Raw genomic sequence first — 52,838 nt, 5'->3', positions numbered from 1 at the left:
TAGCTGTCCTCCCAGGTCTGGATGCCACCCGCCGCCGTCCCCAGGATCACGCCACCGCGCGCCCCGATCCCATCCGGCAGGCCCGCCATCGCCATCGCCTCGGCCCCAGCCATCAGCGCATATTGCGTCACCCGGTCCAGCAGCGGCAGGTCCTTGGCAGCAAAATGCTCCTCTGCCCGCCAGTCACGGACCTCGGCCCCGATGCGGATTGTCAGCCGGTCGGCGTCGCGAAATCCCAGCGGTCCGATCCCGCAGCGTCCTTCGCGAAAAGCGTTGAAAGTCCCGGGCACGTCCAGCGCCAGCGCATTGACCGTCCCGATGCCGGTGACGACGACGCGCCTCATCCCGCCTTCCGGGCGATCAGCTCCTCGACCCCGCGCACGATGCTGTTGACCGAAGTGAAATCGAACTCTGGCTGGTCGGGTTCGTTCGCATTGAACGGCACCGTGATGTCAAAGCGTTCCTCCAGCGCAAAGATCGCCTCGGCCTTGCCCAAGCTATCCAGCCCCAGCGCGTCGATCCCGGCATCCGGCGCGATCTCGGCGGGCGCCAGCAACAGCTGCCGGGCCAGGATCGCGATCACATCCGCCTCGATCTCTCCCCTGGTCATTCGCTGTCAGGTGCCTCCGCTTCGGACCCGCCCTTCTCCAGCGCGGCCACCCGCGCCGCCAGGCGAGGCAACCGGCGCAGAGCTTTCTGCATCTCGACATGGGTTTCCATCTTCACTGCCGGATAGCCCAGCAGCACCCGGCCCGCCGGAGCGTTGGTGAAAATCTTCGTCGCCCCGCCGCAGATCACGTCATTGCCGACAAAGATGTTGTCGTTGACCCCGCACTGCCCGCCCATCACCACCCGGTCGCCGATCCGGGCCGACCCGGCAATCCCGACCTGCCCGCAGAGCAGGCAATCGCGCCCGACCTGCACGTTGTGGCCGATGTGGACAAGATTATCCAGCTTGGTTCCCGACCCGATCTGCGTATCCCGGATCGTGCCCCGGTCGATACAGACGTTCGCGCCGATTTCCACATCATCCCCGATGGTTACGGCGCCAAGCGAATGAATCCGTGTCCAGCTTTGGTCTCGGATCTCGGCCCGGCTGCCCAGCGTCTCGCGGATTTCCTCGACCCCGGATTTCTCGGGCGTGACAAAGGAAAACCCGTCCGCGCCGATGACCGCGCCCGGCTGGCAGATGAAACGGTCGCCGATGGTCACCCGCGCGCCGATCCGGGCGCCTTGCAGGATCAGCGCATCGGCCCCGATCCGCGCCCCTTCCGCAATCGACACATGACTTGCGATCCGCGCGCCCGGCCCGATCACCACACCCGCGCCGATCACCACGAACGGCCCGACCGCCGCGCCCTCGCCCACTGTCGCCGAAGGATCGACCACCGTCAGCGGATGCACGCCCGCAGCAATCGCCGGGCCAGGGTCCATCAGCCGCGTCAGCCCTGCCATCGCCAGCCGCCCGCGCGGCGCGAAGATCGCCGCTTTCAGCCCCATCCCGCGCCAGTCGGCGCCCGGCCAGACCACCGCCGCCAGCGCCTGGCCCTTGGCAATCCCGTCTCCGTAGCGCGGGTCCATCGCGAGGGCCAACTGGTCCGGCCCCGCCGCCGCAGGCTCGGCCGCACCGCGCACGGTCAGGTCAAGCTCACCCTCCGCCTCGGCACCAAGCGCCTTTGCGATGTCGCGGATCGTATGGCCCATGGGTCCCCCGGCTGCGTCAGCCCCGCGGCTGAGTCAGACCAAGGTCTACCCCTGAACGCCAGCCACTTCCACCCCGGCGGCCTGCAAGGCATCCCACAACGCCGCATCCCGCCCATAGATGTCACGGCGATAACCGATGCGGCCCTTGGCGTCAGGATAGGCGGTGAAATAGACCAGATGCACCGGCAGGACCTGCTTCAGCTTGACCGTCGTCTCGTTGCCGGTCTTCAGCGCAGCCTCGAACTCTTCCTCGGCATTGTCGGTCTGCCAGGACAGCAGTTCATGCGCCAGATCGAACGGGTCCGCCACCCGGATACAGCCATGACTGTAGGCGCGCACCTCGTGATCGAACAGCGACTTCGACGGCGTGTCATGCAGGTAGATGTTGTGCGTGTTCGGGAACATGAACTTCACCTTCCCCAGCGCGTTCCCGTCCGACGGCGGCTGGCGCAGGCCATATGGGAAGGTCCGCCCCGAATAGGCGGCAAAGTTCACCGATCCGCGCGACACGACGCGCCCCCGTCCGTCGATCACCTGCAAGTGGCTTACCGCATTCGGGTTGCGCTGCAGCAGCGGCAGGTATTCGTTCACGATGATCGACCGCGGCACCCCCCAGGAGGGGTTGATGACCATATGCTCCATCTGGTCCGAGAATTCGGGGCTGCGCTGGTCGGGCACGTTCTTCCCGATCACCACCCGCGTCTCGAAGATCGTCTTGCCGCCGTCGATGATCCGCGCCTTGAAGTCCGGCAGGTTGACCCAGATGTGCTTGGTCGTCCGGTCGATGAGCATCCAGCGTTCGCGTTCCATCGCCACGATCACCGACCGCAGACGCGTCTCCGGGCCGATGTTGATTTCTTCCAGCGTCGCGGCATTTGCCACGCCATCGGCCGTCAGCCCATGGTTCAACTGGAACCCGGTGACCGCCGCCTGCATCACGCGGTCATAGCTCGCGACCGAGGTCGGGGCGAGATATCCCATCCGCACAAGCCGGTCGCGCAGCGCGACAACGTCGGGCCCGGTGTCCCCCGGCCCCAGCGCCTTGGCCGAAACCGGCTCGCCCCAGCCGCCCGCCGCAATCTGCGCTTCAAGACCGAACTTGGCCTTCATCAGCTGCAGATAGGCCGTAGACTTCGGCTCCAGCCATTTCAGCACCGCGTCGGGGTTGCCGTTGGCAATCCGGGTCAGCAGCGTCTTGGGGTCGATCCGGTCGATCTCGCGCACGATGCCGCGGTCAACGTCCTTCGGCACCAGCGCGCCCGAGGTCAGGTCCCGCGCCCAGGCCAGATAGGCCTGCGTCATCTCCACCTCGACCCGGCCCCGGTCGCCCTCGGTCTCGGCCGCGCGCAGCTTTGCCACCAGCGCCGCCGCATCGTAGCGACCGACCGGCAGGCCGTGATCCTTTGCGGAAGCGATCGCGGTCAGAAACGCCTCCCGCCGCGCGGCATCATCTGCGCCGGTCCACAGCGTGTCGTAGCCGGACTCGCGGTACCAGGCCGCCACAACCTCGTCGGACGAGGCGCTTGCGGCCAGCGATTGGGTGAAGGCAGCCGTCTGGGCAAAGGCCGTGGAAGAAAGGGTCTGGACAATCACCAAGGACATAGGCACCAGCCAGGACTTCACCACCAGCCCGCGCATCGAAACGAACGACATTCTACCCCCGATCTCAACAACTTGAAGCCGCTTTGGCATCTTCTCCCGGAACTGCAATCCTTGTCCATTCACAAAGCTGCCGAGGCGCAAATTGACCGCTGGATTGTGTCGCATCGGGCAACAGACGATGCCTGGAACGATGCATATCGACCACAGTTGGCGGAATTTGCGCCCGTTAAGCAGAAATTTGCCGATTCAGGTTGTGCTTCCCCCCACGCGGACAATCGGCGCTTGGGCTTCGATTCGACTTGTGCAATAAGATCGTTGCACTTGGGGAAGATGGTGCACGAGAGCTGCGTAACGGCAGTCGAAGACAGCACGGGGACAGACGTTAGAATGACGGACAATCGGCTTATGGGCGTTTCGCGCCGCGGTCTTCTTGGTGCGTTTGCCGCAACGGCGGTGATCGCGGCCCCTACCCTCTCGAACGCTTTCGGTGTCCTCAAGGGTGCCGGCGACATCCGCCGCATCCGCATGTACTCGGGCCGCACCGGTGAAAGCATCGACACGATCTACTGGGTCGAAGGCGAGTACATCCCGGAAGTTGCCAAGGAAATCAACCATTTCATGCGCGACTGGCGATCGGATGACTCGATCGGAATCGACCTGCGCACCATTGACATCATGGCCGCCGCGCATCGCCTGATGGATGTCAGCGAACCCTACATGCTTCTGTCGGGCTACCGCTGCCCGAAGACGAACGCCATGTTGCGGTCCAAATCGCGCGGCGTTGCCAAGAACTCGCTCCACATGAAGGGCCAGGCGGCTGACCTCCGTCTCTCGTCGCGCTCGGTCGGGCAGATGGCCAAGGCGGCCGCGGCGTGCTCGGCGGGCGGCGTGGGCAAGTATTCCCGGTCGAACTTCGTGCACATGGATTGCGGCCCGGTCCGCAGCTGGGGCGGCTGATCCCGGCAAGACCCATGAAACAGGGCGCCCTCGGGCGCCTTTTTCATTGGCATTTTAGCGACCCGCTCATCGCTGGTCTTCGACCGCTCTTCGCCCCCCCCCGACGAGAAGCCGAAGGCGCACGAGGAGGCGTCGCTAGGCCTCACCTGCCCCGCCGTCGATCTCGCGCCCACGGAACCCCATAGCCACCACGAATTTCTCGGAGCTGTCCGCCCGACTGGCCGGAGGCTTGACGTTCGCCACCTTGCGGAAGTTCCGCTTGAGCATCGCCTGCATCTCGTTTTCGGCCCCGCCCGCCAATACCTTGGCGACGAAGGTCCCGCCGTCCTCAAGCACGTCGAAGGCAAAGGCCAGCGCCGCCTCGACCAGCGCCACGATGCGCAGATGGTCCGTCGCCTTGTGACCGCTTGCCGCCGCCGCCATGTCCGACATCACCACATCGGCCCGACCGCCCAGCCAGCCCTTGACCTTTTCGTCCGCATCGTCGGCCAGAAAGTCCAGCTGGTGGATCTCGGCACCCGCGATCGGCTCCACCTCCTGCAGGTCGACGCCCAGCACCGTGCCGACCGGCTTCTTCGGGTTCTGCCCCAGCGCGTTGACCCGCACCACCGCCACCTGGCACCAGCCCCCCGGCGCGCAGCCCAGGTCGACAACCCGCGCCCCCGGCTTCAGGAAACCATAGCGGTCATCCAGCTCCAGGATCTTGAACGCCGCCCGCCCGCGATAGCCCTCGCGCTTGGCACGCTGGACGTAAGGGTCGTTCAGCTGGCGCTCCAGCCACAGGGTGGAAGACAGCTTGCGCCCCTTGGCGGTCTTCACCCGCACCCGCAGCTCTCGCTGTCCGCGACCCGAGGTCGGTTTCTCCGTCATGTGTAGGGCCCGTCTTCCAGCACGCCATCCGCGCTCATCTGCGCGTAAAGAAGCCCCTCCCTAAGCCCCCTGTCGGCCACCGACAAGCGGTCTGTCGGCCAGATGCGCATCAGCGCCTGCAGGATCGCCGCTCCCGACATGATCAGCGCATGCCGGTCACGCCCGATCCGGGGATCCGTGCGCCGCCCCTCGGGGCCCAACGACAGGTATTCCCGGATCACCAGGTCGATCTGGTCACTGGTCATCTGCAACCCGTCGACCTTGGTCCGGTCATAGCGTTTCAGGTTCAGGAAGGACGCCGCCACCGTCGTCACCGTGCCCGAGGTCCCGATGATCTGGAACCCCTCGCGCGGGTTGTTGGCATTGTAGGGGCTGAAATTCGACAGGTTCTCCTCGAAGAACCAGCTCATCAGCGCAAAGCGCGCCGCGTCGTCGTCGACATCAATGAACTGATCCTTCAGCGTCGCCACACCCAAGGGCACCGAAATCCAGTCCACCACCCGCGCCACCGCCCCTTCGCCCTGCGCGTTGAACCCCATGTGCAGCCGCATGATCGCGCGCGGCCGGTCCGCCGGGGCCACCGCGCTCAGGTCGATCCACACAAGTTCCGTCGACCCGCCGCCGATATCGACCACCAGAAGCTGCTCGGTCGCCGGATTGACCAGCGGCGCGCAGGAAATCACCGCCAGGCGCGCCTCTTCCTCGGGCGCGATGATTTCCAGCGCCAGCCCCGTCTCGCGGCGCACCTGGCGGATGAAGTCCTTGGCATTGCGTGCCCGGCGGCAGGCTTCCGTCGCCACCAGCCGCATCCGCCGGACGCCATGCTTCTCGATCTTCTTCTCGCAGATCCGCAGCGCCTGGATCGTGCGGCCCATCGAAGACCGCGACAACCGGCCCGAGGCCTCCAGCCCCACGCCCAGCTGCACCGATTTGGAAAAGCTGTCGATGATCGAAAACTGACTGCCCAGCGGCTGGGCAATCAGCATCCGGCAACTGTTCGTTCCCAGGTCCAACGCCGCATAGAGCGGTGCCGGCCCCGGGTCAGGTAGGGCTGACGGCACATCCGCGCGGGAAACAGGCGACCCCGTCTCGACCGGCGCATCAGTCGCGTCCGCCCTACGGGGACGCTCGGGCGTCATGACCGCCCTCCATCTGTGGTTAAGCTAAGGGTAATGGCGTTGCCGCCCCCGCGCAAGCGCACTTCACCACGGGCCTGTTGCAATTCTGCCTGCACCCAACCCAAGCCGCGAATCACCAGGCGAGCGTTGGTTGACCTAAGGCTGTCCCCGGACCTAACCTTCGTCAAAACAATAAAGAATTGAGGCAGTCATGGCTTACCGATCGGGCTCTCTGGCCGCAGGCCTGCTTGCGGTCGTCATTGCGGATCTTGCTCTGGCAGAAGATGCCGCACCTCCAGACGTGTCGCCAACTCCTGTCGCCAACCGTGTGATCCAGGACTGGAGCGGAACCTATTTCGGTTTCGCGCTTGCGACGCCTCGCGGCGACAATACCTGGCGCCAAGCCTCCGATGGACTGGAACTGGTTCCGGGAGACTGGAACGGATCAGCAATGGTCGTCTCGCTTGGCCATAGCTGGCAGTCCGATCGCCTCACCTACGGGGCGCAGATTTCTTTCGGCAGTGGTCAGTACTCTGCCGACCCGACAAGCGCAACTTTCATCAGTTGCGCAGCATGCTCAACCACGGCGTCCGATCTGCTCCGTCTGACCGGTCGTTTCGGTTTTGCGACCGGACAGACGCACTTCTTCGCCAATGGCGGCCTGGCAAAGGCCAACGTGACAGCCACAAATCTGTTCGGTCTCCTCGTCGTCGCCGACCAATCCATGACGGGCTGGACCGCAGGCCTCGGCGTCGAGCAACGTATTGGCGAAAATCTCAGCCTCTCCGTGTCCTACGATCATGCGGACCTCGGAACTCTGGACCTGCCGACTTACCTTCCCACCGGTCAGACCGAGGTAAACATCGACCTGATGCAGGTCGGCATGAACGTGCGCTGGTAGAACGCCATTCCGTTCGGCGGTATTCGGGCCAAGGATGAGCGCCCTTCATCCAAGTGATGAAAACTTCTCAGGCTGGCAGGGCTGGCACGGTCGTTGTGGCCCGGCTACGTTCCCGCCGCAGAGGCGGGGTCGCATCCTGCTTGCGCCATGTCGAAATCCGACATCGATTGTCGGAGAGCGACGACTATCACAGGGTCAACACCGGCAAGGGGAATCATCACGTCATGGCCGAAGTCACCATCGTCTACTGGCGCGACATTCCGGCCCAGGTCATCGTCGGCAAGGGCCGCCGTGGCTCCAAGGTCCAGCTTCCCGAACGGTTTGAGCAGGCCATCGACCGCTGCGCCATGAAGATCGGCGCCAAGGACGCGGACGCCTATCTCGCCGAATGGCGCAAGGTCGTCGTCGCCGATCTGGAGGGCGAGCCCGACACCATCGCCGCCGACTATGCCGCCAAGCTGGAAGCCGAATTCGACACCGCCCGCATCAAGACCCTGATCGACGCCGAAGGCTGGGCCAAGGCCTGACGCCCGCATGACCCCGCCCAAGCCTTCCACCCTCAAGGAGACCGTGATGGCCCTGTTCAATTTCCGCCGCAAGGAAGAAGCCGCCCCCGCGACCGGCGGGCTTGAGGCCTTCCTCAAGGGCTACTCGATCGAGGTCATGCCCCGCACCGCCGAAAAGGTGGAAAGCTTCCGCGACATCCTGCCCACCGGCACCCGGGTCTACATCGCCAACATCGAAAGCCCGATCGAGGAGATGACCGCCACCGCCAAGCGCATCGTCGACGAAGGCTTCGACGTGATGCCGCACTTCCCCGCGCGCATCATCAAGGACAAGGCGACGCTGTTCGACTGGGTCGCCCGCTACAAGGACGTGGGCGTCAAGCAGGGCCTGATCCTGGCAGGCAACCCCGCCGCGCAGATCGGCGACTTCAGCTCCTCGATGGAACTCCTTGAATCCGGGGCCTTCACCGGCTTTGAGCGTCTTCACGTCGCGGGCCACCCCGAAGGCAACAAGGACATCGACCCCGATGGCTCGGACCGCATGGTTATGGAAGCCGCCCGCTGGAAATCCGCCTTCGCTGAACGCACCGACTCGAAGATGGCGATGACCACCCAGTTCTGCTTCGAGGCGCAGCCCGTCATCGACTGGGTCAATCGCCTGCAGGCCGAAGGCATAAAGCTCCCCGTCCACATCGGCATCGCCGGGCCTGCGAAACTGCAGACGCTCATCAAGTTCGCCATCGCCTGCGGTGTGGGGCCCTCGCTCCGCGTCCTGCAAAAGCGCGCGATGGACGTGACCAAGCTCCTCCTGCCCTATGAACCCACCGAAGTCCTGGAAGCCCTCGCCGCCCACAAGGCCGCCAACCCCGGCTTCGGCATCGAACAGGTCCACTTCTTCCCCCTCGGCGGCATCAAGACCAATGCCACCTGGGTCACCGAACACGGCGGCGCCTCGGGCGTCCCTGCCTCCGCCACCGCCTAAGAGAAAGCTTCAAGAATGACCCGTACCGTCGTTGAATCCAAAACGAAAGCCGTCGTCATCGGTTTCGATGAACCCTTCTGCGTGATCGGCGAACGCATCAACCCGACGGGCCGCAAGAAGCTGGCCGCCGAGCTTGAGGCCGGCAATTTCGAGACCGTCATCAAAGACGCCCTCGAACAGGTCGCCTGCGGGGCTACGGTCCTCGACGTGAACTCCGGCGCAGTCTTCACCAACATGATGGCCAAGGACCCGCGCTACGCCGACAACAACTTTGTCGAGCCGCCGCTGATGAAGGCGCTGATCGAGATCATCCAGCAGACCGTCGACGTGCCGCTCTGCATCGACTCGTCCGTCCCCGGCGCGCTTGAGGCGGGCCTGCAGACCTGCGAAGGCCGCCCCCTCCTGAACTCGGTCACCGGGGAAGAAGAACGGCTCGAACTCGTCCTGCCGCTGGTCAAGAAGTACAACGTCCCCGTCGTCGCCATTTCGAACGACGACACCGGCATCTCGCCCGACCCCGACGTCCGCTTTGCAGTCGCCAAGAAAATCGTCGAACGCGCCGCCGACTTCGGCATCCCCGCGCATGACATCGTCGTCGACCCGCTGGTCATGCCGGTGGGCGCAATGGCCAGCGCGGGCCAGCAGGTCTTCACCCTCGTCCGCCGCCTGCGGGAAGAGCTTGGCGTCAACACCACCTGCGGCGCCTCGAACATCTCCTTCGGCCTTCCGCATCGCCACGGCATCAACGGCGCCTTCCTGCCGATGGCCATCGGCGCGGGCATGACCTCGGCGATCATGAACCCGGTCCGCCAGCAGGAGATGGAGGCGATCCGCGCCGCCAACTTCCTGATGAACCACGACGCGAACGGCGGCGAATGGATCCGCTTCGCCAAGGTGCTGGAAGCCGTCGAAGGCGGCCTAAGCTTCGCCGACGCCTCCGCCGCCGCCTCCCAGGCCGCCGGTGGCCGCCGCGGCGGGCGTCGCGGCCGCGCCTAAGTCTGCAGGACTGCCCTTCGTCAGCAGGGGCAGTCCTTCCTCATTCACCTGTTCCCAAATATCCCCGCCGGAGGCACATCCGAGCGGTTTTGCGTCCTTAACGCAAAACCGCGAGACAAGGACTCTTCGCGCGGCACGCGCTCATTCTGAATAGCGCCCGCACCCCGCTCACCTTTCCGACACCGGACCCCCGCGCCGGTTGCACCGGCCCCGGAAGGTTGGCACCTTTCCCTCATGCCGCGCCGCCTCGTCCTCACCCTCCTCCTTGCCGCCCCAGTCGCGGCGCAGGTCCCGGACCTGAGCTTGCCGTTCGACGCGACCGGCCAGGCCGCTCTGGAAACCGCCCTCGACATGGCCGCAGCGGCGCTGGCCAACTCGCTCGTCCTCTCCCGCGACGCTGCCTGGGCCGCCGGAACCCAGCCCATCCCGCCGCACATCCGCGAGGCGCTTCTGACCTGGTATCCGGCGGCCCTCCTCGACAGCATCGAATACCGCACCGGCATCGACGAGGAGTCGACCCTGCAGTCCCTTGCTTTCCGCTACGGCGACGCCAATGCCATCACGCTGATCGACACGATCGTTTTCGCCGACGCCCGGGCCGCCGAAACGGACATCGCCCTCTGGGCACATGAGGTGCGGCACGTCGAGCAGTTCCAGCGTTGGGGGCTGATGGGCTTTGCCCAACGCTATGTCCGGGATCATCAAGCGGTGGAGGACGAGGCCTATGCCATCGGCAACGCCGTCAAGGCGATCTACGGTGGCGGCTGAGAAATCCCTAACGCCAGCTTAACAGCGTCGGCCAAGCCATTGATCTGACTGACTACAGGACCAATGTCCACCGTGGACAGCTACCCCGCGACCGCCCGCAAGGACGCCGCCCGCGCGCGCGGCACCCGGTCTACCTCGACGCAGGTGAAGACGTGGAGCGTATCCAGCTCCCGGTCCACCACCGCATGATCCGAGACCCAGCCCCCCATCCCCAGATAGGTCCGCAGCAAGGGCGGCAGCCCGGCGAGCGAAGCCCTCCGGTCGGCCACTGGCCCGGCCAGCCGTAGATACTCGACGACCTCCGCCGCCTTCCGCCCCGGCAGATGCTCGGCAGGTCCCACGAACTCGGCCGCCAGCAGCGCCAGTCCCGCCCGGTGCGCCTCCCAGCCTGCCCCCCGGAACGACGAACTGCCGACCAGCAACCCCGCCTGCCCCTCATCCACGATTCGCGTCATCGCCCCCCAGGCCAGCCGCAGCACATCGGGATGCACGCCCCCCGGCGCCACGCAGAACCGGCCGATCTCGGCGATGGGCTTTGCATAGCCCGACAGCGGCCCCACGTCGTAGAATCGCGCCGCATAGCCTTGCGCCAGCCCTGCGCCCCAGCCGAACAGCATCACCCGGAAGTAGGCCAGCATCCCGGCCTCGCCCTCGACCACCACATGGGCCGACAGCGCGTCCTGCGCGTCCTCCTCCTGGCCTGCCACCCTAGGAAAGGCCGCACGCCGGAACGCCATGACCCGGCCCATGTCCCCTGGCCCCTGCGCCAACCGCGCGATCAACTTGCCTTTACGGATCGGCTCCACGCTTTTCTCCGCGCCCCCGGCACCCTACATTCGGCTTCCAAAGGAGACCCGCATGGACAAGATCGTCAAGTCAGATGCCGAATGGCAGGCCCAGCTTTCGGACCTCGCCTACAAGGTGACCCGCAAACACGCGACCGAACGCGCCTTTACCCATGACGACTTCCCGAAGGACCCCGGCACCTACCGCTGCATCTGCTGCGACGCACCCCTGTTCGACCAGACGACCAAGTTCGACAGCGGCACCGGTTGGCCCTCGTTCTACGCCCCCCTCGACCCCGAAATGGTGGGAGAGCAATCCGACAACAGCTGGTTCATGCGCCGGACCGAGGTGCACTGCAACCGCTGCGATGCACATCTCGGACATGTCTTCCCGGACGGCCCCAAGCCCACCGGCCTGCGCTACTGCATCAACGGTGTCGCACTGACCTTCGATCCGAAGGACTGACCAAACGGCCTTTGCCTCCTTGGGAATCACTCCCCGAGGAGGTCGCCCGCCTGCAGCCGCCCGAAGCTGCCAAGGATCTGCTGGATGAACGTCAGCCCCTTGACGTTCGTCTCGGTCACCCGACGCGAGATTTCGACCACGCGGCCGTCCTCCAGCCCGTAGCGGGCGATGTTTTCGACCACACCCGACTCGGTGAAAGTCACGGCCAGCACCTGCCGGTCGATCTCCTTCGGCTCGCGCGGGCCGACCAGCTTGTAGCGGCTTTGAACGTAGAACCAGCCGACATCGTTCAGAAGCCCCGAGGTGGAGGGACGGCCGATCTTCTGGCCGACCGTTTCACGGGTGTCCTTGCCGACTTCGACCTGGGCCAACTCGTCCTCGGACGGGACATAGCCGTGGTTGCGGTAGACGGCCGAGCAGGCGGCGACTGCGGCCAAAAGGACCAGCATCAGCCCCTGCCTGCGCGCATTCCGGCAGGCCGCTAGGACCGACCGCGCCAACCGGAAATCTGCCATGCCTGCCCTCACGCCCGCTGAAACGCCGGAAACCGACGCGGGTTCTTCAAAACCCTTGGACTTCGGGATAACAGAACATGAGCCTATAGTTCAAGAATGGAACGCCGCACCCGCTGCCGTCCCACATCCCCGTCGTCTATTTGGCCGCAGTGCGCATGCGCCCGGCCCCAGCCGCAAAGGCCCGTCCGATGACCGATTCCACTGCCGCGCGCCCCTCCCGGTTCCGGACCGGCGCGCTCAGCCCGCGCAAACCGACCCGCTTTGCGTACAGCCCCGATGCTGCCGAACGGGCGAACCTCGCTGCGGATCTTGGCCTTCTGGCGCTCTATGCCCTGGATCTGAAGGGCGAGATCCGCCCCGCAAGCCGCGATGAACTGGTGCTTGAGGCGCAGCTGGTGGCCCGCGCCGATCAGGCCTGCAGCATCACGCTGGTCCCGGTCCCGGCCCGCGTGGACGAGCCGGTGCGCCGTCGCTATGTCGCAGGGCTGACCCTGCCAGACGGGGAAGAGGTCGAGATGCCCGAAGACGACAGCGTCGAGCCGATGCCAGAGGAGATCGACCTGGCCGAGATCGCCGCCGAGGCCCTGGCCCTGGCCTTGCCGCTCTACCCGCGCGCACCGGGGGCCGAGTTCGGTCAGGCGACCCATGCGGGTGACGGCGTGACGCCCCTATCGGACACCGATCTGAAGCCTTTTGCCGGGTTGCAGGGGCTTGCGGCGAAGCTTGCCACGAAGGGCGAACCGGGGTCCGAGGAGGGCTGAGTGAACTCCCGCGCAAGCCACCTTTGCACCTGCGAAAAGGGGCTTGCGCCGCCCCGAAATCCGAGTATGTTCCGCGCCTCATTCAAGCTGTGAAGCAGCATCCGTAAGCTATTGTCCGAAGGGACAGTCACGGGTCTGATTCACAAAGGAAATCCGGGGCATGTCCCCACTGCCCAAAGGTTGAGACATGGCTGTCCCGCAGAACCGCACCACGAAATCCCGCCGCAACATGCGCCGCGCGCATGACGCCCTGGTGGCTGCCAACCCGAACGAATGCTCGAACTGTGGCGAGCTGAAGCGTCCGCACCACGTCTGCAGCGCTTGCGGCCACTACGATTCGCGCGAAGTCGTCTCGATGGCGCGGGAAGTCGACCTGGACGAAGACGCGGCGTAAGCCGCGCTTTTCGCGCCCGCCCGATGGCACTCGGACCCGAGTCTGCATCTGCCCCGGCAAGCGAGCGCGTTGTCATTTCAGTTGACGCCATGGGTGGCGATCGCGGGCCGGCAGCCGTAGTTGCCGGCCTGATCGACTCATTGGCCCGGCGGCCGCGCATGGACGCGATCCTGCACGGCGACGAAGCCCTGCTGCGCCCGCTGTTGGCGCGCCACCCCAATCTCGCCTCACGCATCACTCTCCGCCACGCCGAACGTGTGGTGAAGATGGAGGACAAGCCCGCCCAGGTCATGCGCCACGGACAGGGCACCTCGATGTTCTCGACCATCGACGCGGTGAAGGACGGCGAGGCGGCAGCGGCGGTGTCCTGCGGCAACACCGGCGCGCTGATGGCCGTGTCGATGTTGCGCCTGCGCAAGCTGCCGGGCCTGAACCGCCCCGCCATCGCGAGCCTGTTCCCGACGCCTACTCCCGGCAAGATGAACGTCATGCTGGACATGGGCGCCGACGTGAAGGCCGATCCGGGCGACCTTCTGCAATACGCCTTCATGGGCGCGTCCTACGCCCGCAACGGGTTGTCGATCGCCCGCCCCCGCGTGGGCCTCTTGAACGTGGGCACCGAGGAACACAAGGGCCGCGCCGAACTGCACGAGGCGCACCGGTTGCTGGGTCACAGCGCCGAGGCGGGCAGTTTCGACTATGTGGGATTCGTCGAAGGCACCGACATCCTGTCTGACCGGGTCGACGTGATCGTGACCGACGGCTTTACCGGCAATGTCGCGCTGAAGGCCATCGAGGGCACCGCGCGGCTGGTCGGCGATCTGTTGAAGCAAAGCCTGACCTCGACGCTGATGGCCAAGCTTGGCGCGCTCCTGGGTCGCGGGGCGCTGAAGCGGCTACAGATGCGGATCGACCCGCGCCGGGTGAACGGCGGGGTGTTTCTTGGCCTGAACGGCACCGTGGTCAAATCGCACGGCTCGGCCGATGCCACCGGGGTCGCAGCGGCCATCGGACTGGCCTACCAACTGGCACAGGTGCGTTTCCTGGAACGTCTCGCGGCGCGGGTTGCATCCGCCGAAGCCGCGGGGCAGGATGCCGCCCGTGTGGAGGCTGACCGTCAGCAAGCGGGGCCAGGGACCGGAGGCATTCCGACCGAATGACGATACGCGCCGCAGTCAGGGGCGTCGGGCATTATCTGCCCGAACGTGTCGTCCCCAACGCCGAATTCGAAGCCATTGTCGAAACCTCGGACGAATGGATCAAGTCGCGTTCAGGTATTGAACGCCGCCATTTCGCCGCCGACGGTCAAATGACCAGCGACCTTGCCACCCGCGCCGCGCAGGCCGCGCTGGCCGATGCCGGGATCGCTGCCGACCAGATCGACGCGATCATCGTCGCCACCTCGACCCCGGACCTGACCTTCCCCTCGGTCGCCACCATGGTGCAGGCAGCCCTCGGGATCACCAAGGGCTTTGCCTTCGACGTGCAGGCCGTCTGCGCGGGATTCGTCTATGCGCTCGCCAATGCCAACGCCCTTGTCGTCTCGGGCCAGGCCAACCGCGTGCTGGTCATCGGCGCGGAAACCTTTAGCCGCCTGATGAACTGGAAAGACCGTTCGACCTGCGTCCTCTTTGGCGACGGCGCGGGCGCAGTCGTGCTGGAGGTGGTCGAAGGCACCGGCACCAACACCGACCGCGGTATCTTGTCGACCGACCTGAACTCGGACGGCCGCTACAAGGACATCCTTTATGTCGACGGCGGCACCTCGACCGGGACCACCGGGCATCTGGTGATGGAAGGCAAGGAAGTCTTCCGCCATGCCATTGAAAAGCTTGCCGAAACCGCCCACACCGCGCTGGACAAGGCCGGCCTGACCCCCGAAGACGTCGACTGGATCGTGCCGCATCAGGCGAATATCCGCATCATCGAGGGCACCGCGAAACGCATGCAGGTCCCGATGGACCGTGTCGTCGTCACCGTGCAGGACCACGGCAACACATCGGCCGCCTCGATTCCCCTGGCGCTGTCGGTTGGCAAGGCGCGTGGCCAGATCAAGCCCGGCGACCTGATCGTGATGGAGGCGATCGGCGGCGGCCTCGCCTGGGGCTCGGTCGTCCTGCGCTGGTAAGCGCCTTTAACACCGCTTCCCAAGTGGTTGATATTGACTCGTAAATCCATCCGGCCCATCCTCGCCCGATAAATCTCGTGGGGGGATGCGATGAGCGAGAAGACACTGACCCGGATGGACCTCAGCGAAGCCGTCTTTCGCGAAGTGGGCCTCAGCCGCAACGAATCTGCCAATCTCGTTGAGGCGGTCCTGCAACACATGTCGGACGCGCTCGCATCCGGCGAGACGGTGAAGATCTCGTCCTTCGGCACCTTCTCGGTCCGCTCCAAGACCGCCCGCGTGGGCCGCAATCCGAAAACCGGCGAAGAAGTCCCGATTTCCCCGCGCCGCGTCCTGACCTTCCGCCCGTCGCACCTGATGAAGGACCGCGTGGCCGCAGGCAAGAAGCGGTAGGACTGACCGGTGGACAAGTCGCCCGACGCCTTCCGCACCATCAGCGAGGTGGCCGAGCATCTGGACACACCCGCCCATGTGCTGCGGTTCTGGGAAAGCAGGTTTCCGCAGATCAAGCCAGTCAAGCGGGCGGGAGGGCGGCGCTATTATCGCCCCTCGGACGTGGCGCTCCTGACCGGGATCAAGCGGCTTCTGCATGACGAAGGCCTGACGATTCGCGGCGTGCAGAAGATTCTGCGCGACCATGGCGTGCGTCAGGTCGCAGGTCTGACCGATGACAGCGTCAGCCTCGATGATCTCGCGATCACGGCTTCGCCCGCGCCTGATGTGGCGGACATTGCGACAGATGAAGCCGAAGCAGGGTTCATTGCCGTTGAGGATCCCGAGGAGGAGCTTTCCAGCCCGCCCCCTGTCGCCGCTCCCCCGCCAAAGGCGCCCCCGGCGCAATTCGGCCTTCCGCTGTTCGACGCGCCGCCCGCCTTTGCCGCACCCCCTGCCCCGCGCAAACCGACGCCGCGCGATGACGCGACTTTTGCCAGTCTGATCAGGGCATTGCCGCGCGGATCGTTGCAGGCCCGCCAGCCCGAACTCTCCGGCATCGCTCTGCGCCTGCGTGCCCTGCGCGCCCGGCTCGCTGCCCGCGCCGATGGCACCGGCGACTGAACCGCTCATGTGCTTTCCTGCTTGCACCGGCCCGGAATACCAGTATGTATCGCCCCGTGTCGGGCCGTAGCGCAGCCTGGTTAGCGCGTCCGTCTGGGGGGCGGGAGGTCGAGAGTTCGAATCTCTCCGGCCCGACCATCGAAAACCCGCCCGCCTGCCACCCGGCAGTGCGGGCGGTTTCATATCTGGCCCGCGGGGGGACGCAATGACATCCGGAGTTCTGCCCGCACAAGCCCTGCGCCGCCTGATTGCCGACAAGGCCCTTTCCGCCAGCCCCGCGATCCGGGACGACCAGATCCAGCCTGCCAGCCTTGACCTGCGGCTTGGCCCTGTCGCCTACCGGGTCCGCGCCTCGTTCCTGGCCGGACATGGTCGCCGGGTGCAGGACCGGCTGGATGAATTCACCATGCACAAAGTGAACCTCGCCGAGGGCGCGGTCCTGGAAAAGAACTGCGTCTATGTCATACCGCTGGCTGAGGAGTTGGCTCTGCCTGCCGGGATCACCGCCGTCGCCAATGCGAAAAGCTCCTCTGGCAGACTGGACCTTCTGACCCGCACGATCACCGATGGCGGCACGGAATTCGACCGCATCCCCGAAGGCTACACCGGCCCCTTGTATGCCGAGGTCTGCCCGCGCAGCTTTTCCGTGCTGGTCCACGAAGGCCAGCGGCTGAACCAGATTCGCTTCCGGCAGGGGCAGGCCGTCCTGTCGGATGCCGAACTGACTGCGCTGCACGCCCAGGACCCGCTGGTTTCGGGCAATGCGGTGATTTCCGAAGGCTTGGGCTTCTCGGTCGACCTCAAGCCCGCCAAGGGCACCTTGGTCGGCTACCGCGCCAAGCCGCACACCGGCGTCGTCGATCTGGACAAGATCGGCCACTACCCGGCCGCCGACTTCTGGGAAGAACTGCACTCAAGCGATGGCCGCATCATCCTCGATCCCGGCGCCTTCTACATCCTCGTCAGCCGCGAGGCGGTGACGATCCCCCCCGACTATGCCGCCGAAATGGCCCCCTATCTGGCGATGGTCGGCGAATTCCGCGTCCACTACGCGGGCTTCTTCGACCCCGGTTTCGGCCATGCCGCCGCCGGGGGCGCAGGCTCGCGTGGGGTCCTGGAAGTCCGCTGCCACGAGGCGCCTTTCGTCCTTGAACATGGGCAGGTCGTCGGGCGGCTGGTCTATGAACGGATGTCCGAACGGCCCGAGACGCTGTATGGCGCGGGGATCGCCTCGAACTATCAGGGCCAGGGGCTGAAACTGGCCAAGCAATTCCGGTCCGCCTGACGCGGGTTCTGTGCTAACCTCTCCCGCAAGGACCGGGAGGGTCGCCCATGCGGCGGTCGCGCTTTCAGGGTCTGGTGCTGGGCATCGCGGCCATTCTGACCGCCCTGCCCGCTTGCGCCAATCGCCTGACCTTCGAGGTCTGGCCCGACTCCTCGCCCGATCATATGGTGTCTTGCACCTTCGCGGTATCGAACGGCTGGATCAGCCTGGTGCATGTCACCGGAGCGGGGATGCCCGGCCCGGAACCGATGCGGTGGCGGGCGACACGGGCCGAGCTTGAGGCCGTTACCTCCGGTCTGCAGGCACTGGTCGCGGGGGATCTTGGCTCGGTCGATGCCTATCATTCCCGCCAGCCCCCCGCGCCGTTCCTGTCGGTCACCTGGATGACCCGCCTCGATGACCAGCTTGCCTCGGGGCTGTATCTCCAGCCCGGTCTCGACCTGCCCGCGCCGCTGTCGCGGACCCTTGTCTCGCTCGGCCTTGACCGCCCTTGCGGGCTTAGCGCCAAAGGCGGCGGGTAGCCTTCTGGATCTCCCTGGCCCGCTGCGCCATGTCACGCGCGCGCTTGGCCTGTTCCCGTTCTTCCGGGGTCAGTTCAGCCTCGGGCTTGCCCTTCCGCGCGGCATAATCCACGCCCGCATCCACGGCGCTGCGGACGAACATCTTGGCAAGCATGTTGAAAAGCCCGTTCAGATCCATCCCGCACTCCCCTCAGTCCTCGAACAGCTCGCTCTGGCCGGTCGTGGCCTCGTCCTCGTCGTCGGACGCCAAAGCCTGCCCCGGAGCAGGCCGGTTGTCCAGCAACCCAGCTGCGCGCAACTCCTTCAGCCCCGGCAGATCGCGGGCGGATTCGAGGCCAAAGTGATCGAGGAACGCTTCCGTCACCACAAAGGTCACCGGCCGCCCCGGCGTCATCCGCCGCCGCCCCAGCCGGATCCAGTCCAGCTCCAGCAGTTGGTCCACCGTTCCCCGGCTGACCGCAACCCCGCGGATTTCCTCGATTTCCGCCCGCGTGACCGGCTGGTGATAGGCGATGATCGCCAACGTCTCGATCGCGGCGCGGGACAGCTTCCGCACCTCGACCGTCTCGCGCCGCATCAGGAACCCCAGGTCCGGAGCGGTGCGGAACGCATAGGCATCGCCCACCCGCACCAGGTTCACCCCCCGCCCCTCATACCGCTTCTTCAGATAGACCAGCGCCTCGGCTGGGTCCGCGCCATGCGGCATCCGTGCCTGCAATTCGGCCAGCGTCACCGGCTCGGCGGACGCGAACAGGATCGCCTCGACCATTCGTTCCTGCTCGCCCATCGGCGGGGCGTCGAACAGGCTTTCCTCTGCCACGTCCTCGGTCGCCATCATCCGTCCTTCAGCCGCAGTTCGATGGGGGCAAAGGTCTCGCCCTGCCGCAGCACCACCTGCCCCCGCTTGGCCAGCTCCAGCACCGCCGCGAAATGCGCCGCCAGCGAGGACCGCCGCGCCATCGGGGTCGCATCCCACCCCTCGGGCAGAAAGCTGATCAGCGTCGCCCAGTCGCCAGCATAGCCGATCAACCCGCGCATCCGGTCCAGCGCCTGCTCCATCGTGTAGACATGTTCCCGGTCCAGCACAAAGGGCCGGAACTCGTCCTTCGTCCTGATCTGCGCATAGGCCCGCATCAGGTCCAAGAGCGTCGCCGTCCACTTGACCTTCTTCTGGTGTGTCATGTCCTCGGGGATGCCGCGCGCAAAGAAATCCCGTCCCAGCTGGTCGCGCCCCATCAGCCGCGCCGCCGCATCGCGCATCGCCTGCAGCCGCTCCAGCTGGAACGCCAGATGCGCCGCGAGGTCTTCGGCGCTTGGCCCCTCGTCCCCCGGCTCTGGCGGCAGCAGCAGTCGCGACTTCAGGAAGGCGAGCCAGGCCGCCATCACCAGATAGTCCGCCGCCAGCTCGATCCGCAACGACCGCGCCTGCTCGACAAAGCCCAGATATTGCTCGGCCAGCTTCAGGACGGAAATCTTCCGCAGATCGACCTTCTGCGTCCGGCTCAACGTCAGCAGCAGGTCCAAAGGCCCCTCGAAACCGTCGACATCGACGATCAGGGCCTCGGCCGCCAACCGATCCTCGGGAGCAATGCGCTCGGGCTGGTCCCAGTCTTCCTCAGCCATGCGCCAGTTCCGCCAGCGCCGCCGTCACATCCCCCGTCGCCGGACGCCGCGCCGCGACAGCCGCCTCGGCCCGCGCCCGCGCCGCCGGTCCCATCCGGCCCGCTGCCCCGGCCACCTCGACCATCTCTGCCATGTCGCCCTTGCAGTGCAAAGCGATGTCCACCCCCGCCGCAATCGTCCGCGCCGTGCGGTCCCCCAGTGTCCCGGCCAGCGCCTGCATGTTCAGATCGTCCGACATGAGCAGTCCCTTGAAACCGATCTCCTCGCGGATCAGCCGGATCGTTGTGGGGGACTGGGTCGCAGGCCGGTCGGCATCCAGCGCGGCAAAGACCAGATGCGCGGTCATCGCCATCGGCAGATCAGCCAGGGCCCGGAACGGCGCGAAGTCCACTGCGGTCAATTCGTCCAGCGGCACGGTCACCGTCGGCAAGTCGTGATGGGTGTCGACATGGGAAAGCCCATGCCCCGGCATGTGCTTCATCACCGGCAGCACGCCACCCGCCATCAGTCCCTCGGCCACGGCCCGACCGATGCGCGCCACGGTTTCCGGGTCGCGGCCATAGCAGCGGTTCATCAGAAAGGGATGCGTTTCCGGCCGCACCACGTCCAGCGTCGGGATGCAGTCGGCATCAATCCCCACGGCTGCAAGTTCGGCCGCAATCACCATGGCACGTAGCCGCATGGTGCGTTCTGCTGCCTCCAGCGAACCCGCCGCATCCACGGTGTCAAGGGGTGGGCTCCATTCGCGCCAATGGGGGCTGCGCAGCCGCTGCACCCGGCCCCCTTCCTGATCGACCAGGATCGGCGCATTGCGGCCCACCGCCTCGCGCAGATCACCGGTCAGGCGGCGCAACTGGTCGGGGTCCTCAACGTTGCGGGCGAACAGGATGAAGCCGAACGGGTCGGCATCCTGGTAGAAGGCGCGCTCGGCGGGCAGCAGCCTTGGCCCGGCACAGCCGAAGATCGTCGCGCCGGACCCGACGGTCATTTGTGCGGCACCGGAATGCAGGTCGGATGTTCGGCAATGATGGCCGAGCAGAACCGCCGGGCGTCATCCTCGCCGTCAAAGCCATGCGCGCGCAGCCGATAGAAGGTACGCCCGCCGCTTTCGGCTGGCTGCACCACCATGGCCTTCTCGGTCATCAACTCGCCAAACCGGCCCTGCAGGACCGCCCAGGCCGCGCGTGCCTCGTCAGCGGTGTCGTAGGTCCCGAACTGCACCAGTCGCGTGCCGGGGGTGATCGTCGCCGGGTCAATCTCGTTCGCCGCGGGCAAGGTCGCCATTTCCGCCGGAGCCGCCGTTTCGGCCCGTGCCCCCGGGCGTGCCTTCGGCCGGATTGAGGCCAGGATCGCCCCTTCCGGCGCAGGCTCCTCGATCATCTCCACCGCAGGGTCTGCAACAGGAACGACCAGGGCCGCATCCGGGATCTCGCCCAGCGCTTCGGCAAGGGCGGCATCGATTGCCACCTCGGTCGGATCGGCACTTTCTGTCGGCGGGGCGGCGGCAAGCGCCAGGTCGGCGCCGGGGACCAGCATCCCGGTCGGGGCCGAGGCTTCGGTCAGCCCCGGCTGCATCGGTCCGGCCAGACCCGAGGTATCCTCGGCTGCAAGTTCCATCGGGCGCGGCGCAAGGATCAGCTTTTCGGGCGGCGGAGTCGCCACCCCGGCCTCGGCCACATCGTTGACGGCCAGACCCTGATGATCGGCAATCTCTCCCCCGGGGTCGGCCGGGGCGATGCGCATCGGCCCTTCCATCGCCTGGATGACCGGGACACCGTTCACGTCTCGGACCGCCAGCTTGTAGCCCCAGATGCCAAAGCCAACCACCAGCGCAACCGAGGTCAGCGCGCCGGCTAGGTTGATCGTTCGCTGCACTTTCGCAGCGGACTGGATGTCGCGTACACCACGTCGAGGCGCTGCCTCGTCATGAGAATAGCCGCCGCCGAAGTCATAATCCGCGTCCGCCATCTGCTGCCCCTGCTTGGCGAGGCGGTTGATCCACCTCTGCACTCACGCCTCAAGCCCGGACGGTCGCTGTTGGTCAGCGCATTTCCTCGACCGGGGTCACGCCAAGGATACCAAGGCCTGCGCAAATAACAACGCCCACGGCCCGCACGAGGGCGATTTTTGCCGCAGAAATTGCGGTATCCCCCTGGATGAACCGCAAGCTGTCGTCATCGTTGCCCCTGTTCCACAACCCGTGGAAGTCAGATGCGAGTTCATAAAGGTAGAAGGCCACGCGGTGCGGCTCGTGCCCCTTGGCGGCGATTTCCACCAGCCGCGGCCATTCGCCCAGCTTGCGGATGACTTCCAGCTCCGCCTCGTGGCCGAGATGCGCCAGATGCGCTGCCGAAAGCGAGGCATCGCTCACATCCAGCCCCGAGTCGCGCGCCTTGCGCAGGATGCTGTTCACCCGGGCATTGGCATACTGGACGTAGAAGACCGGGTTGTCCTTCGACTGTTCGGTCACCTTGTCGAAGTCGAAGTCCAGCGCGACGTCGTTCTTCCGCGTCAGCATGACAAAGCGGACGACATCCGGCCCCACCTCGTCAATCAGATCACGCAGGGTGACGAAGGTCCCCGCGCGCTTGGACATCTTGACGATCTGCCCGCCCTTCAGAAGCTTGACCAGCTGGATCAGCTTGATGTCCAGCGCGACCCTGTTCTCCGACAGCGCGCTGACCACAGCTTTCAGCCGCTTGACATAGCCCGAATGGTCCGCGCCGAAGATGTTGATCAGCTCGTCAAACCCGCGCTGCACCTTGTTGAAGTGATAGGCAATATCCGGCGCGAAATAGGTCCAGCTGCCATCCGACTTCTGAACCGGCCGGTCCTGGTCATCCCCGAACGAGGTCGAGCGGAACAGCGTCTGCTCCCGCGGCTCCCAATCCTCGGGCGCCTTGCCCTTCGGCGGCTCCAGCACGCCCTGATAGATCAGCCCCAGCCCCTTCAACCGCTCGATCGCCGCTTCGATCTGGCCCGTGCCGTAAAGCGCCTTCTCCGAGGAATAGACATCCATCTTGACGCCCAGCGCGGCCAGATCCTCGCGGATCATCGCCATCATCATGTCGGTGGAAAACACCCGCACATCCGCAAGCCAGACGCTTTCCGGCTGATTCAGCAGGCTGTCGCCATACTTGGCCTTCAGCGCCTCACCCACCGGGATCAGGTAATCCCCCGGATACAGCCCCTCGGCGATCTCGGGGCTAAGCCCATGCGCCTCGCGATACCGCTCAAAGGCCGACCGGGCCAGCACATCGACCTGCCCGCCGCCATCGTTGATGTAATACTCGCGCGTGACCGCATAGCCTGCGAAGTCCAAGAGCGCCGCCAGCGCATCTCCCACCACGGCGCCCCGGGCATGGGCCACATGCATCGGACCCGTGGGGTTCGCGCTCACGAACTCGACGTTGACCTTGCGCCCCGCACCCATGACGGACCGGCCATAGCCCGTCCCCTGCTCCAGCACCGCCCGCACCAGCCCCTGCCAGGCCGCAGGCTCCAGCCGCAGGTTCAGGAACCCCGGCCCCGCGACATCGGCCCCCGCCACGCGCGGGTCCTCCATCAGCCGCAACGCCAGCGCGTCCGCAATCGCCCGAGGCTGCATCCCCGCCGGTTTCGCCAGCACCATCGCCGCATTGGTCGCCATCTCGCCATGCCCCGCATCGCGCGGCGGCTCGACCGCGACGGCAGACAGGTCCAGCCCCGACGGCAATACGCCCGAGGCCATCAACGCCTCCAGCTCGGCCACCACAAGCTCACGGATATCGGCGAACAGGTTCATTTGATCACATCCTCTGATGCCCATGGCCATGCCAGAGGCCCGATCAGAGGTCAAGCTTCAGCCCCGCCGCCACTCCTCCAGCGCCGCGTTCTCCTCCGGCTCCGCCGCCGATCCGGCAAAGGGGGACACCACCGCCCGGTTGCGGAAGTAATGCGTCTCCCTCGCCCCGAAGTAGAAGGCGACAATCGCGCCCAAGAGCCACCACAAGGGCTCGGGCACCGCGTTCAGCCCCACCATCCGGAAGGCAAAGGCCTGCGGGTCCACCATCGCATAGACGAAAAGCCCGATGGTCCCGAAGGCCAGGAACGGCCGCGGCAAACGGTTCAACCCGTTCACCAGCCGGTCGAACCAGGACAGCGCTGGGTGTTGGTACTCCTCCCCCAACTGCCGCAGCGCCGCCATCTGCGCGTCCGCCGACAGTTCCATCCGCTTGGTGGAACTGGGCACGAAGACCTCTGCCACCCCCTTCGCCGCCTCGCCCAGCGCCGTCACCGCGCCCGGAGCACCAACGAGCTTGCCGATCATCCCCATGCCGACACCCGCGCCCGGTGCTGCGCCTCGGTCAGGTGATATTTCGGAGAGATGAACTCCTCTGCCCGCTTGATCCAGCCCCCCTTGCCGCCATCCCGCGCCCGGGCGAACTTCCGGCTCGCCGGTCGCTTGTCGGCAAGCGCATAATAGTAGTTCCGCCGCGCGATCCCGTAGGCATCCGGCAGATGCGACGGCGCCGCCTCATAGGCCATCTGCGCCGCCCGGATCGTCTGCGGCCCGATGGCGCCATCCGGGTCACAGGGAAAGCCCATGTCCGACAGCAAGCGCTGCAGGATCTTCACTGCGTTCCCGCCGGCATTGACGTACATGTCGAAGACACTCGCCTGCAGCACCTCGGGCAGCGCCGCGATCCCCGGCCCCTCGAAATAGTGCTTCAGATAGATCTCGACCGCCTGTTTCCGGGTCAGAGCCTTCACATCGGCCACATCGATCCGCGTGTCGCGGTTCACGTCGATCCCCAGCCGCCGCAACGTCCCGATGGTCACCCCGTGATTGGTCGCCCCACCCGGATCGTCCGGGTCATTCACGAAGCCGCCCTCGCGGCTCACGATCTCTTCGGCTATCTGACGAACATCCGGCATCGGCACCCCCGCTCAAACCCGGGGGAAGCCTCGCAAAGTACCATTAACGCCGCCCTTCGGCAGCGCGCGCTCAGCTTTCCGGCTTGGCGTTCGGATCGACGTAGACGCCCTGCTCCTTCAGCGCGTCGACCACTTCCTTCGGCATGTAGGTCTCGTCATGCTTGGCCAGCACTTCGGTCGCAACGAACGTATCGCCCTCCATGCGCCCCAGCGCCACCATCCCCTGCCCTTCGGCAAAGAGGTCCGGCAGGATGCCGGTATAGCGAACCGGCACTGTCGCATTGGTGTCGGTGACCGCAAAGGAAACCTCGGTGCCCGCGCCGCGCACGATTGACCCGTCGACGACCAGCCCGCCGATCCGGAACGTCTCGCCCGGCGCGGGGGGCGCTTCCATCACCTGGCTGGGAGAGCGGAAGAAGTTGATCCCGTCGCGCATGGCATAGCCGACCAGCCCCGTCGCCCCGATCAGGGCCACCGCCGCCAGCGCGATGATCTGGATGCGCCGTTGCTTCTTCAGCCCCTTGAGACCCCGGAATTCCGTCTTGCCGCTCATCACCCGCATCCTCTGCCGTCAGGCAACCCTTGCCAGACCCAAGGTGGGCACGCCTTGACCCGCGTCAAGTCCCACATCCCGCAAGCCGGGCTTCAGACCGGCATCAGGGGAACACCGGCGCCAGCATCAACCCTTCCGTCTCGGGCAGTCCCAGCATCAGGTTCGCGTTCTGGATTGCCTGCCCAGACGATCCCTTGGTCAGGTTGTCCAGCACGGAAACCACCACAGCGCGGCCCGGAACCCGGTCGCCGATCACTCCCAGATGGCAGAAGTTCGACCCCGCAATGTCGCGGGTCGAGGGCAGTGATCCAAAGGGCAGAACCTGCAGGAACGGCTCGCTTTCATACGCCTTTTCAAGCGTCTGATGGACGACCTTCGCATCGCCTTTCACATAGACCGTCGCGAGTATCCCCCGGTTCATCGGCAGAAGATGCGGCGTGAACTGCACCCGCACGGGCCGCCCAGCGACCTTGGAAAACTCCTGGTCGAACTCGCCCAGATGCCGATGCTTTCCGCCCGCCGAATAGGCATGCGTGCCCCCGGACAATTCCGCGTGAAGCAGGTTCTCCTTCAGCGACCGCCCCGCGCCGGACACCCCGGCCTTCAGGTCGATCAGGATGTCGTCCAGGTCGATGCAGCCCGCCGCGATCAAGGGCCGCAGCGCGAACTGCCCCGTCGCCGCGTTGCAGCCCGTGCCCGCCACCAGCCGAGCGGCCCTGATCTCGTCGCGGTAGAACTCGGTCAGCCCGTAGACTGCCTCCTTCTGGATCTCCACCGCCGTGTGCGGCTGGCCGTACCACTTCTCGTATTCCGCCGGGTCGCGCAGCCGGAAGTCCGCCGAAAGGTCGACGATCCGCAGCGTCTTCGGCAGCTTGGCGATCACCTCCTGCGTCGTCGCATGCGGCAGCGCGCAAAAGCACAGGTCAACCCCGGCGAAATCGATCTCGTCGATCTTTACCAGCTTGGGCAAGTCCAGATGCCGCAGGAAGGGAAACACCTCCGCCATCGCCATCCCCGCCTTGCGGTCGGCCGACAGCGCCACGATCTGCATCGACGGATGCGTCGCGATCAGGCGGACAAGCTCCGCCCCCGTATAGCCCGAGGCCCCGAGGATGGCGATGCGATGGGTCATGGCTGCGTCCTTCCAAGACAGAAACGCGCCTTCTTTGCGCCGCTCGCGCCCGCAATGCAAGACCGGCGACTGTTACCGGCGCAATTCCCGACCTTGGGCTCGCGTCGCAACCTTTCATCTCTGGACGGTCCGTCTTCCGCTCCGCGCCCCTGCGCTTTCTCTTCGGCAAATATCCTCTGGGGGTTTGGGGGGCGAAGCATCCCCAATGACCGAGAAGGAGGCGAAGACCGACGACGAGACAAATGGCTTGCGGCGTCAGCCGCTCCTCTTGAAAACCGCCCGAAACGGGTCCAGCGGGTCCCGGTTAACGAACCCCTAACGACCACGACCAAATGACTGTTATTACTTATAAATCCGGAAATGTCCACCGCGGACAGATCAGGGCACCGGCGTCCACATCACGTCGTCAATCCGCGGCGCGCCGGTCGCCAGCATCACCACCCGGTCGAACCCCATCGCAATCCCCGCCGAGGGAGGCATGATCTCCAGCGCGGCCAGAAAGTCCTCGTCCAGAGGATAACTTTCGCCATAGACCCGCGCCTTCTCCGCCATCTCCGCCTCGAACCGCCGCCGCTGCTCGCCCGCGTCGGTCAGCTCCCCGAACCCGTTCGCCAGCTCCACCCCGCAGGCATAAACCTCGAACCGCTCCGCCACCCGCGCATCCCCTGGCACCTTCCGCGCCAGCGCCGCCTCGGCCGAAGGGTAGCGGTCGAGGATCGTCACCCGCCCCATCCCCAGCTTCGGCTCCACCTTTTCCGACAACACCCTGCTCAGCATGTCAGACCAGGTATCGTCCTCGGCGCGGCGCACCCCGATCCGGTCCAACTCCGCCCCGAGGATGCCGACATCCGTCGACCCATCCCCGCGGATTGAGGCTAAAAGGTCGACCCCCGCATGGACCAGGAAGGCCTCCGCCACCGACACCCGCTCTGGTTCCTGGAACGGATCGCAAGTCCGATCCCGGAACCGCAGCACCTCGGCCCCCACCTCCCGCGCTGCCAGCCGCAGGAAGGCTATCGTGTCGGCCATCAGGATCTCGTACCCCTCCCCGACCCGGTACCACTCCAGCATTGTGAACTCGGGGGAGTGCAGCACCCCCCGCTCCCGGTTGCGCCAGACGTGGGAGAAGGCGTGGATGCGGCTCTCCCCCGCCGCCAGCAGCTTCTTCATCGCGAACTCGGGCGAGGTGTGGAGGTACATCCGCCGGGGCAACCCGTCATTCCCGATCGCCTCCGTTGCGAAACCGTGCAGGTGCGCCTCGTTCCCGGGGGAAATCGCCAGCGCCGCCGGGTCGACCTCGGTGAACCCTTCCCCGGCAAGCCAGCCCCGGATCGCCACCTGGATGCGGTTGCGGGTCATCAGAATCGGGCGGCGGTCGGCGTGGCGCGAGGGGCTCCACCAGGGGGATGCGGGATTCATCTGGAAATTCCGGTCGGGATCGGTTACGGGCGCGGGCAGATGCGGGTCCACAGGGACCGCGCCCCCGATATAACAAGGACCCGACCTTTGAAAGTCATCGCCTCCTCGCTCCGCAAGGGCAACGTCGTCGAGATGGACGGCAAGCTCTACGTCGTGCTCACCGCCTCGAACTTCCACCCCGGCAAGGGCACCCCGACCACCTCCGTCGACATGCGCCGCATTTCCGACGGCGTGAAGGTGTCGGAGCGCTGGCGGACCACGGAAATGGTCGAGAAGGCCACCGTCGACGAACGGGAGTATGACTTCCTGTACGAGGACGGCGAGGGCTTCCACTTCATGGAGCCGACCACCTACGAGCAGGTCGTCGTCACCGAGGACGTGATGGGCGCGAACAAGCCCTACCTGCAGGAGGGGATGAAGTGCTACGTCAAGACCTTCGACGGGATCCCGATCGCCCTTGAAGTCCCGCAGAAGATCACCGTCGAGATCGTCGAGACCGAGCCGGTCACCAAGGGGCAGACCGCCTCGTCCTCCTACAAGCCCGCGATGACTGACAATGGCCTGCGGGTCATGGTGCCGCCGCATATCGGGCCGGGCACCCGGATCGTCATCAACACCGACGACGACTCTTACGTCGAGCGCGCCAAGGACTGATCTGTCCACGGTGGACAAACGCCGCTACCCTTGACGTATCAAGGACTTGGTCGCAGACGTTAAGAATCTGGAAAGCAGTGAAAAGGCACGCCGCTGGGCGTGCCTTTTCGCTTTGCCGGGGGCCGCAAGCGACTATGCTGTCGTCCGCAAGGGAGGCCCGCATGCCGAGCGACCATGACGCCTACAAGCCCGCCGAGATTGCCGCGTTGATCGAAACGGCGGGGGTCGCAAAGGCCGCCCTGCCCCTGCACAGGATGGCGACACTGGCGATGCTAGCCGGGGCCTTCATCGGCTTTGGCGCGGCCTTCTGGTGCATCGCGATGGCGGGCGCAGACCCTGGCTTTGGACCTCACCGCGTGCTGGGCGGCGCAGTCTTTGCGCTGGGGCTGATCCTTGTCGTCGTGGGCGGGGCCGAATTGTTCACCGGCAATGCGCTGATGGTGATGGCGGCGGTGGACCGCAAGATCACTCTGGCCGCACTGTTGCGGAACTGGGGCATCGTCTACGCAGGCAACCTTGTCGGTGCGATCGGATTGGCCCTGGCCTTCGGTCTTTCGGGGATGTTGGACGGCCCGATGGGGGCGGTGGCGGCGAAGGCTGCGACCGTAAAAGCCTCGCTTCCGCCGCTGGAGGCGTTTGTCCGGGGTGCCTTGTGCAATGCGCTCGTCTGTCTGGCGGTCTGGCTGAGTTTCGCGGCGCGGACGGCGACTGACAAGATTCTGGGCGTCCTCTGGCCCGTCACCGCCTTCGTCGCACTGGGGCTGGAGCATTCGGTGGCGAACATGTTCCTGTTCCCGGCGGGCCTTTGGGCCGGGTCAGAGGCCGCGGCGGCTGGCGTTCTGGGCAACCTGCTATGGGTCAGCCTGGGCAATGTGGTTGGCGGTGCGGGCGGCGTGGCACTGGCCTATCGCTTTGCTTACGGCGCAATGCGGGGGTGAGGACGGTGGGCGGATAGCCCACCCTACGAAGGGAGGGCGCGGGTCGGCGGTGGCACGAGAGTCGGGGTGAACCCCGACCTACGGGGCCAATTCCCCGGCTTCGATGCGGAAGGGCAGGATGTTGCCGGGGGGCGGCAGGGGGCAGATCGCGAAGTCGGTGAAGGCGCAGGGCGGGCTGATCGCGCGGTTGAAATCGAGGGTGATTTCGGTGTCGCTCGGGTCCTCGCCGAAGAGGAAGCGGCAGGCGGGGTAGGTTTCGCCCACCGTGGCGTCGCGGAAGACGAACATCGGCTTGCCGGATTTCCAATGGGTCGGCGTCAGGGTGACAGGCTTGCCCTGATGCTGGAAGGTCGCGCGATGCGTCAGGGTGACGGCGGCCCTTGAGCCGTCTTTCATTGCAACTTCAGAGGCTTCCGGGGCGAAGCTCTCCCACTTGGCGCGGATGACCCAGTCGGGGGCATCTGGGAACTGGCGCAGCGTGACGGTCGGCGTCTTCGCAAGATCGCGGACGCGCAAAGCCGGAGTGCCATCAACGGTGTGGATTTCCAGCAGGAACGGGTCCACCCGAAGCTGTGGAAAGGCGTCGGGGATGGGCTGGAAGGGCTGCGGCGCCTCGCCCGGTCGGGAGAAGAACGCCTTGCCGTCAGAGATTTCCAGGGTGCCGAGAAGATCGGGACCGGAAGGCAGTTGCACCTCTTGCGCGGCGCCAATCGGGTGGCGACCGGGGGCAAGCTCGATCCGCGCCACGAGGTTCAGCCAGCCGTCCGGTGCAGTCAGCGCGGCAAGGCGAGCCGCGCGCCAGTCGGCAAGGGGCAACATCACGCGGCCTCAAACGTGATCTTCCGGCGCAGGAACTGGGTCGCCTTGTTCGAGACGTAGGCGGGATCGCCCGTGGTGAGGAACTTCGACTGCGTGCCCGTCCCCCGGAACTGCGGGCGGCGGGTCAGGTAGTCGGCCAAGCTTTCGGCCACCAGATTGGCCTGGGAATAGACCTTGACCCCTGCCCCGAGAGCATCCTGGAAGACCTTTTCCATCAAAGGGTAATGCGTGCAGCCCAGGATCGCGGCCTCGGGTGTCGGCATCCGGCGCTTCAGCGCCTCGACATGGGACCGCACCAGCGCCTCGGCCAGGATCTCATCACCCTGTTCGATGGCATCGACAACGCCGCCACAGGGTTGCGCCTCGACATCGACGCCGATCGCGCGGAAGGCAAGCTCGCGCTGGAAGGCGCGGGAAGCGACAGTGGCGGGGGTGGCGAAAAGGGCGACGTGCTTAACGGCCACTTCGCGCGGAGGGGAATTGTCACCCCACTGACGTTCGGTCAGCGCCTCGATCAGCGGCACGAAGACACCGAGGACGCGCTTGTCTGCGGGCACCCAGGTTTCCTGCATCCGCTTCAGCGCGGCGGCCGAGGCGGTGTTGCAGGCGAGGATCACCAGATCGCAGCCTTCGGCCCAGAGCCGTTCGGTCGCCGCACAGGTCAACGCGAAGATGTCGTCGGCGGTGCGGACGCCGTAGGGGGCATGCGCATTGTCGCCGAAATAGACGAAGGGCACATCCGGCAGGCGTGTTGTCAGCGCATCCAGAACAGTCAGCCCGCCGAGGCCCGAATCGAAGACGCCAACTGCCATGCCTGCCTCACCCCTTGGGACGCGCAGCCACTGCGCGCGTTTGCCTTTTCGGTGATCATAGGCCGCAAGCCGCGGGGGCGAAAGAGCCTAGGACCGGGGTCAAGGTCAGGCTGCCGCTGCTTTACTTATGAACAGGTTTCCCTATTTGGAGCGGGTCGTGGTAGGGTTCCCGGCGCAAGGGATGAGGATGGGGCATGGACTGGGACAAGCTGAGGATCTTTCACGCGGTGGCGGAGAAGGGCAGCCTGACCCATGCGGGCGACGTGCTGCACCTGTCGCAATCGGCGGTCAGCCGCCAGATTCGCGCGCTGGAGGAGAGCCTGTCGGTCACGCTGTTCCACCGCCATGCGCGGGGGCTGATCCTGACGGAACAGGGCGAGCTTCTGTATGACGCGACCCAGCAGATGGTGCGGCGGCTGGATGCGACGGCGGCGCGGATCAGGGACAGCGAGGACGAGGTCTTTGGCGAATTGCGGGTGACGACGACGATGGGGTTCGGGACGCTGTGGCTCGCCCCCAGGCTGGCGCGGCTGTACGAGAAGTACCCGGCGCTGAAGATCGACCTGATGCTGGAGGAACGGGTCCTTGACCTGCCGATGCGCGAGGCGGACGTGGCCATCCGGATGAAGGAGCCGTCCCAGGCCGACCTGATCCGCAAGCGGCTGATGAACATCAAGATGCAGTTGTTTGCGACGCCGGAATATCTGGCGGCGCATGGCACGCCCGAGACGATGGATGATTTTTCCAGTCATCGGCTGATCGCGCAACATGCCGGGACGCCCCAGGTTGCCGCGGGGGCGATGCTGGTGGCGGAACTGATGACGCATGACATCCCCTCGACCCTGACGGTGAACAACTATTTCGGGGTGTTGCAGGCGGTGTTGAACCATCTGGGGATCGGGGTGCTGCCGGACTATCTGACCGAGGACTTCCCCAACCTTGTCAGGGTATTGCCGGATGTGGAAAGCGCCGAGGTGCCGGTGTTCCTGGCCTATCCGGAGGAGTTGCGCCATTCCAAGCGCGTGGCGGCCTTCCGCGATTTCGTGACCGAGGAGATCATGGCCTTCCGCCGCCGCCAGTCCGAGGACGCTGCCGCCTGAAATGCTGCCATGCAGCATGTGCATAGCGGCAATGCCCAAACGTCGGGCATTCCAGACTTGTTTGCGCAAGCATGGGGCACTATTTGAACTCTCGAAGCGACGATGAGCTTGCTCTTGTCCCTTCGTACCTCCCTGTTGGACTTGGCCGAGCGTAATGCTCGGCCTTTTTTTTCATTTCAGCGCGGAGAGGCGGGCCTGCAGGAAGCTGCGATCGGCCTCGGACCCGGCCAGTGCGATGGCGCGCAGGTATTCAGGCCGGGCCGAGGCGCTGTCGCCGATGCGGGCAAGGAAGTCGGCGCGGGCGGCGTGGAAGGGCTGGTAGCCGTCAAGCTGTGCGCCAAGCGCCTGCACCTGCGCCAGCGCCTGCGCCAATTGCCCGCTTTCGGCCAGGGCGACGGCGTGATTCAGTGCGATCACGGGGGTCGGCTCATAATCATGCAGGCGCGCGTAGAGGGCGGCGATCTGCGGCCAGTCGGGTGGACCGTCGGCGGAATGCAGCGCGGCGATCGCGGCTTTCAGCTGGAACGGTCCCGGGGCGCGGCGGGAAATGGCGCGGTCGAGAAGCGCCAACCCCTCGTCAAGCGCGGCGCGGTTCCACAGGCTGCGGTCCTGCCGAATCGGCGGCAGGCTCTGGCCATCGGGGCCGATGCGTGCTGCGGCGCGAGCCTGAGTGAGGAGGAGAAGCGCCAGCGCGGCCTCGACCTCGGGCTGGTCGGGGGCGAGTTGGAGCAGCAGGCGGGCAAGGAAGATCGCCTCGGTGCAGAGGTCGATGCCGATCTGCGGGCCTTGGGCATAGCCGGCGGTGTAGATCAGGTAGACCACGGTCAGGACGGAGTTCAGCCGGTCGGGCAGGTCCTCTGCTCCAGGAACGGTGAAGGGGATGCGTGCAGCGGCGATCTTGGCCTTGGCGCGGCTGAGGCGCTGGCCCATCGTCGGCTCGGCGTCCAGGAAGACGGCGGCGACCTGTGCGGTGGTCAGGCCGCAGAGCGACCGCAGGGTCAGGGCGATGCGGGATTTCTCCTCCAGCGCGGGGTGGCAGCAGGTGAAGATCAGTCGCAGGCGGTCGTCGGGGATGGTCTGCGGATCGGGGTCGGCGGCCTCTTCCTCGGCCAGGACGGCAATGGCGTCGCGGTGGCGCGAGAGTGTCGTATCGCGGCGATAGCCGTCGATGGCCTTGCGCAGGGCGGCGCGCAGAAGCCAGCCAGTGGGGCTGGCGGGGACCCCTGCCCTGCCCCAGTGGACCAGAGCCGAGGCGGCGGCCTCCTGCAGCGCGTCCTCGGCCCGCTGGAAATCGCCCGTGCGGGCGATGAGGGCGGCCAGAAGCCGCCCCCGGTCGTCCTGCATCACCCGGCCTAGGGTGGCTTCGATCATCCGAAGACGACAAGCGGGCGCACTTCGACCGTGCCGTAGGCGGCACCCGGAATCTGCGCCGCCCAGTGCAGCGCCTGGTCGAGGTCGGGGCAGTCGATGACGTAGTAGCCGCCCAGATGCTCACGCGTTTCGGCGAAGGGGCCGTCCATCGTCTCGACCTTGTCCCCGCGCTTGCGCAGCGAGGTTGCCGTCCGGGTGGGTTGCAGCGCATCGCCGGAGATCATCACGCCAGCCTCTTTCATCCGGCGGTTCAGATCGAAATAGGCGGCGTTCATGCTGTCGCCCATCGGCGGAGTGACGTTGGGATCGGTGTAGATCAGGCACATGTATTTCATCTCAGTACTCCATCACGGGGCGCACCTCGACCGAGCCGTAGCGGGCGGCGGGGATTTCGGCGGCAAAGCGGAGCGCGGCGTCGAGATCGGCGGCCTCGATCAGGTAGAATCCGCCAAGGTGTTCGCGAGTCTCGGCAAAGGGGCCGTCCATCGTCTCGACGCGGCCCTCGCGCTTGCGAAGCGTGGTGGCGGTTTGAACCGGCTGCAGGCCTTCGCCGGCAAGAAAAGTGGCGACGCCTTTCATCTTCTCCTCAAGCCCGAAGTATTCACCCATCATCGCGTCGAACTCGGGCGTGCCGGGGCTGGGTTCGGCATCGGGGGCGGCGTAGAGTGTCAGCATGTATTTCATCGTATCTCCTGTCTGGCCGCGCTGCGGATGTGTGCGCGATCCTAAGGCAAGGACGGGCGACGTGGAGGGATTTCGACACGACGATGGGCGCGGCCCCGAAATTTTTCGGCGAAAAATTTTCGGGCGTGGGGGGAGGTGGTGGTTTGCCCTTGGCGGGCCTTTCGCATATGAGGCGGCCAAGCTGCCAGAGGGGATGCCATGCAAGAGCCCGCCATCACGCCGGAACTGATCGCCAGCCACGGGATCAAGCCCGACGAATGGGAGCGGCTTCTGGGTATCATGGGGCGGGAGCCTACGTTCACGGAACTGGGCATCTTCTCGGCGATGTGGAACGAGCATTGTTCCTACAAGTCGTCGAAGATCCACCTGAAGAAGCTGCCGACCACCGGGCCGCAGGTCATTTGCGGACCGGGCGAGAATGCGGGCGTCGTGGACATCGGCGACGGGCAGGCGGTGATCTTCAAGATGGAGAGCCACAACCACCCCTCCTACATCGAGCCGCACCAGGGCGCGGCGACGGGTGTGGGCGGCATCCTGCGCGACGTATTCACCATGGGTGCGCGTCCCATCGCGGCGATGAATGCTTTGAGCTTTGGCCTGCCCTCGCACCCGAAGACCGCGCATCTTGTGAAAGGCGTCGTGGAGGGTGTGGGGTCTTATGGCAACGCGTTTGGCGTGCCGACGGTGGGCGGCGAGGTCCGCTTTCACCGCAGCTACAACGGCAACTGCCTGGTGAACGCCTTTGCGGCGGGCTTGGCGGATACCGACAAGATCTTCTACTCGGCCGCGTCGGGTGTGGGGATGCCGGTGGTCTACCTTGGCGCCAAGACCGGGCGCGACGGGGTCGGCGGGGCAACGATGGCCAGCGCCGAGTTCGACGACACGATCGAGGAAAAGCGCCCGACGGTGCAGGTGGGCGATCCCTTCACTGAAAAGCGCCTGCTGGAAGCCTGTCTGGAGCTGATGGCCTCGGGTGCGGTGATTTCCATCCAGGACATGGGCGCGGCGGGGCTGACCTGCTCAGCTGTCGAGATGGGCGACAAGGGCGGCCTCGGGATCAAGCTGCAGCTGGACGACGTGCCGCAGCGCGAAACCAACATGACGGCCTACGAGATGATGCTGTCGGAATCCCAGGAGCGGATGCTGATGGTGCTGAAGCCGGACATGGAGGCCGAGGCACGGGCGATCTTCGTGAAATGGGACCTCGACTTTGCCATCGTCGGCGAGACGATCCCCGAGGACCGGTTCCTGATCCTGCACGGCAACGAGGTGAAGGCGGATATTCCGCTGTCGAAGCTGTCCTCCAGCGCGCCGGAGTATGACCGGCCCTGGGTTGCCTCCCCTGCCCCGGCACCGCTGCCCGCCATTCCGGCGATCACGCCCATCGCGGCGTTGAAGGTGCTGATCGGGTCGCCGTCTTATGCCCACAAGGGCTGGGTCTATGAGCAGTATGACAGCCAGGTCGGGGCCGATACCGTGCTGCCCCCGGGCGCGGGGGCGGGTGTCGTGCGGGTGCACGGGACCGGGAAGCTTCTGGCGTTCACCTCGAACGTGACGCCGCGCTATGTGAAGGCGAACCCGTTCGAGGGCGGCAAGCAGGCGGTGGTCGAGGCGTATCGGAACCTGGTGGCGGTGGGCGCGAAACCTTTGGCGACAACGGACAACCTGAACTTCGGCAACCCGGAAAAGCCCGAGATCATGGGGCAGTTCGTCGGCGCGCTGGAGGGGATCGGGGCGGCGGTGAAGGCCTTGGACATGCCGATCGTGTCGGGCAACGTCAGCCTTTACAACGAGACGGACGGGTCCGGCATCCTGCCGACGCCGACCATCGGCGCGGTCGGGATCATGAAGGTCGATGAGCTGATCGCGGGTCAGCCGACAGATGGGGATATCGTCGTCGTGATCGGCGAAACGCGCGGGCATCTGGGGCAGTCGGCTTTGCTGGCCGAGGCTTTCGGGATCGAGGCGGGGGAGCCTCCGTTCGTCGATCTGGCACAAGAGGCGAGCGCGGCGAAGGCTCTGCTGGCCAACCGCAGGCGCATCCGCGCCGCGCGGGACCTGGGCGATGGCGGGCTGGCGCTTGCGGCGTTCCGGATGGCGGAAGCGGCGGGGATCGGTCTGACGCTGAAGTCCGGCGACATTGGCCAGCTCTTTGGCGAGGATCAGGCGCGCTACGTCGTGGCGATCCGGCCCGAGGACCTTGCAGCCTTCATGGCGGCGGCGGGCGGGGTCAAGGTGACCCAGGTCGGCAAGTTCGGCGGCGACCGCGTGACCTTCGGCACCGAAAGCGCGCCCCTGTCGGACCTGTCGCAACTGTACCGCACGGCCTTTGCCGCCACGGTCGGGTTGTGAGCTTCCGGCAGGCCACGTCTGCGGATTTCTCTTTCATCCGCGCTTTGGCCCAGCGGCCCGACTATGCGCTTTACATCACCGATGAGGACGCGGCGGGCCTGCAGGTCTATCTCGACGCGCCGGATTGCGAGATCCTGATCTGGGAGCCGGCGGGGACGCGCGCAGGTTTCGCGATCTTCTGCGAGATCGGGCATGCCTCGGGCCGGGTGGAGCTGATGCGGCTGGCGCTGGACGAGGCGGGTCAGGGCCGGGGTCAGGTGTTCCTGCGCGCTCTGCTGGAGCGGGCTTTCGTCACCCATGGCGCGCGGCGGGTCTGGCTGGATTGCAGCGCCGAGAACCTGCGGGCGCAGACGGTCTACCGCCGCGCGGGGTTCGTGCAAGAGGCCTGCCTGCGCAGCCATGACTTCGTTCCGGTGCTTGGGCGGACAGTGGATACCCTGCTCTTCGGTATCCTGAGACCAGAGTGGGAAGCCCTTGAACCGTCTCTGACCCGGGCTTAGGTTGATTGCACAACGGAGAGTGCCCATGCCCATCGACGCCCGCGACATCGAAACCCTGATCCGGGAGGCCTTCCCGAACGCCAGGATCAGCGTGCAGGGCGACGACGGCGCGCATTTTGCGGCCGAGGTGATCGACGAGTCGTTCCGCGGCCTGAACCGTGTCCAGCAGCAGCGCGCGGTCTATGCCGCGCTGAAGGGCAAGATGGACGGCCCGAACGGCGCCCTACATGCGCTGGCGCTGACGACAAAGGCACCCGACTGACGAAAGGAACGATCATGTCCGAGGCCCAGGCGAAGCAGGAACGGATGGGGGCCGTGGTCATGTCGCTCGGTTCGGTCTTCATCGCGGTCATGGAATGGATAGACCGACCGGAAGCCGGAGAGATCGTCGAGGCGGAGCCAGACTGGTATGTGACGTTCAACCTGGCCCTGCATGGGGCGATCCTGCTGCTCCTGCTTTTTGCGCTGCTGCGGCTGCCGCGCATGGTGGCGGACCGGCCAGGCCTTAAGGGTCCGTTTCTGGCGATGATCCTTGTGGGGATCGTTGCCGCTGCCTATGTCGTCGGGCGGGACCTGGGGCTGGTCTGAGGGAAAGGGATCGCGGGGATGGCAACGGGTGCGGGATTGGGTGGTCTGGTCACGGCGCTGCTGCCATTGATCGGGATCGTCACCATTCTGAAGGCGCGGAGCCGCAGGAAGAACGGCGGCCCGGCACCCGAAGACAAGGATTTCGAGGCCAGGAAAGCCGCGACCCAGGAAAGCGAACGTCGGATGGCGGCCTATCTGGCGCAGCGCAGCGCGGGCAGCTATCACAATGCGAACGATGACGAACAGGAGATCAGGCGATGAGCGCTGAGGCAACGATCAAGGACACGATCGAGAAGAACGATGTGGTGCTGTTCATGAAGGGCACCAAGATGATGCCGCAGTGCGGGTTTTCGTCCCGCGTGGCCGGGGTGCTGAATTTCATGGGCGTCGAATTCCAGGACGTGAACGTGCTGGCCGACCCGGAAATCCGGCAGGGGATCAAGGACTTCTCTGACTGGCCGACGATCCCGCAGCTCTATGTGAAGGGCGAATTCGTCGGCGGCTGCGACATAGTCACCGAGATGACGCTGTCCGGGGAGCTTGACCAGCTTCTGGAAGCCAAGGGCGTGGCCTTCGACAAGGCTGCTGCGGACAAGATCCGCGAAGCGAACGCCTGAAGATCCCGCCTTACGAAAGACTTGGCCCGCCCCTGGCGGGCCGTTTCGTTTCAGGCTGCCGTCTTGCAGGTCAGAAGCGGCATCTCGCCGTCGGGCGTCTTCCAATACAGCGTCGCCTCGTCGCCCTTGGTCCACCAGACATAGTTCGACCCGTCCGACGGCCAGCCATAGCGCGCACCCGAGGCTGCGGGTTCGCCGACCAGCGTGATCTGGCTCCCCTCGACATGGATCACGGCAAGGCTCTGGTCCGGCCCGTTGACATAGGTCGCGGGGACTTCGACGCCGCGATCGCACTGGTAGCGCATGGTGCTGAAGTCTTGCGCCAGTGCGGCCTGCGGCAATAGCAGCGCCAAAGCGACAAGGCCGCGCATCAGCGGACCTGTTCTTCGACCCGGGACGCCATCGCTTCGGCGCGGGCGGCGATTTCGGCAAGGGTGTCCGAGACCTGCTTTGGCACCACGGCGACATCGCGGGTGGCGACCGGGCGCGCCTCAAGTTCGGCGACGCGGGCGCGCAGGGTGCGAAGCTCATCCTCGACTGCGGCGGTCTTGTCGGCCAGCATGAGCCCCGCCATCAGCAGCATCTTGGCTTCGGGCAGGCGGCCCAACTGCGCGACGATGGGCTGCGCCTCGGTGTCGAGCATAGCAGCGGCAGAGCGCAGGAAGTGTTCTTCGCCGGGCTGGCAGGCGACCTGGAACGGGCGGCCGCCGATAGTGACTTCGAGATCAGGCATTGCGGGCCTCCGTCAGATGGGGTTCCAGGGCGGCGAGGATTTCGTCCATCTCGGCGATCTCGGTCAGCCGGGCGGCCCGCAGGGCGTCAAGCTCGGCCTGCATCGCCTTGTTGATCTGGCCAGGCTCGGTCACGCCGCTGGCCTGGGCGCTGCGCAGCGTTTCCAGCTGTTCGCGCAAGCTGGCATTGACCCGGCGCATCCGCTGCAGTTCCAGCCCCTGCACATCCAGTTCCTGGGTCAGCCGGTCGACCTTTTCCTGCAGGTCGCCGCGCGCCTCGCGGTCCTTGGCGGCACGCAGGCGGGCCTGCAGCTGGGCAGTCAGGGACTTCTCTTCCTCAAGCTGGGCGCGCAGCATCGCGTCGGCGGGTGGAGCAGCCGTGCCCGTAACCGAGGGGCCGGGCCGGGGCTGCGAGGAGAGGCGGTCCAACCCCTTGCCAATCCGTTCCAGCGCGGCAGCGATCCGCTTTTCCAGTTCGGTGATTTCCTGCATCCCTATCCCTCTTGTCCCCGGGCGCAACACGCACACCCGCACACCCCTGGACGATTCCGTCCCGAATCGCCCGTCACAGCCTTGCCGCGATCTTAGCGCGAAACCCCGGAAAGGCGACCGGCCTTTCTTCCCAAGGCCTTGGGGAGCAAGCTTGATCTTGCCGGTCCCGCTGGTTAGGACGCATGCGACCCCATTGTCCCGTTCAGCCCAAAGGAATGCCGCCTTGGACATCCAGACCCTTCGCACCAAGAACCCCGATCACTGGATGCGCGCCACCGCGATCCGCGCGCTGGCACTGGATGCCGTGGCAGCGGCGAATTCGGGCCATTCGGGGATGCCGATGGGGATGGCCGATGTGGCGACGGTGCTGTTCGAGAAGCATCTTCGCTTTGACCCCAAGGCCCCCCGCTGGGCCGACCGCGACCGGTTCATCCTGTCGGCGGGGCATGGGTCGATGCTGATCTACGCGCTTTTGCACCTGACCGGCTACGCGGACATGACGCTGGAGCAGATCAAGAACTTCCGCCAGTGGGGTGCCATCACCGCAGGCCACCCGGAATACGGCCATGTCGCGGGGGTGGAGACAACGACGGGGCCGCTGGGCCAGGGGATCTCCAACGCGGTCGGTTTCGCGATGGCCGAGGAAAACCTGCGCGCGCGCTGGGGGGCGAAGATCCAGGACCACTACACCTGGGTCATCGCGGGCGATGGTTGCCTGATGGAAGGCGTCAGCCAGGAAGCCATCGGTCTGGCGGGCAAGCAGCAGCTGTCGCGGCTGATCGTGCTGTGGGACAACAACGGCATCACCATCGACGGCAAGGTCAGCATCGCCGACGTGACCGACCAGAAGGCGCGGTTCGCGGCGAGCGGTTGGGATGTGTTCGAGTGTGACGGGCATGATCCGGCGGACATCGACCGGGCGCTGACGGCGGCCAAGGCCAGCCCCCGCCCCGCGATGGTCGCCTGCAAGACGCATATCGCCATCGGGCATGCGGCACAGGATACGTCGAAGGGTCACGGCGCCCTGACCGACAAGGCACAGCTGCAGGCGGCCAAGGATGCCTATGGCTGGACCGGCGGGCCGTTCGAGATCCCGGCCGACATCAAGGCCTGGTGGGAGAGCCTGGGCACTCGTGGCGCCAAGGCCCGCGCCGACTGGGACGCGAGCTTCGCGGCCCTGTCGCCCGCGAAGCAGGCCGAATTCAAGCGTATCTTCGCGCTGGAGGCCCCTGCCAAGCTGGGCGCGACGATCCGCACAGTGAAGAAGCAGGCGGTCGCCGACCTGCCCAAGCTGGCGACCCGTGCGGCGTCAGAAAAGGTGCTGGCGGCGGTCAACCCGGTCCTGCCGGAAACCATCGGCGGCTCGGCGGACCTGACGGGGTCGAACAACACCAAGACGGCAGACCTGGGCGTCTTCACGCCCGAGGATCGCAAAGGCCGCTATGTCTACTTCGGCATCCGTGAGCATGGCATGGCCGCCGCGATGAACGGCATGGCGCTGCATGGCGGCGTGCGGCCCTATGGCGGGACATTCATGTGCTTTACCGACTATGCCCGCCCATCCATGCGCCTGTCGGCGTTGATGGGCATCCCGGTGGTCTACGTCATGACGCATGACTCCATCGGTCTGGGCGAGGATGGTCCGACCCACCAGCCGGTCGAGCATCTGGCGATTTCTCGCAGCACCCCGAACACCCTGGTCATCCGCCCCGCAGACCTGGTCGAGGTCGCGGAAGCGTGGGAAATCGCGCTGACCGAGAAGTCCCGACCCACGGTGCTGGCGCTGTCGCGTCAGAACCTTCCGGCGGTGCGGAAGACCCACACGGCGAACAACCTGGTTGCCAAGGGCGCCTATGTGCTGGCCGAGGCAACGGGGAAGCGTCAGGTGATCCTGATGGCGACCGGCTCGGAAGTCGAGATCGCCCTGAAGGCCCGCGACATGCTTGAGGCCGAAGGGATCGGCACCCGCGTCGTGTCGATGCCGTCGATGGAGCTTTTTGCCGCGCAGGACGAGGCTTACCGCAAGAAGGTGCTGCCCGCCGGGCCGGTGCGTGTGGCCATCGAGGCAGGCGTCCGCATGGGTTGGGACCGCTGGCTTCTGGGCGAGCGTGGCCGTGAGGCCAAGGCCGATTTCGTCGGCATGTCGACCTTCGGCGCCTCGGCCCCGATGGAGCGGCTCTATGCCGAGTTCGGCATCACTGCCGAGGCAGCGGTCGCAAAAGCAAAGGCCCTGCTCTGAGCCTTTGGATTAGGAAACGGATTTAAGCGGCGGCTTAGGGCCGCCGTTTTCATTTGGGCTGACGGCTTGCCGGCTGCCGACTAGGGTCCGGTCGTCAATGCGGTCAAGGAAAGAACCTTATGCGGCTTCTGAAGACGATCCACAGCTGGCTTGGGGTGATCGTGCTGCCCTGGGTCCTGATCATCGGGTTGACTGGCCTGTTTCTGAACCACGAAGGCCTGGTGATGGGCGTGCTGGATCAGGACGGCTATGACGAGGACCTGTTTGACACCTGGCCTGCCCCGCGCCCGATGACACCCGAGGAAGCGCGGGCGCTGGCCGAAAGCCTGTTTCCTGGCAAGTCCCTGTCCGTCGACCCCGACACCAGCTATCACGGGCGCGAGGCGGCGATCTTTGATACGGGCGAGGCCCAGGTGATCGTGGCGCTGAAGACCGGGCATTACTGGATCAAGACCGACAGCCGCCGGATCACCCATGCACCCGACGGGACCGTGCTGGAGACGCGGATCTATTGGGAAAGCCTGTTCAAGCGGTTGCACGTGCGGGGCTGGCTGACGTCGACCTTCGGCACCTGGCTGGCCGACATCACTGCAACGGCGATGGTGGTCTTCGGCTTCAGCGGGATCGTCCTGTTCCTGAACCCGCGCCTGCGCCGATTGCGCAACCGGCGCCGGATGCGCAGCATGGGCTGACAGCCTGTCTTCCCTTTTCCTTGGCAAGCAGTCAGGGTCGCCGTCGAGGGAGAGAGGGCGATGGCGGATTTGCGAGGTCTGGGGCCGGCGATGGCCGGGCCAAAGCCGGTGGATGTGGCACGGGCCGCGACAGGCGTGGCACTGGGACTGCTGCTGGTGGGGGTAAGCTTGCGCTGGCTGGGGCTTGGCTGGCTGATCGCCCCCTTCGGGGCCTCGGCCGTGCTGATCTATGCGGTCCCGAACTCTCCGCTGGCGCAGCCCTGGTCGGTCGTGGTCGGAAACTCCGTGTCGGCGCTGGTCGCGCTGGCGGTGCTGGCCGCCCTGCCCCCGTCGGAATGGGCGGTTGCGCTGGCCGTCGGGTTGGCCATTCTGGCGATGCTGTTGGCCCGGGCCCTGCATCCGCCGGGCGGTGCGGTGGCGCTTTTCATGGCGGTGGAAAACGCTGGCGATGTTCTCATGCTGGCGACGGTGGCCGTCGGTTCGGCCGCGCTGGTGGGCCTGGGCATCCTGTGGAACTGGAGCGTGGGAAGGTCCTACCCGTTCCGTCAACCCGCGCAGCCGGGCGCGCATGGGACGCTGGACCCTGCGCCGCAGACCCGGCTTGGACTGGACCCGGCTGATCTGGCCGGAATCCTTGAGGATTTTCATCAATCTGCCAACCTCGGCGTCGCCGATCTGGCCCGGCTGATCGGGGCGGCTGAACAAGCCGCCGCAGCCAGGAGGATGGAAAACTTCACCTGCGCCGATGTCATGTCGCGCGATCTGGTGACAGTCGGCCCCGAAGCGCCCTTGTCAAAAGTGGCAGAGCTGTTCCGGTCGCGCGGGTTCACCTCGTTGCCGGTGGTGGCCGAGGACGGGCGCTTTCTGGGGCTGATCTTCCAATTGGACCTGATCCGCCGCGCGCGCGAGGATGCGTTCCGCCTGCACCGCAGCCTGCTTGCAGCACTGGTCCGGCTGATTGACGACCATCGGTCAAAGGCGCCTATGGCCGGCGACATCATGCAGACCGCCGTGCAGCGCGTGACCCCCAGGACCCCGGTCGGGGCGCTGCTGCCGATACTGTCGGATGGTGGAGCCGAAGCGGTGCCGGTGGTCGTCGGGCCGAAGGTCGTGGGCATCGTGACCCGCACCGACCTTGTCTCGGCCCTGGCCACGCGGTTGGCACAGGGCTGAGCCTGGCCCGCAGGTGGGCCCGAAGGGGTTAGTGGGCCGCGGCCTTCGACCCGGTCAGCGACGACCAGATCGGCCCGATGATGCGGGTGGCGACCGGGATCAGGATCACGCCCAGGATCAGGCCGAAGACGCCGTCCAGTGCTGCCGTCACCAGCCATTCGACAAACCCCTTGGCCACCGGCACGGCATTGGCCACGGCTTCGGCGATGTGGTGGATCGTCTCGTAGGGCCAGGCCCAAAGATGCGTGACCTCCAGCCCGTGGATCACGATATTGCCGCCGACCCACAGCATCGCCGCTGTGCCCACGGTCGACAGAAACGCCATCAGCTTCGGCATCGCCAGCACCAGCCCGCGCCCCAGCGCCCTACCCGCCCCGGTGCGGCCCGTCGCGGCCATGTGCAGGCCGACGTCGTCCATCTTCACGATCAGCGCCACTGCACCATAGACCGCCACGGTGATGAAGGCCCCGACCACGGCCAGCGTGATCGCCTGCATCCAGAAACTGGGGCTTTCGATGGTGGCCAGCGCGATGGTCATGATCTCAGCCGACAGGATGAAATCGGTCTTGATCGCACCCGCGACTTTTTCCTCTTCCAGATGGGCCGGGTCCTTGGTGTCGAAGTCCTTCTCGACCTCATGGTCGGCATGGGGGGCGAACATGTGGACCAGTTTCTCGGCGCCCTCAAAACACAGATAGGCCCCGCCCAGCATCAAAAGTGGCGTGATCGCCCAGGGTGCGAAATGATCCAGCGCCAGAAGGCCGGGCAGCAGGATGATGAGCTTGTTCTTCAGCGACCCCAGCGAGATGCGCCAGATGATCGGCAGTTCCCGGTCGGCTGAAAAGCCGTGGACATATTTCGGGGTGACGGCGGCATCGTCGATTACGACGCCCGCGGCCTTGGTCCCGGCCTTGGCCGCCGCCGCCGCGATGTCGTCGACCGAGGAGGCCGCAACCTTGGCGATGGCCGCCACGTCGTCGAGAAGTGCCAGAAGTCCGCTCATGCGTCATGCCCCTTGCGAGTTCAACCATGGATGTAGCGTGCAACGCAGGATTCGGCAAAGCGGTGCCCGGGGTTAGCGCAAACAGGCAAAGATTGCGCTAACATACGGAAAATGTGTCGTTTTTCTTCTTGCGTGCGGTTTCCGACCGGCTAGGACCGTTTCCAGGAATTCAAGGGGGACGATCTTCATGACGGTTACTGTCGGCATCAACGGCTTTGGTCGCATCGGGCGCTGCACGCTGGCGCATATCGCGGAATCAAACCGCAATGACGTGCAGGTGGTGGCGATCAATGCCACGGGGCCAGTGGAGACGAACGCTCATCTTCTGCGTTATGACAGCGTCCACGGGCGGTTTCCGGGGGTGGTGAAGGTCACGGAAGACGGGCTGGACCTGGGTCGCGGCCCGATCCGGATGATGTCGACATACAACCCCGAAGAACTGGACTGGGGTGGCGTCGACGTCGTTCTGGAATGCACCGGCAAGTTCAACGACCGCGACAAGGCCGCCGTACATCTGGGGCGCGGGGCGAAGCGGGTTCTGGTCTCGGCCCCGGCGAAACGCGCCGACCTGACCGTCGTCTACGGCGTGAACCACCGCAGCCTGCTCCCCGATCACAAGGTCGTCTCGAACGCGTCCTGCACCACGAATTGCCTGGCACCGCTGGCCAAGGTGCTGAACGACAGCATCGGAATTGAATCGGGCATCATGACCACGATCCACAGCTACACCGGCGACCAGCCGACGCTGGACCGGCGGCACAAGGACCTGTACCGCGCCCGCAGTGCGGCGATGGCGATGATCCCGACCTCGACCGGGGCGGGCAAGGCGATTGGCGAGGTGCTGCCGGAACTGGCCGGCCGACTGGAAGGTAGCGCAATCCGGGTGCCGACGCCGAACGTGTCCGCGGTGGACCTGACCTTCATCGCCGAGAAGTCGGTCACGGTGGCGGAGGTCAACGAAATCGTAAGGGAAGCCTGCGCAGGCTACATGGGCATGGTCATGGCCTATGACCCCGAACCGAAGGTATCCATCGACTTCAACCACACGCCGCAGTCGTCTATCTTCGCTCCCGACCAGACCAAGGTCGCGGGGCGTTCCGTCCGGGTGCTGGCGTGGTATGACAACGAATGGGGCTTCTCCTGCCGCATGGCCGATGTGGCCGGCGTCATGGGGCGGCTTGCGCAGTAAGGGGCGTCGGCCCCAAGGGGGGCCGTCTTGACCAACACCATCGCGCTCTGGCTGGGACTGTTCCTGATCGCAGGGATCATCGCCGACCTCGCCCTGAACGGCGGGTCGGCGCTGATGTTTCTGGCGCGAAAGTTCCTCGACCTCATCGAATGGGTGGCTTTCTGGAACTGACACCGTCAAACTGCGGTTGCATTTCCCGGCGATATGTCTTTGTTAGCGCTATCGGGAACAGGTCCCTGCTTCGGAGGAAGAGTCATGGCCGTCAAGGTTGCCATCAACGGATTTGGACGCATCGGGCGCAACGTTCTGCGCGCCATCATCGAGTCGGGCCGCACCGACATCGAGGTCGTGGCGATCAACGACCTTGGGCCGGTTGAGACGAACGCGCATCTCCTCCGCTACGATTCGGTGCATGGGAAGTTCCCCGCCACCGTGACCACGGGCGCCGATACCATCGACGTCGGCCGCGGCCCGATGCGGGTGACGGCGCTGAAGAACCCCGCCGACCTGCCCTGGGGCGATGTGGACATCGTGATGGAATGCACCGGCATCTTCACCTCGAAGGAAAAGTGCCAGGCGCATCTGGCGAACGGGTCCAAGCGCGTGCTGATTTCGGCGCCCGGCGACGGTGCGGACAAGACCATCGTCTACGGCGTGAACCACAACACGCTGACCAAGGATGACATCGTCGTCTCGAACGCCTCCTGCACCACCAACTGCCTGTCGCCCGTGGCGTTCGTGCTGAACAACGCCATCGGGATCGATAAGGGCATGATGACCACGATCCACAGCTATACCGGCGACCAGCCGACGCTGGACACGATGCACAAGGACCTCTACCGCGCGCGGGCGGCGGCCTTGTCGATGATCCCGACCTCGACCGGTGCGGCCAAGGCTGTGGGTCTGGTCCTGCCCGAGCTGAAGGGCAAGCTGGATGGGTTCGCGATGCGCGTGCCGACGCCGAACGTGTCGGTCGTGGACCTGAAGTTCATCGCCAAGCGCGCCACCACTGTCGAAGAGGTGAACGCCGCGATCAAGGCGGCGGCCGACGGGCCGCTGAAGGGGATCCTGGGCTACACCAACGAAAAGCTGGTCTCGTCGGACTTCAACCACGACCCGCATTCCTCGGTCTTCCATATGGACCAGACCAAGGTGATGGACGGGACCTTCGTGTCGATCCTGTCCTGGTACGACAACGAATGGGGCTTCTCAAACCGCATGGCTGACACGGCCGTCGCGATGGGCAAGCTGATCTGAAACCGTTGAAATATTGGAGAAAGGGCGCCGTCGTGCGCCCTTTTTTCGTTTTCTAGCCATGCAAAACCTGCATAGCCGCACCGCAGCATTGGGCGTTGTTGGCGCTAACAGAACCTCTATCTTCAAGCCATGCGAGGAGGATAAGCAGACCCCTCGCGGATGTAGAAGGACGATGAAGATGATCTCTGTGTACGAAATGCTGAAGACTGCAGCTGCCAACTATGCGCTGTATCGCCAGACCCGCGACGAGATCGCGAACCTTCCTGCCGATATCGCGCTGGACCTGGGGCTTTTCCCCGCCGACGCTGACAAGATCGCGCGTGAAGCCGTGTACGGCAAGGCCGCCTGAGGCCTAATAGCTGAATTCCAGGCGGGCTTCGGTCCCGCCTTCCGGGCGGCGCTCCATCACAAGGGTGCCGCCCAATTGTTTGGCGAACTGCCGCGCGATGGACAGGCCCAGGCTACGAGCCTGTTCGATGTCGAACCCGTCGGGCAAACCATGGCCATTGTCGCGGATCTGCAAGAGCGCCCTGCCCTCTTCCTGACCGGCGTCAAGCCTTACACCGATCTGGCCAGAGTTTTCGCCGGGAAAGCCATGTTCCAGCGTGTTGGCCAACAGCTCTGTCGCGATCAATCCCAGCGGCACCGACACGTCCGGACCGACGAGAAGCGGATCGGCTTCGACCTTGAGCGCGACACGCCCCGTGGCGCCTGTGCTTTCCAGGATGTCGCGACCGGTATCCGCCAGGAAGCGGGCCAGATCCACGGTCTGGCCTGAAGGGTCATGCAGGTTGCGCATGATCCGGGCCACCAGGTCGATCCGGCGCACGGAATCGTCCAGCGCGACACCCGCTGCATCATCGCTGACCATCCGGCGTTGCAGCTTCAGAAGACCAGACACCGTGGCCAGGTTGTTCGACACCCGGTGCTGCAATTCATGGAACATCAGCTGCCGCTGTTCCGCCAGCATCTCTTTCTCCTCGCGCTCGATACTCAGCGCGCGTCGGGCCCCCTGCGCGAGGGTGGTCAGGCCGATTTCAACCGCCGCCACGAACACATAGAACGCCAGCGCCACAGCCGTGGCACCGGAGAAGGCAAAGCTGTTCAGCGGCGGAATGAAGAAATACCAGGCCGCAGCCCCGCTTGCGATGGCAACGAAGATGCCCTGCGCCGGGCCAAGGAAATAGGCGCTGATCAGGATGGCCGGGAAGAAGGTGAGATAGGGAAAGCCGGGCGGCAGAATACCCTCAAGCTCGTACCGGATGACCAGAGCCACTGCGAAGGCCAGAACTGCAAGGACCCAGCGCAGGCCCGACGGGAGGGAGTAGGGCTCCCACCGGCTGACCCTTTCCAGAAAGCTCAGCTTTTCCGTCATCTTGCACCCGAGGTCATCGTTTTCGGTGCGTCTGCAGGGCAGCTTGGACCGGGGGCGTCACGAACTTTGACACGTCGCCGCCCAGTCGGGCGATTTCCTTGACCAGCTTCGAGGCAATCGCTTGCCGCCGGGCATCGGCCATCATGAAGACCGTCTCGATCGAGGCATCAAGCGCCCGGTTCATGCCGACCATCTGGAACTCGTATTCGAAATCCGCGACGGCGCGCAGGCCCCGGATGATGATCCCTGCCCCCACGTCACGGGCGCAGTCGATCAGCAGGTTCTCGAACGGGTGCACCACGATCTCGCCCCCGGTCTTGGCCTGAATTGCAGCGCATTCGGCCTCGACCATCGCGACCCGCTCTTCCAGGCTGAACATCGGCCCCTTGTCCCGGTTGATCGCGACACCGATCACCAGCCGGTCGACCAGCGCCATGGCGCGCTGGATGATGTCGATATGGCCCAGAGTGATGGGATCGAAGGTCCCCGGATACAGCCCGATGCGCATGGTTGTCCCCCGAACCTGCCTGTTCGCGCACGCAACAATATTGCCCGCGCAGGCGCAAGCGTGAATCCGACGTCAGAAGCCCTTGATCATGCCTTCCAGCGCGTCCTTTTCCGCCGCCAGTTCCATCAGCCGGGCCTTGACCACGTCGCCGATGGAGATGAGGCCGACCATCTGCCCGTCCTCGATCACTGGCATGTGGCGAAAGCGCCCGTCGGTCATCCGGCCCAGCACGGCATCGGTGCCTTCAGAACGGGTGCAGGACACGATCTTGGCAGTCATCAGGCTTTCGACCTTGTCGGACAGGCAGGCTGCCCCGCGCTTGCCAAGTTCGCGCACGATGTCGCGTTCCGAGACGATGCCCTTTGCGGCCTTGCCGTCGGCTGAGACGATCACCGCACCGATGCGTTTCGACGACAGAAGTGCTGCGACCTCTTGGACCGAGGTTCCGGGTGCGACCGTGATCACACCGTGGTCACCTTTGGACGTGAGGATGTGCTGTACGAGCATGGGACGGCCCCTCCCTCTGACCGGAGGTCAAGGGTCGGACCGGGAAGGGGATTCTGTCAAGCGCGCGTTTCAACCGCCGCGTCAAGGCGGCCCATCTCGGCGCGCGCCTCGCGGGTCAGCTGGTCGGCGAAGCGGTTCAGCCGGTCCAGCCGCGCGTCGCTTTCGTGGCGGATCAGCCAGAAGGCGCGGGTCAGGCTGATCCGGTCGGTCAGGATGCGGGTCAGTTCCGGCGCGGCAGGCAGGGCAAAGTCATGGACCACCCCCACCCCTGCCCCGGTCCGCAGCCAGTTCAACTGGACCGAGACGGAGTTGGAGGTGAGCGTCGCCGGGCCGATCCCGATTTCGGCCAGGTAGTCGAGTTCCTTGTCGAAGATCATGTCCGGGATGTAGCCGACGATCCGGTGGGCCTGCAGGTCGGCAGGCGTAACGATCGGCGGTGCGCTGGCAAGGTAGTCGCGGCTGGCGGCAAGGTGCAGGCGGTAGTCGGTCAGCTTCTGCACGGTCAGCCGCCCGGCCTCGGGGCGGGAAACGGCGATGGCCATGTCCGCCTCGCGTTTCGACAGATTGAACACGCGGGGAAGTGCGACGATCTGCACCTCCAACCCCGGGTTCGCGTCGCAGATGCGGGACAGGACTTGCGGCAGAAGGTAATTGGCGCAGCCGTCCGGGGCGCCCAGACGGATCAGGCCGGTCAGGCCGCCGGGGCCGGAGAGGCTTTCCTCGGCCCCCAACGCGGCCCGTTCTGCCTGTTCGGCATGCGGGATCAGCCGCGCGCCTTCCTCGGTCAGCGCATAGCCTTGCGGGGATTTGGTGAAGAGGCGGGCGTTGGTTGCTTCCTCCAGCCGCGCAATGCGACGGCCCACGGTGGCCGGGTCGACCTTCAGCCGCTTGCCCGCCGCCGACAGGCTTTCGGTCCGCGCGACCGCCAGGAACACGCGCAGGTCGTCCCAGTCCACGGCAAACTCCTTATGCGCTGCGCTTCTCGTCGTGAGCCCCCGGCGAGCGAATGAAATGCGACGAGGAGGCTTGCATTCCTGCAAAATGCTTTTGGCACATTGCCGCTTTGTCTGGCGTTTGTGCAAGAGTAAAAGACCCCCAACACAGGGAGGATTCCATGCAAGAGATCGGACACTGGATCAACGGCAAGCGCGTCGCGGGCACCTCGGGCCGCTTCGCCGATGTCATGAACCCCGCCACGGGTGAAGTGCAGGCGCGCGTCGCTCTGGCCACGCTGGGCGAGTTGGATCACGCGATCCAGGAAGCCGCCAAGGCCCAGGTCGGCTGGCAGGCCACCAACCCGCAGCGCCGGGCGCGCGTGATGATGGCCTTCGGGGCACTCATCAACCAGAACATGGACAAGCTGGCCGAGATGGTCGCCCGTGAGCACGGCAAGACCATCCCCGACGCCAAGGGCGACGTGCAGCGTGGTCTGGAAGTCATCGAGGTCTGCATGGGCGCGCCCGCGATGCTGAAGGGCGAGATGATGGACAGCGCCGGCCCTGGCATCGACCTTTATGCGATGCGCCAACCCCTTGGCGTCGTTGCCGGAATCACGCCGTTCAACTTCCCCGCGATGATCCCCTTGTGGAAGATCGGCCCGGCGATTTCTTCGGGCAACGCGATGATCCTGAAGCCGTCAGAACGGGTGCCTTCGACCTCGCTGTTCCTGGCGGAACTCCTGCAGCAAGCGGGACTGCCGGATGGTGTCCTGCAGGTGGTGAACGGCGACAAGACCGTCGTCGACGGCATCCTGGACCACCCGGTCATCCAGGGCGTGGGCTTCGTCGGCTCAACCCCGATCGCGCAGTACATCTACGGTCGGGCGGCCTCGAACGGCAAGCGCGCCCAGTGCTTTGGTGGTGCCAAGAACCACATGATCATCATGCCGGATGCCGACCTCGACAAGGCCGCCGACGCGCTTGTGGGTGCGGGCTACGGTGCGGCGGGCGAACGCTGCATGGCGATTTCCGTGGCGGTTCCAGTCGGTGAAAAGACCGCAGATGCACTGATCGAGCGCCTCGTCCCGCGGATCGAGAAGTTGAAGGTCGGCCCCTATACCGCTGGAAACGATATCGATTTCGGCCCGGTCATCACGCAGGCGTCAAAGGACCGCATTCTGGGCCTGATCAATTCCGGCGTGGAACAAGGCGCGAAGCTGGTGGTCGATGGTCGCGGATTCAAGCTGCAGGGCTATGAGAACGGCTTCTTCGTCGGCCCGTCGCTTTTCGACAACGTCACCCCGGACATGGAGATCTACAAGCAGGAGATCTTCGGGCCGGTCCTGTCAACCGTCCGTGCCAAGTCCTACGACGATGCGCTGAAACTTGTGATGGACAACGAATACGGCAACGGCACCGCGATCTTCACTGCCGATGGCGACACCGCGCGCGACTTTGCCAGCCGGGTCAACGTGGGCATGGTCGGGATCAACTTCCCGATCCCTGTTCCCCTGTCCTACTTCAGCTTCGGCGGCTGGAAGCGGTCAGCCTTCGGCGACCTGAACCAGTACGGGCCGGACGCCTTCCGCTTCTACACCAAGACCAAGACCGTGACCGCGCGCTGGTTCAGCGGCATCAAGGAAGGCGCAAGCCTGAACTTCAAGGCGCTGGACTGATCACGCCGAAGTGACGCAAAAGGCTGCCCTCGGGCGGCCTTTTTCATTTGGCTTGCGCCAGATCATAGCTCCAGAACGCGAAAGTTGCAGAATGGACCTGTGCGCGGCGGACGTCGCGCCCCAATCGGAGGGAAAGCCATGTTTGCAACCAATGTCGGAACCGTCGACCGCGTGCTGCGCTTCGTCCTGGGCGCTGCGCTGCTGGTCTGGTTCTTCCTCGACCGCGGCGAGGGCTTCTGGCACTACGCCAAGCTGATCGGCGTCGTGCCGCTGGCCACCAGCCTGCTGTCCACCTGTCCGCTCTACTCGATCCTCGGCATCTCGACCTGCCCGATGAAGAAGACCTGACGTTTCAGGCCCCAAGGTGTCACAAGAAAAGACTCGGTTCTTTCGGCGGAACCGCGTCGCAGCATTCTGAGTTGCCGTCATGAAAACATGGCGAGGTTCGCATGCGACATCTCATACTGCCACTTCTGATCCTCGGACTGGCTCTTCCCGCTCTTACCCCGGCCGAGGCGGGCGACTGCGGCTCCATCGTCGCTTCGGTCTGCGATCAAGGCAGCACCAACGCCTCGACCGGCGCCAAGACGGTTTCGGTGAAGCCCAGCACCACCACCTATGTCATCGGCGACCGGTTTCCGTACGAGACGCGTTCGCTGCTGAT

Annotated in this window: 66 protein-coding genes and 1 tRNA gene (2 of these 67 only partly in view); 35 read left to right on the top strand and 32 right to left on the bottom strand. The window is 65.6% G+C overall.

What is annotated here, in order from left to right; genetic code table 11:
• The 4 genes in view from E8M84_RS15785 to E8M84_RS15770 are tightly spaced (at most 45 nt apart) and all read right to left on the bottom strand, a layout consistent with a single transcriptional unit that may run on beyond the window.
• On the bottom strand, nt 1-344 hold the 5' end (the start) of the coding sequence (locus E8M84_RS15785) for a beta-ketoacyl synthase (RefSeq protein WP_137112173.1). The gene continues 853 nt to the left of window position 1, outside the view; only the first 344 of its 1,197 coding nucleotides appear in the window; it begins with the start codon at nt 342-344; the stop codon falls past the left edge of the window.
• On the bottom strand, nt 341-610 hold the full coding sequence (locus tag E8M84_RS15780) for an acyl carrier protein (RefSeq protein WP_137112172.1): 270 nt from the start codon (nt 608-610) through the stop codon (nt 341-343). Before E8M84_RS15780 ends, E8M84_RS15785 begins: the two co-directional genes overlap by 4 nt.
• Nucleotides 607-1,704 carry a UDP-3-O-(3-hydroxymyristoyl)glucosamine N-acyltransferase gene (locus tag E8M84_RS15775; protein WP_137112171.1) on the bottom strand — a complete coding sequence of 366 codons (1,098 nt, stop codon included), beginning with the start codon at nt 1,702-1,704 and terminating at the stop codon, nt 607-609. The genes E8M84_RS15780 and E8M84_RS15775 overlap by 4 nt, the downstream gene beginning before the upstream one ends.
• Nucleotides 1,705-1,749: 45 nt before the next feature.
• Entirely contained in the window at nt 1,750-3,357 is a 1,608-nt protein-coding gene (locus E8M84_RS15770) for a murein L,D-transpeptidase (protein ID WP_240790417.1), read from the bottom strand.
• A gap of 336 nt (nt 3,358-3,693) precedes the next feature.
• Between E8M84_RS15770 and E8M84_RS15765 the strand changes: the two genes are divergently transcribed.
• Nucleotides 3,694-4,263, top strand: coding sequence for a DUF882 domain-containing protein (locus E8M84_RS15765; RefSeq protein WP_170971964.1), 570 nt, complete (start codon nt 3,694-3,696; stop codon nt 4,261-4,263).
• A gap of 135 nt (nt 4,264-4,398) precedes the next feature.
• Here the strand turns inward: E8M84_RS15765 and E8M84_RS15760 are convergent, their stop codons facing one another.
• The gene (locus E8M84_RS15760) at nt 4,399-5,133 is read right to left on the bottom strand and encodes an RlmE family RNA methyltransferase (RefSeq protein ID WP_137112170.1); all 735 of its coding nucleotides are present in this window, start codon (nt 5,131-5,133) and stop codon (nt 4,399-4,401) included.
• Nucleotides 5,130-6,272, bottom strand: coding sequence for a Ppx/GppA phosphatase family protein (locus E8M84_RS15755; RefSeq protein ID WP_137112169.1), 1,143 nt, complete (start codon nt 6,270-6,272; stop codon nt 5,130-5,132). Before E8M84_RS15755 ends, E8M84_RS15760 begins: the two co-directional genes overlap by 4 nt.
• Nucleotides 6,273-6,462: 190 nt before the next feature.
• On the opposite strand from E8M84_RS15755, the gene E8M84_RS15750 reads away from it, so the two are divergent.
• From E8M84_RS15750 to E8M84_RS15730, 5 genes are all read left to right on the top strand, one after another.
• Nucleotides 6,463-7,152, top strand: coding sequence for an outer membrane protein (locus E8M84_RS15750; RefSeq protein ID WP_137112168.1), 690 nt, complete (start codon nt 6,463-6,465; stop codon nt 7,150-7,152).
• A 224-nt stretch (nt 7,153-7,376) separates the two neighbouring features.
• A complete protein-coding gene (locus E8M84_RS15745) occupies nt 7,377-7,679 on the top strand; it encodes a virulence factor (protein WP_137112167.1) in 303 nt (100 codons plus the stop codon).
• Between the two features lie 46 nt (nt 7,680-7,725).
• Nucleotides 7,726-8,640, top strand: a complete 915-nt coding sequence (locus tag E8M84_RS15740; protein ID WP_137112166.1) for a methylenetetrahydrofolate reductase — start codon at nt 7,726-7,728, stop codon at nt 8,638-8,640.
• Nucleotides 8,641-8,655: 15 nt separating this feature from the next.
• Nucleotides 8,656-9,636 (top strand): methyltetrahydrofolate cobalamin methyltransferase, encoded by a 981-nt coding sequence (locus E8M84_RS15735; protein WP_137112165.1) that lies wholly within the window; start codon nt 8,656-8,658, stop codon nt 9,634-9,636.
• Nucleotides 9,637-9,870: 234 nt separating this feature from the next.
• Nucleotides 9,871-10,404, top strand: a complete 534-nt coding sequence (locus E8M84_RS15730) for a DUF4157 domain-containing protein (protein ID WP_137112164.1) — start codon at nt 9,871-9,873, stop codon at nt 10,402-10,404.
• An 80-nt stretch (nt 10,405-10,484) separates the two neighbouring features.
• Here the strand turns inward: E8M84_RS15730 and E8M84_RS15725 are convergent, their stop codons facing one another.
• Nucleotides 10,485-11,210, bottom strand: a complete 726-nt coding sequence (locus E8M84_RS15725) for a GNAT family N-acyltransferase (RefSeq protein ID WP_240790416.1) — start codon at nt 11,208-11,210, stop codon at nt 10,485-10,487.
• A gap of 52 nt (nt 11,211-11,262) precedes the next feature.
• Here E8M84_RS15725 and msrB point away from each other — a divergent pair, with 52 nt between their 5' ends.
• Nucleotides 11,263-11,655: a peptide-methionine (R)-S-oxide reductase MsrB gene (gene msrB, locus E8M84_RS15720; RefSeq protein WP_137112163.1), complete on the top strand. Its 393-nt coding sequence runs from the start codon at nt 11,263-11,265 to the stop codon at nt 11,653-11,655.
• Between the two features lie 26 nt (nt 11,656-11,681).
• Here msrB and E8M84_RS15715 read toward each other — a convergent pair whose 3' ends face one another.
• A complete protein-coding gene (locus E8M84_RS15715; protein WP_240790415.1) occupies nt 11,682-12,170 on the bottom strand; it encodes an outer membrane protein assembly factor BamE in 489 nt (162 codons plus the stop codon).
• Between the two features lie 188 nt (nt 12,171-12,358).
• Here E8M84_RS15715 and E8M84_RS15710 point away from each other — a divergent pair, with 188 nt between their 5' ends.
• From E8M84_RS15710 to E8M84_RS15670, 9 genes are all read left to right on the top strand, one after another.
• Nucleotides 12,359-12,931 (top strand): YceD family protein, encoded by a 573-nt coding sequence (locus tag E8M84_RS15710; protein WP_137112162.1) that lies wholly within the window; start codon nt 12,359-12,361, stop codon nt 12,929-12,931.
• Nucleotides 12,932-13,118: 187 nt separating this feature from the next.
• On the top strand, nt 13,119-13,325 hold the full coding sequence (gene rpmF, locus E8M84_RS15705) for a 50S ribosomal protein L32 (protein WP_137112161.1): 207 nt from the start codon (nt 13,119-13,121) through the stop codon (nt 13,323-13,325).
• Nucleotides 13,326-13,348: 23 nt separating this feature from the next.
• Nucleotides 13,349-14,485, top strand: a complete 1,137-nt coding sequence (gene plsX / locus E8M84_RS15700; protein ID WP_137112160.1) for a phosphate acyltransferase PlsX — start codon at nt 13,349-13,351, stop codon at nt 14,483-14,485.
• Nucleotides 14,482-15,453: a beta-ketoacyl-ACP synthase III gene (locus tag E8M84_RS15695; RefSeq protein WP_137112159.1), complete on the top strand. Its 972-nt coding sequence runs from the start codon at nt 14,482-14,484 to the stop codon at nt 15,451-15,453. Before plsX ends, E8M84_RS15695 begins: the two co-directional genes overlap by 4 nt.
• Nucleotides 15,454-15,543: 90 nt before the next feature.
• Complete coding sequence (gene ihfA, locus E8M84_RS15690) at nt 15,544-15,846, top strand: integration host factor subunit alpha (protein WP_137112158.1); 303 nt, start codon at nt 15,544-15,546, stop codon at nt 15,844-15,846.
• A gap of 9 nt (nt 15,847-15,855) precedes the next feature.
• On the top strand, nt 15,856-16,509 hold the full coding sequence (locus E8M84_RS15685) for a MerR family transcriptional regulator (RefSeq protein WP_137112157.1): 654 nt from the start codon (nt 15,856-15,858) through the stop codon (nt 16,507-16,509).
• Between the two features lie 60 nt (nt 16,510-16,569).
• A tRNA-Pro gene (locus E8M84_RS15680) sits at nt 16,570-16,647 on the top strand.
• A gap of 67 nt (nt 16,648-16,714) precedes the next feature.
• Nucleotides 16,715-17,794, top strand: coding sequence for a 2'-deoxycytidine 5'-triphosphate deaminase (locus tag E8M84_RS15675; protein ID WP_137112156.1), 1,080 nt, complete (start codon nt 16,715-16,717; stop codon nt 17,792-17,794).
• A 47-nt stretch (nt 17,795-17,841) separates the two neighbouring features.
• Nucleotides 17,842-18,315 (top strand): hypothetical protein, encoded by a 474-nt coding sequence (locus tag E8M84_RS15670; protein ID WP_137112155.1) that lies wholly within the window; start codon nt 17,842-17,844, stop codon nt 18,313-18,315.
• Here E8M84_RS15670 and E8M84_RS15665 read toward each other — a convergent pair.
• From E8M84_RS15665 to epmA, 11 genes are all read right to left on the bottom strand, one after another.
• Nucleotides 18,293-18,493, bottom strand: coding sequence for a hypothetical protein (locus E8M84_RS15665; protein WP_137112154.1), 201 nt, complete (start codon nt 18,491-18,493; stop codon nt 18,293-18,295). The two genes, E8M84_RS15670 and E8M84_RS15665, sit on opposite strands and share 23 nt — an antisense overlap.
• A gap of 12 nt (nt 18,494-18,505) precedes the next feature.
• Nucleotides 18,506-19,150, bottom strand: coding sequence for an SMC-Scp complex subunit ScpB (gene scpB / locus E8M84_RS15660; protein ID WP_137112153.1), 645 nt, complete (start codon nt 19,148-19,150; stop codon nt 18,506-18,508).
• Complete coding sequence (locus E8M84_RS15655) at nt 19,150-19,938, bottom strand: ScpA family protein (protein WP_137112152.1); 789 nt, start codon at nt 19,936-19,938, stop codon at nt 19,150-19,152. The genes scpB and E8M84_RS15655 overlap by 1 nt, the downstream gene beginning before the upstream one ends.
• Nucleotides 19,931-20,926, bottom strand: coding sequence for a glycoside hydrolase family 3 protein (locus tag E8M84_RS15650; RefSeq protein WP_137112151.1), 996 nt, complete (start codon nt 20,924-20,926; stop codon nt 19,931-19,933). Before E8M84_RS15650 ends, E8M84_RS15655 begins: the two co-directional genes overlap by 8 nt.
• Nucleotides 20,923-21,948 carry an SPOR domain-containing protein gene (locus tag E8M84_RS15645; RefSeq protein WP_240790414.1) on the bottom strand — a complete coding sequence of 342 codons (1,026 nt, stop codon included), beginning with the start codon at nt 21,946-21,948 and terminating at the stop codon, nt 20,923-20,925. Before E8M84_RS15645 ends, E8M84_RS15650 begins: the two co-directional genes overlap by 4 nt.
• Before the next feature lie 31 nt (nt 21,949-21,979).
• Nucleotides 21,980-23,722: an arginine--tRNA ligase gene (argS, locus tag E8M84_RS15640; RefSeq protein ID WP_137112150.1), complete on the bottom strand. Its 1,743-nt coding sequence runs from the start codon at nt 23,720-23,722 to the stop codon at nt 21,980-21,982.
• Nucleotides 23,723-23,779: 57 nt separating this feature from the next.
• Nucleotides 23,780-24,253, bottom strand: a complete 474-nt coding sequence (locus E8M84_RS15635; RefSeq protein ID WP_137112149.1) for a holin family protein — start codon at nt 24,251-24,253, stop codon at nt 23,780-23,782.
• Complete coding sequence (locus E8M84_RS15630; RefSeq protein ID WP_137112148.1) at nt 24,244-24,855, bottom strand: holin-associated N-acetylmuramidase; 612 nt, start codon at nt 24,853-24,855, stop codon at nt 24,244-24,246. The genes E8M84_RS15635 and E8M84_RS15630 overlap by 10 nt, the downstream gene beginning before the upstream one ends.
• A gap of 70 nt (nt 24,856-24,925) precedes the next feature.
• Nucleotides 24,926-25,408 (bottom strand): cytochrome c maturation protein CcmE, encoded by a 483-nt coding sequence (gene ccmE / locus E8M84_RS15625; protein WP_137112147.1) that lies wholly within the window; start codon nt 25,406-25,408, stop codon nt 24,926-24,928.
• A gap of 103 nt (nt 25,409-25,511) precedes the next feature.
• Nucleotides 25,512-26,540: an N-acetyl-gamma-glutamyl-phosphate reductase gene (argC, locus tag E8M84_RS15620; protein WP_137112146.1), complete on the bottom strand. Its 1,029-nt coding sequence runs from the start codon at nt 26,538-26,540 to the stop codon at nt 25,512-25,514.
• 378 nt (nt 26,541-26,918) lie between these two features.
• A complete protein-coding gene (epmA, locus tag E8M84_RS15615; protein WP_137112145.1) occupies nt 26,919-27,959 on the bottom strand; it encodes an EF-P lysine aminoacylase EpmA in 1,041 nt (346 codons plus the stop codon).
• Nucleotides 27,960-28,046: 87 nt separating this feature from the next.
• Here epmA and efp point away from each other — a divergent pair, with 87 nt between their 5' ends.
• Both efp and E8M84_RS15605 read left to right on the top strand, forming a co-directional pair.
• Nucleotides 28,047-28,613, top strand: coding sequence for an elongation factor P (efp, locus tag E8M84_RS15610; RefSeq protein ID WP_137112144.1), 567 nt, complete (start codon nt 28,047-28,049; stop codon nt 28,611-28,613).
• Nucleotides 28,614-28,774: 161 nt separating this feature from the next.
• Nucleotides 28,775-29,551, top strand: coding sequence for a formate/nitrite transporter family protein (locus E8M84_RS15605; RefSeq protein ID WP_137112143.1), 777 nt, complete (start codon nt 28,775-28,777; stop codon nt 29,549-29,551).
• 78 nt (nt 29,552-29,629) lie between these two features.
• On the opposite strand, the gene E8M84_RS15600 is transcribed toward E8M84_RS15605, so the two are convergent.
• A complete protein-coding gene (locus E8M84_RS15600) occupies nt 29,630-30,370 on the bottom strand; it encodes a DUF1684 domain-containing protein (protein ID WP_137112142.1) in 741 nt (246 codons plus the stop codon).
• Complete coding sequence (locus E8M84_RS15595) at nt 30,370-31,182, bottom strand: glutamate racemase (RefSeq protein WP_137112141.1); 813 nt, start codon at nt 31,180-31,182, stop codon at nt 30,370-30,372. Before E8M84_RS15595 ends, E8M84_RS15600 begins: the two co-directional genes overlap by 1 nt.
• A 194-nt stretch (nt 31,183-31,376) precedes the next feature.
• Between E8M84_RS15595 and E8M84_RS15590 the strand changes: the two genes are divergently transcribed.
• A complete protein-coding gene (locus tag E8M84_RS15590; protein WP_137112140.1) occupies nt 31,377-32,282 on the top strand; it encodes a LysR family transcriptional regulator in 906 nt (301 codons plus the stop codon).
• A 171-nt stretch (nt 32,283-32,453) separates the two neighbouring features.
• On the opposite strand, the gene E8M84_RS15585 is transcribed toward E8M84_RS15590, so the two are convergent.
• From E8M84_RS15585 to E8M84_RS15575, 3 genes are read right to left on the bottom strand one after another with little or no spacing between them, the layout of a single operon-like run.
• Complete coding sequence (locus E8M84_RS15585) at nt 32,454-33,653, bottom strand: RNA polymerase sigma factor (protein ID WP_137112139.1); 1,200 nt, start codon at nt 33,651-33,653, stop codon at nt 32,454-32,456.
• A complete protein-coding gene (locus tag E8M84_RS15580) occupies nt 33,650-33,988 on the bottom strand; it encodes a YciI family protein (protein WP_137112138.1) in 339 nt (112 codons plus the stop codon). Before E8M84_RS15580 ends, E8M84_RS15585 begins: the two co-directional genes overlap by 4 nt.
• A gap of 1 nt (nt 33,989) precedes the next feature.
• Nucleotides 33,990-34,337, bottom strand: coding sequence for a YciI family protein (locus tag E8M84_RS15575; RefSeq protein ID WP_137112137.1), 348 nt, complete (start codon nt 34,335-34,337; stop codon nt 33,990-33,992).
• Nucleotides 34,338-34,535: 198 nt separating this feature from the next.
• On the opposite strand from E8M84_RS15575, the gene purL reads away from it, so the two are divergent.
• From purL to grxD, 6 genes are read left to right on the top strand one after another with little or no spacing between them, the layout of a single operon-like run.
• The gene (gene purL / locus E8M84_RS15570; protein ID WP_137112136.1) at nt 34,536-36,689 is read left to right on the top strand and encodes a phosphoribosylformylglycinamidine synthase subunit PurL; all 2,154 of its coding nucleotides are present in this window, start codon (nt 34,536-34,538) and stop codon (nt 36,687-36,689) included.
• Nucleotides 36,686-37,189 carry a GNAT family N-acetyltransferase gene (locus E8M84_RS15565; RefSeq protein ID WP_137112135.1) on the top strand — a complete coding sequence of 168 codons (504 nt, stop codon included), beginning with the start codon at nt 36,686-36,688 and terminating at the stop codon, nt 37,187-37,189. The genes purL and E8M84_RS15565 overlap by 4 nt, the downstream gene beginning before the upstream one ends.
• A 25-nt stretch (nt 37,190-37,214) precedes the next feature.
• Nucleotides 37,215-37,451: a BolA/IbaG family iron-sulfur metabolism protein gene (locus E8M84_RS15560; protein WP_137112134.1), complete on the top strand. Its 237-nt coding sequence runs from the start codon at nt 37,215-37,217 to the stop codon at nt 37,449-37,451.
• A 14-nt stretch (nt 37,452-37,465) separates the two neighbouring features.
• On the top strand, nt 37,466-37,777 hold the full coding sequence (locus E8M84_RS15555) for a hypothetical protein (RefSeq protein ID WP_137112133.1): 312 nt from the start codon (nt 37,466-37,468) through the stop codon (nt 37,775-37,777).
• 18 nt (nt 37,778-37,795) lie between these two features.
• Nucleotides 37,796-38,038, top strand: a complete 243-nt coding sequence (locus tag E8M84_RS15550; protein WP_137112132.1) for a hypothetical protein — start codon at nt 37,796-37,798, stop codon at nt 38,036-38,038.
• The gene (grxD, locus tag E8M84_RS15545; RefSeq protein ID WP_137112131.1) at nt 38,035-38,394 is read left to right on the top strand and encodes a Grx4 family monothiol glutaredoxin; all 360 of its coding nucleotides are present in this window, start codon (nt 38,035-38,037) and stop codon (nt 38,392-38,394) included. Before E8M84_RS15550 ends, grxD begins: the two co-directional genes overlap by 4 nt.
• 50 nt (nt 38,395-38,444) lie before the next feature.
• On the opposite strand, the gene E8M84_RS15540 is transcribed toward grxD, so the two are convergent.
• Genes E8M84_RS15540 through E8M84_RS15530 form a run of 3 tightly spaced genes read right to left on the bottom strand, consistent with a single transcriptional unit; the run spans nt 38,445 to nt 39,617 of the window.
• The gene (locus E8M84_RS15540) at nt 38,445-38,765 is read right to left on the bottom strand and encodes an MliC family protein (RefSeq protein ID WP_137112130.1); all 321 of its coding nucleotides are present in this window, start codon (nt 38,763-38,765) and stop codon (nt 38,445-38,447) included.
• Nucleotides 38,765-39,127 carry a cell division protein ZapA gene (locus E8M84_RS15535; protein ID WP_137112129.1) on the bottom strand — a complete coding sequence of 121 codons (363 nt, stop codon included), beginning with the start codon at nt 39,125-39,127 and terminating at the stop codon, nt 38,765-38,767. The genes E8M84_RS15540 and E8M84_RS15535 overlap by 1 nt, the downstream gene beginning before the upstream one ends.
• Nucleotides 39,120-39,617, bottom strand: coding sequence for a hypothetical protein (locus E8M84_RS15530; protein ID WP_137112128.1), 498 nt, complete (start codon nt 39,615-39,617; stop codon nt 39,120-39,122). Before E8M84_RS15530 ends, E8M84_RS15535 begins: the two co-directional genes overlap by 8 nt.
• Nucleotides 39,618-39,840: 223 nt before the next feature.
• On the opposite strand from E8M84_RS15530, the gene tkt reads away from it, so the two are divergent.
• The 3 genes from tkt to E8M84_RS15515 all read left to right on the top strand — a co-directional run bounded on the left by tkt (nt 39,841) and on the right by E8M84_RS15515 (nt 43,721).
• Nucleotides 39,841-41,856: a transketolase gene (gene tkt / locus E8M84_RS15525; RefSeq protein ID WP_137112127.1), complete on the top strand. Its 2,016-nt coding sequence runs from the start codon at nt 39,841-39,843 to the stop codon at nt 41,854-41,856.
• 119 nt (nt 41,857-41,975) lie between these two features.
• Nucleotides 41,976-42,548: a PepSY-associated TM helix domain-containing protein gene (locus tag E8M84_RS15520; RefSeq protein ID WP_137112126.1), complete on the top strand. Its 573-nt coding sequence runs from the start codon at nt 41,976-41,978 to the stop codon at nt 42,546-42,548.
• A 60-nt stretch (nt 42,549-42,608) separates the two neighbouring features.
• A complete protein-coding gene (locus E8M84_RS15515) occupies nt 42,609-43,721 on the top strand; it encodes an HPP family protein (protein WP_137112125.1) in 1,113 nt (370 codons plus the stop codon).
• Nucleotides 43,722-43,749: 28 nt separating this feature from the next.
• Here the strand turns inward: E8M84_RS15515 and E8M84_RS15510 are convergent, their stop codons facing one another.
• A complete protein-coding gene (locus E8M84_RS15510) occupies nt 43,750-44,724 on the bottom strand; it encodes a DUF808 domain-containing protein (RefSeq protein WP_137112124.1) in 975 nt (324 codons plus the stop codon).
• Between the two features lie 187 nt (nt 44,725-44,911).
• Between E8M84_RS15510 and gap (E8M84_RS15505) the strand changes: the two genes are divergently transcribed.
• The 4 genes from gap (E8M84_RS15505) (at nt 44,912) to E8M84_RS21535 (ending at nt 47,519) form a co-directional block, all read left to right on the top strand.
• The gene (gene gap / locus E8M84_RS15505) at nt 44,912-45,913 is read left to right on the top strand and encodes a type I glyceraldehyde-3-phosphate dehydrogenase (protein ID WP_137112123.1); all 1,002 of its coding nucleotides are present in this window, start codon (nt 44,912-44,914) and stop codon (nt 45,911-45,913) included.
• Between the two features lie 27 nt (nt 45,914-45,940).
• Nucleotides 45,941-46,084 (top strand): glyceraldehyde-3-phosphate dehydrogenase, encoded by a 144-nt coding sequence (locus E8M84_RS15500; RefSeq protein ID WP_137112122.1) that lies wholly within the window; start codon nt 45,941-45,943, stop codon nt 46,082-46,084.
• Nucleotides 46,085-46,168: 84 nt separating this feature from the next.
• A complete protein-coding gene (gene gap, locus E8M84_RS15495; RefSeq protein WP_137112121.1) occupies nt 46,169-47,170 on the top strand; it encodes a type I glyceraldehyde-3-phosphate dehydrogenase in 1,002 nt (333 codons plus the stop codon).
• Nucleotides 47,171-47,348: 178 nt separating this feature from the next.
• Nucleotides 47,349-47,519 carry a hypothetical protein gene (locus tag E8M84_RS21535; RefSeq protein WP_170971963.1) on the top strand — a complete coding sequence of 57 codons (171 nt, stop codon included), beginning with the start codon at nt 47,349-47,351 and terminating at the stop codon, nt 47,517-47,519.
• 3 nt (nt 47,520-47,522) lie between these two features.
• Here the strand turns inward: E8M84_RS21535 and E8M84_RS15490 are convergent, their stop codons facing one another.
• The 4 genes from E8M84_RS15490 to E8M84_RS15475 form a co-directional block, all read right to left on the bottom strand.
• Nucleotides 47,523-48,545 carry a sensor histidine kinase gene (locus E8M84_RS15490; protein WP_137112120.1) on the bottom strand — a complete coding sequence of 341 codons (1,023 nt, stop codon included), beginning with the start codon at nt 48,543-48,545 and terminating at the stop codon, nt 47,523-47,525.
• A gap of 13 nt (nt 48,546-48,558) precedes the next feature.
• Complete coding sequence (gene coaD, locus E8M84_RS15485) at nt 48,559-49,053, bottom strand: pantetheine-phosphate adenylyltransferase (protein ID WP_137112119.1); 495 nt, start codon at nt 49,051-49,053, stop codon at nt 48,559-48,561.
• 72 nt (nt 49,054-49,125) lie between these two features.
• Nucleotides 49,126-49,560 carry a CBS domain-containing protein gene (locus E8M84_RS15480; RefSeq protein WP_137112118.1) on the bottom strand — a complete coding sequence of 145 codons (435 nt, stop codon included), beginning with the start codon at nt 49,558-49,560 and terminating at the stop codon, nt 49,126-49,128.
• 56 nt (nt 49,561-49,616) lie between these two features.
• Nucleotides 49,617-50,516 (bottom strand): LysR family transcriptional regulator, encoded by a 900-nt coding sequence (locus E8M84_RS15475; RefSeq protein WP_137112117.1) that lies wholly within the window; start codon nt 50,514-50,516, stop codon nt 49,617-49,619.
• A 158-nt stretch (nt 50,517-50,674) separates the two neighbouring features.
• Between E8M84_RS15475 and E8M84_RS15470 the strand changes: the two genes are divergently transcribed.
• From E8M84_RS15470 to E8M84_RS15460, 3 genes are all read left to right on the top strand, one after another.
• Nucleotides 50,675-52,174, top strand: coding sequence for a CoA-acylating methylmalonate-semialdehyde dehydrogenase (locus E8M84_RS15470; protein ID WP_137112116.1), 1,500 nt, complete (start codon nt 50,675-50,677; stop codon nt 52,172-52,174).
• 138 nt (nt 52,175-52,312) lie between these two features.
• On the top strand, nt 52,313-52,522 hold the full coding sequence (locus E8M84_RS15465) for a DUF2892 domain-containing protein (RefSeq protein WP_137112115.1): 210 nt from the start codon (nt 52,313-52,315) through the stop codon (nt 52,520-52,522).
• Nucleotides 52,523-52,623: 101 nt separating this feature from the next.
• On the top strand, nt 52,624-52,838 hold the 5' portion of the coding sequence (locus E8M84_RS15460) for a hypothetical protein (protein ID WP_137112114.1). Its footprint extends 142 nt past the window's final position; only the first 215 of its 357 coding nucleotides appear in the window; its start codon is at nt 52,624-52,626; its stop codon lies off the right edge, out of view.

The organism is Rhodobacter sp. SY28-1, from assembly GCF_005222785.1.
Classification (GTDB): Bacteria; Pseudomonadota; Alphaproteobacteria; order Rhodobacterales; family Rhodobacteraceae; genus Tabrizicola.
The sequence above is the reverse complement of the archived record's forward strand: the minus strand, read 5'-3'. Positions and strand labels throughout refer to the sequence as shown.

Coding starts and splice junctions, on each gene's coding strand:
- argS (WP_137112150.1), bottom strand. CDS start 23,722: ATGAACCTGTTCGCCGATATCCGTGAGCTTGTGGTGGCCGAGCTGGAG.
- E8M84_RS15745 (WP_137112167.1), top strand. CDS start 7,377: ATGGCCGAAGTCACCATCGTCTACTGGCGCGACATTCCGGCCCAGGTC.
- E8M84_RS15695 (WP_137112159.1), top strand. CDS start 14,482: ATGACGATACGCGCCGCAGTCAGGGGCGTCGGGCATTATCTGCCCGAA.
- E8M84_RS21535 (WP_170971963.1), top strand. CDS start 47,349: ATGATCTCTGTGTACGAAATGCTGAAGACTGCAGCTGCCAACTATGCG.
- E8M84_RS15670 (WP_137112155.1), top strand. CDS start 17,842: ATGCGGCGGTCGCGCTTTCAGGGTCTGGTGCTGGGCATCGCGGCCATT.
- E8M84_RS15585 (WP_137112139.1), bottom strand. CDS start 33,653: ATGATCGAAGCCACCCTAGGCCGGGTGATGCAGGACGACCGGGGGCGG.
- E8M84_RS15740 (WP_137112166.1), top strand. CDS start 7,726: ATGGCCCTGTTCAATTTCCGCCGCAAGGAAGAAGCCGCCCCCGCGACC.
- E8M84_RS15635 (WP_137112149.1), bottom strand. CDS start 24,253: ATGGGGATGATCGGCAAGCTCGTTGGTGCTCCGGGCGCGGTGACGGCG.
- E8M84_RS15735 (WP_137112165.1), top strand. CDS start 8,656: ATGACCCGTACCGTCGTTGAATCCAAAACGAAAGCCGTCGTCATCGGT.
- argC (WP_137112146.1), bottom strand. CDS start 26,540: ATGACCCATCGCATCGCCATCCTCGGGGCCTCGGGCTATACGGGGGCG.
- E8M84_RS15510 (WP_137112124.1), bottom strand. CDS start 44,724: ATGAGCGGACTTCTGGCACTTCTCGACGACGTGGCGGCCATCGCCAAG.
- E8M84_RS15540 (WP_137112130.1), bottom strand. CDS start 38,765: ATGCGCGGCCTTGTCGCTTTGGCGCTGCTATTGCCGCAGGCCGCACTG.
- E8M84_RS15490 (WP_137112120.1), bottom strand. CDS start 48,545: ATGACGGAAAAGCTGAGCTTTCTGGAAAGGGTCAGCCGGTGGGAGCCC.
- E8M84_RS15520 (WP_137112126.1), top strand. CDS start 41,976: ATGCGGCTTCTGAAGACGATCCACAGCTGGCTTGGGGTGATCGTGCTG.
- purL (WP_137112136.1), top strand. CDS start 34,536: ATGCAAGAGCCCGCCATCACGCCGGAACTGATCGCCAGCCACGGGATC.
- E8M84_RS15605 (WP_137112143.1), top strand. CDS start 28,775: ATGCCGAGCGACCATGACGCCTACAAGCCCGCCGAGATTGCCGCGTTG.
- E8M84_RS15780 (WP_137112172.1), bottom strand. CDS start 610: ATGACCAGGGGAGAGATCGAGGCGGATGTGATCGCGATCCTGGCCCGG.
- gap (WP_137112123.1), top strand. CDS start 44,912: ATGACGGTTACTGTCGGCATCAACGGCTTTGGTCGCATCGGGCGCTGC.
- epmA (WP_137112145.1), bottom strand. CDS start 27,959: ATGAATCCCGCATCCCCCTGGTGGAGCCCCTCGCGCCACGCCGACCGC.
- E8M84_RS15775 (WP_137112171.1), bottom strand. CDS start 1,704: ATGGGCCATACGATCCGCGACATCGCAAAGGCGCTTGGTGCCGAGGCG.
- E8M84_RS15630 (WP_137112148.1), bottom strand. CDS start 24,855: ATGCCGGATGTTCGTCAGATAGCCGAAGAGATCGTGAGCCGCGAGGGC.
- E8M84_RS15750 (WP_137112168.1), top strand. CDS start 6,463: ATGGCTTACCGATCGGGCTCTCTGGCCGCAGGCCTGCTTGCGGTCGTC.
- E8M84_RS15770 (WP_240790417.1), bottom strand. CDS start 3,357: ATGTCGTTCGTTTCGATGCGCGGGCTGGTGGTGAAGTCCTGGCTGGTG.
- gap (WP_137112121.1), top strand. CDS start 46,169: ATGGCCGTCAAGGTTGCCATCAACGGATTTGGACGCATCGGGCGCAAC.
- E8M84_RS15730 (WP_137112164.1), top strand. CDS start 9,871: ATGCCGCGCCGCCTCGTCCTCACCCTCCTCCTTGCCGCCCCAGTCGCG.
- E8M84_RS15480 (WP_137112118.1), bottom strand. CDS start 49,560: ATGCTCGTACAGCACATCCTCACGTCCAAAGGTGACCACGGTGTGATC.
- E8M84_RS15655 (WP_137112152.1), bottom strand. CDS start 19,938: ATGGCTGAGGAAGACTGGGACCAGCCCGAGCGCATTGCTCCCGAGGAT.
- E8M84_RS15665 (WP_137112154.1), bottom strand. CDS start 18,493: ATGGATCTGAACGGGCTTTTCAACATGCTTGCCAAGATGTTCGTCCGC.
- E8M84_RS15535 (WP_137112129.1), bottom strand. CDS start 39,127: ATGCCTGATCTCGAAGTCACTATCGGCGGCCGCCCGTTCCAGGTCGCC.
- E8M84_RS15515 (WP_137112125.1), top strand. CDS start 42,609: ATGGCGGATTTGCGAGGTCTGGGGCCGGCGATGGCCGGGCCAAAGCCG.
- scpB (WP_137112153.1), bottom strand. CDS start 19,150: ATGGCGACCGAGGACGTGGCAGAGGAAAGCCTGTTCGACGCCCCGCCG.
- E8M84_RS15595 (WP_137112141.1), bottom strand. CDS start 31,182: ATGGCAGTTGGCGTCTTCGATTCGGGCCTCGGCGGGCTGACTGTTCTG.
- ccmE (WP_137112147.1), bottom strand. CDS start 25,408: ATGAGCGGCAAGACGGAATTCCGGGGTCTCAAGGGGCTGAAGAAGCAA.
- E8M84_RS15575 (WP_137112137.1), bottom strand. CDS start 34,337: ATGAAATACATGCTGACACTCTACGCCGCCCCCGATGCCGAACCCAGC.
- coaD (WP_137112119.1), bottom strand. CDS start 49,053: ATGCGCATCGGGCTGTATCCGGGGACCTTCGATCCCATCACTCTGGGC.
- E8M84_RS15675 (WP_137112156.1), top strand. CDS start 16,715: ATGACATCCGGAGTTCTGCCCGCACAAGCCCTGCGCCGCCTGATTGCC.
- E8M84_RS15465 (WP_137112115.1), top strand. CDS start 52,313: ATGTTTGCAACCAATGTCGGAACCGTCGACCGCGTGCTGCGCTTCGTC.
- grxD (WP_137112131.1), top strand. CDS start 38,035: ATGAGCGCTGAGGCAACGATCAAGGACACGATCGAGAAGAACGATGTG.
- E8M84_RS15550 (WP_137112132.1), top strand. CDS start 37,796: ATGGCAACGGGTGCGGGATTGGGTGGTCTGGTCACGGCGCTGCTGCCA.
- ihfA (WP_137112158.1), top strand. CDS start 15,544: ATGAGCGAGAAGACACTGACCCGGATGGACCTCAGCGAAGCCGTCTTT.
- E8M84_RS15530 (WP_137112128.1), bottom strand. CDS start 39,617: ATGCAGGAAATCACCGAACTGGAAAAGCGGATCGCTGCCGCGCTGGAA.
- E8M84_RS15765 (WP_170971964.1), top strand. CDS start 3,694: ATGACGGACAATCGGCTTATGGGCGTTTCGCGCCGCGGTCTTCTTGGT.
- E8M84_RS15760 (WP_137112170.1), bottom strand. CDS start 5,133: ATGACGGAGAAACCGACCTCGGGTCGCGGACAGCGAGAGCTGCGGGTG.
- rpmF (WP_137112161.1), top strand. CDS start 13,119: ATGGCTGTCCCGCAGAACCGCACCACGAAATCCCGCCGCAACATGCGC.
- E8M84_RS15590 (WP_137112140.1), top strand. CDS start 31,377: ATGGACTGGGACAAGCTGAGGATCTTTCACGCGGTGGCGGAGAAGGGC.
- E8M84_RS15600 (WP_137112142.1), bottom strand. CDS start 30,370: ATGTTGCCCCTTGCCGACTGGCGCGCGGCTCGCCTTGCCGCGCTGACT.
- E8M84_RS15710 (WP_137112162.1), top strand. CDS start 12,359: ATGACCGATTCCACTGCCGCGCGCCCCTCCCGGTTCCGGACCGGCGCG.
- plsX (WP_137112160.1), top strand. CDS start 13,349: ATGGCACTCGGACCCGAGTCTGCATCTGCCCCGGCAAGCGAGCGCGTT.
- E8M84_RS15580 (WP_137112138.1), bottom strand. CDS start 33,988: ATGAAATACATGTGCCTGATCTACACCGATCCCAACGTCACTCCGCCG.
- msrB (WP_137112163.1), top strand. CDS start 11,263: ATGGACAAGATCGTCAAGTCAGATGCCGAATGGCAGGCCCAGCTTTCG.
- E8M84_RS15755 (WP_137112169.1), bottom strand. CDS start 6,272: ATGACGCCCGAGCGTCCCCGTAGGGCGGACGCGACTGATGCGCCGGTC.
- E8M84_RS15555 (WP_137112133.1), top strand. CDS start 37,466: ATGTCCGAGGCCCAGGCGAAGCAGGAACGGATGGGGGCCGTGGTCATG.
- E8M84_RS15560 (WP_137112134.1), top strand. CDS start 37,215: ATGCCCATCGACGCCCGCGACATCGAAACCCTGATCCGGGAGGCCTTC.
- E8M84_RS15470 (WP_137112116.1), top strand. CDS start 50,675: ATGCAAGAGATCGGACACTGGATCAACGGCAAGCGCGTCGCGGGCACC.
- E8M84_RS15650 (WP_137112151.1), bottom strand. CDS start 20,926: ATGACCGTCGGGTCCGGCGCGACGATCTTCGGCTGTGCCGGGCCAAGG.
- E8M84_RS15715 (WP_240790415.1), bottom strand. CDS start 12,170: ATGGCAGATTTCCGGTTGGCGCGGTCGGTCCTAGCGGCCTGCCGGAAT.